Source organism: Variovorax atrisoli, assembly GCF_014195185.1.
GTDB classification, from domain to species: domain Bacteria; phylum Pseudomonadota; class Gammaproteobacteria; order Burkholderiales; family Burkholderiaceae_C; genus Variovorax; species Variovorax atrisoli.
Genome location: NZ_JACIBG010000003.1, coordinates 384,913 through 441,192, shown reverse-complemented (window position 1 = coordinate 441,192; position 56,280 = coordinate 384,913). Strand labels below are relative to the sequence as shown.

At 67.8% G+C, this 56,280-nt stretch carries 54 protein-coding genes (2 of these 54 cut by a window edge); 19 read left to right on the top strand and 35 right to left on the bottom strand.

From position 1 onward, the window contains the following. From FHY06_RS13220 to ntrC, 10 genes are all read left to right on the top strand, one after another. On the top strand, nt 1-55 hold the final stretch of the coding sequence (locus tag FHY06_RS13220) for a pseudouridine synthase (protein ID WP_019654785.1). 695 nt of this gene lie to the left of the window's left edge; 55 of the gene's 750 nt are visible here — the last part of the coding sequence; its start codon lies beyond the left edge, outside the window; the stop codon is at nt 53-55. 102 nt (nt 56-157) lie between these two features. Beyond that, nucleotides 158-1,162 carry a YVTN family beta-propeller repeat protein gene (locus tag FHY06_RS13215; protein WP_019654786.1) on the top strand — a complete coding sequence of 335 codons (1,005 nt, stop codon included), beginning with the start codon at nt 158-160 and terminating at the stop codon, nt 1,160-1,162. After that, nucleotides 1,146-1,967: a polysaccharide deacetylase family protein gene (locus FHY06_RS13210; RefSeq protein WP_026346383.1), complete on the top strand. Its 822-nt coding sequence runs from the start codon at nt 1,146-1,148 to the stop codon at nt 1,965-1,967. Before FHY06_RS13215 ends, FHY06_RS13210 begins: the two co-directional genes overlap by 17 nt. A gap of 27 nt (nt 1,968-1,994) precedes the next feature. Next, a complete protein-coding gene (locus FHY06_RS13205; protein ID WP_132754558.1) occupies nt 1,995-2,969 on the top strand; it encodes a sterol desaturase family protein in 975 nt (324 codons plus the stop codon). Nucleotides 2,970-3,019: 50 nt separating this feature from the next. Further along, the gene (locus tag FHY06_RS13200) at nt 3,020-3,907 is read left to right on the top strand and encodes an EI24 domain-containing protein (RefSeq protein WP_126185478.1); all 888 of its coding nucleotides are present in this window, start codon (nt 3,020-3,022) and stop codon (nt 3,905-3,907) included. Continuing rightward, on the top strand, nt 3,904-4,704 hold the full coding sequence (locus FHY06_RS13195) for a competence/damage-inducible protein A (protein WP_184605410.1): 801 nt from the start codon (nt 3,904-3,906) through the stop codon (nt 4,702-4,704). The genes FHY06_RS13200 and FHY06_RS13195 overlap by 4 nt, the downstream gene beginning before the upstream one ends. Nucleotides 4,705-4,850: 146 nt before the next feature. Continuing rightward, complete coding sequence (gene glnA / locus FHY06_RS13190) at nt 4,851-6,266, top strand: type I glutamate--ammonia ligase (RefSeq protein WP_019654791.1); 1,416 nt, start codon at nt 4,851-4,853, stop codon at nt 6,264-6,266. A gap of 241 nt (nt 6,267-6,507) precedes the next feature. Continuing rightward, entirely contained in the window at nt 6,508-7,023 is a 516-nt protein-coding gene (locus FHY06_RS13185; RefSeq protein ID WP_019654792.1) for a hypothetical protein, read from the top strand. 11 nt (nt 7,024-7,034) lie between these two features. Then, complete coding sequence (gene glnL / locus FHY06_RS13180) at nt 7,035-8,114, top strand: nitrogen regulation protein NR(II) (RefSeq protein WP_019654793.1); 1,080 nt, start codon at nt 7,035-7,037, stop codon at nt 8,112-8,114. Between the two features lie 27 nt (nt 8,115-8,141). Then, nucleotides 8,142-9,704, top strand: coding sequence for a nitrogen regulation protein NR(I) (ntrC, locus tag FHY06_RS13175; RefSeq protein WP_019654794.1), 1,563 nt, complete (start codon nt 8,142-8,144; stop codon nt 9,702-9,704). A 38-nt stretch (nt 9,705-9,742) separates the two neighbouring features. Here ntrC and FHY06_RS13170 read toward each other — a convergent pair whose 3' ends face one another. From FHY06_RS13170 to FHY06_RS13140, 7 genes are all read right to left on the bottom strand, one after another. Then, nucleotides 9,743-10,255 carry a hypothetical protein gene (locus FHY06_RS13170; protein WP_132754554.1) on the bottom strand — a complete coding sequence of 171 codons (513 nt, stop codon included), beginning with the start codon at nt 10,253-10,255 and terminating at the stop codon, nt 9,743-9,745. A 4-nt stretch (nt 10,256-10,259) separates the two neighbouring features. Then, nucleotides 10,260-11,045: an exodeoxyribonuclease III gene (gene xth, locus FHY06_RS13165; protein ID WP_184605409.1), complete on the bottom strand. Its 786-nt coding sequence runs from the start codon at nt 11,043-11,045 to the stop codon at nt 10,260-10,262. A 147-nt stretch (nt 11,046-11,192) separates the two neighbouring features. Further along, nucleotides 11,193-12,275 (bottom strand): ACR3 family arsenite efflux transporter, encoded by a 1,083-nt coding sequence (gene arsB / locus FHY06_RS13160; RefSeq protein ID WP_184605408.1) that lies wholly within the window; start codon nt 12,273-12,275, stop codon nt 11,193-11,195. Between the two features lie 6 nt (nt 12,276-12,281). Next, nucleotides 12,282-12,788: an arsenate reductase ArsC gene (locus FHY06_RS13155; RefSeq protein WP_184605407.1), complete on the bottom strand. Its 507-nt coding sequence runs from the start codon at nt 12,786-12,788 to the stop codon at nt 12,282-12,284. A gap of 37 nt (nt 12,789-12,825) precedes the next feature. Further along, nucleotides 12,826-13,263: an ArsI/CadI family heavy metal resistance metalloenzyme gene (locus FHY06_RS13150; protein ID WP_126185483.1), complete on the bottom strand. Its 438-nt coding sequence runs from the start codon at nt 13,261-13,263 to the stop codon at nt 12,826-12,828. Then, nucleotides 13,260-13,601, bottom strand: a complete 342-nt coding sequence (locus FHY06_RS13145) for an ArsR/SmtB family transcription factor (RefSeq protein ID WP_019654800.1) — start codon at nt 13,599-13,601, stop codon at nt 13,260-13,262. Before FHY06_RS13145 ends, FHY06_RS13150 begins: the two co-directional genes overlap by 4 nt. A gap of 112 nt (nt 13,602-13,713) precedes the next feature. After that, nucleotides 13,714-13,929: a hypothetical protein gene (locus FHY06_RS13140; protein WP_019654801.1), complete on the bottom strand. Its 216-nt coding sequence runs from the start codon at nt 13,927-13,929 to the stop codon at nt 13,714-13,716. A gap of 220 nt (nt 13,930-14,149) precedes the next feature. Between FHY06_RS13140 and FHY06_RS13135 the strand changes: the two genes are divergently transcribed. From FHY06_RS13135 to FHY06_RS13120, 4 genes are read left to right on the top strand one after another with little or no spacing between them, the layout of a single operon-like run. Further along, entirely contained in the window at nt 14,150-15,976 is a 1,827-nt protein-coding gene (locus FHY06_RS13135; RefSeq protein WP_184605406.1) for an FAD-dependent oxidoreductase, read from the top strand. Continuing rightward, entirely contained in the window at nt 15,973-17,823 is a 1,851-nt protein-coding gene (locus tag FHY06_RS13130; RefSeq protein WP_184605405.1) for a 2-oxoacid:acceptor oxidoreductase subunit alpha, read from the top strand. Before FHY06_RS13135 ends, FHY06_RS13130 begins: the two co-directional genes overlap by 4 nt. Further along, entirely contained in the window at nt 17,820-18,875 is a 1,056-nt protein-coding gene (locus tag FHY06_RS13125; protein ID WP_184605404.1) for a 2-oxoacid:ferredoxin oxidoreductase subunit beta, read from the top strand. The genes FHY06_RS13130 and FHY06_RS13125 overlap by 4 nt, the downstream gene beginning before the upstream one ends. Nucleotides 18,876-18,923: 48 nt before the next feature. Continuing rightward, nucleotides 18,924-19,361 (top strand): CBS domain-containing protein, encoded by a 438-nt coding sequence (locus tag FHY06_RS13120; protein ID WP_019654805.1) that lies wholly within the window; start codon nt 18,924-18,926, stop codon nt 19,359-19,361. Nucleotides 19,362-19,369: 8 nt separating this feature from the next. Here the strand turns inward: FHY06_RS13120 and FHY06_RS13115 are convergent, their stop codons facing one another. From FHY06_RS13115 to FHY06_RS12990, 26 genes are all read right to left on the bottom strand, one after another. Continuing rightward, nucleotides 19,370-20,896, bottom strand: a complete 1,527-nt coding sequence (locus FHY06_RS13115) for a hypothetical protein (RefSeq protein ID WP_184605403.1) — start codon at nt 20,894-20,896, stop codon at nt 19,370-19,372. Between the two features lie 93 nt (nt 20,897-20,989). Next, a complete protein-coding gene (locus tag FHY06_RS13110; RefSeq protein WP_132797481.1) occupies nt 20,990-22,402 on the bottom strand; it encodes a hypothetical protein in 1,413 nt (470 codons plus the stop codon). Between the two features lie 60 nt (nt 22,403-22,462). Continuing rightward, nucleotides 22,463-23,695, bottom strand: a complete 1,233-nt coding sequence (tssA, locus tag FHY06_RS13105) for a type VI secretion system protein TssA (protein WP_165940835.1) — start codon at nt 23,693-23,695, stop codon at nt 22,463-22,465. After that, nucleotides 23,695-27,759 (bottom strand): type VI secretion system protein, encoded by a 4,065-nt coding sequence (locus tag FHY06_RS13100; RefSeq protein WP_184605402.1) that lies wholly within the window; start codon nt 27,757-27,759, stop codon nt 23,695-23,697. The genes tssA and FHY06_RS13100 overlap by 1 nt, the downstream gene beginning before the upstream one ends. 40 nt (nt 27,760-27,799) lie before the next feature. Continuing rightward, nucleotides 27,800-28,561 (bottom strand): DotU family type IV/VI secretion system protein, encoded by a 762-nt coding sequence (locus tag FHY06_RS13095; RefSeq protein ID WP_019654810.1) that lies wholly within the window; start codon nt 28,559-28,561, stop codon nt 27,800-27,802. A 7-nt stretch (nt 28,562-28,568) separates the two neighbouring features. Beyond that, nucleotides 28,569-29,909: a type VI secretion system baseplate subunit TssK gene (gene tssK / locus FHY06_RS13090; protein WP_184605401.1), complete on the bottom strand. Its 1,341-nt coding sequence runs from the start codon at nt 29,907-29,909 to the stop codon at nt 28,569-28,571. A gap of 59 nt (nt 29,910-29,968) precedes the next feature. After that, entirely contained in the window at nt 29,969-30,445 is a 477-nt protein-coding gene (locus FHY06_RS13085) for a hypothetical protein (RefSeq protein WP_145760732.1), read from the bottom strand. Further along, nucleotides 30,442-31,908, bottom strand: a complete 1,467-nt coding sequence (locus FHY06_RS13080) for a dicarboxylate/amino acid:cation symporter (RefSeq protein ID WP_184605400.1) — start codon at nt 31,906-31,908, stop codon at nt 30,442-30,444. Before FHY06_RS13080 ends, FHY06_RS13085 begins: the two co-directional genes overlap by 4 nt. Next, a complete protein-coding gene (gene cuyB / locus FHY06_RS13075) occupies nt 31,896-32,648 on the bottom strand; it encodes a cysteate racemase (RefSeq protein ID WP_184605399.1) in 753 nt (250 codons plus the stop codon). The genes FHY06_RS13080 and cuyB overlap by 13 nt, the downstream gene beginning before the upstream one ends. 13 nt (nt 32,649-32,661) lie before the next feature. Continuing rightward, nucleotides 32,662-33,936 carry a dicarboxylate/amino acid:cation symporter gene (locus FHY06_RS13070; RefSeq protein ID WP_126185496.1) on the bottom strand — a complete coding sequence of 425 codons (1,275 nt, stop codon included), beginning with the start codon at nt 33,934-33,936 and terminating at the stop codon, nt 32,662-32,664. Nucleotides 33,937-33,960: 24 nt separating this feature from the next. Continuing rightward, the gene (locus FHY06_RS13065) at nt 33,961-34,995 is read right to left on the bottom strand and encodes an ABC transporter substrate-binding protein (RefSeq protein WP_184605398.1); all 1,035 of its coding nucleotides are present in this window, start codon (nt 34,993-34,995) and stop codon (nt 33,961-33,963) included. 17 nt (nt 34,996-35,012) lie between these two features. Continuing rightward, on the bottom strand, nt 35,013-35,237 hold the full coding sequence (locus tag FHY06_RS13060; protein ID WP_026346389.1) for a hypothetical protein: 225 nt from the start codon (nt 35,235-35,237) through the stop codon (nt 35,013-35,015). 39 nt (nt 35,238-35,276) lie between these two features. Beyond that, the gene (locus FHY06_RS13055; RefSeq protein ID WP_184605397.1) at nt 35,277-35,666 is read right to left on the bottom strand and encodes a DUF4280 domain-containing protein; all 390 of its coding nucleotides are present in this window, start codon (nt 35,664-35,666) and stop codon (nt 35,277-35,279) included. A 3-nt stretch (nt 35,667-35,669) separates the two neighbouring features. Continuing rightward, entirely contained in the window at nt 35,670-36,398 is a 729-nt protein-coding gene (locus FHY06_RS13050; protein WP_184605396.1) for a toxin-antitoxin system YwqK family antitoxin, read from the bottom strand. Nucleotides 36,399-36,406: 8 nt separating this feature from the next. Further along, complete coding sequence (locus FHY06_RS13045; protein WP_311733687.1) at nt 36,407-38,353, bottom strand: type VI secretion system Vgr family protein; 1,947 nt, start codon at nt 38,351-38,353, stop codon at nt 36,407-36,409. 22 nt (nt 38,354-38,375) lie between these two features. Then, nucleotides 38,376-41,114 carry a type VI secretion system ATPase TssH gene (gene tssH, locus FHY06_RS13040; RefSeq protein ID WP_184605395.1) on the bottom strand — a complete coding sequence of 913 codons (2,739 nt, stop codon included), beginning with the start codon at nt 41,112-41,114 and terminating at the stop codon, nt 38,376-38,378. Nucleotides 41,115-41,131: 17 nt separating this feature from the next. Continuing rightward, a complete protein-coding gene (tssG, locus tag FHY06_RS13035) occupies nt 41,132-42,139 on the bottom strand; it encodes a type VI secretion system baseplate subunit TssG (RefSeq protein WP_311733686.1) in 1,008 nt (335 codons plus the stop codon). Beyond that, entirely contained in the window at nt 42,136-43,920 is a 1,785-nt protein-coding gene (tssF, locus tag FHY06_RS13030) for a type VI secretion system baseplate subunit TssF (RefSeq protein WP_184605669.1), read from the bottom strand. The genes tssG and tssF overlap by 4 nt, the downstream gene beginning before the upstream one ends. 10 nt (nt 43,921-43,930) lie before the next feature. Continuing rightward, nucleotides 43,931-44,392: a type VI secretion system baseplate subunit TssE gene (tssE, locus tag FHY06_RS13025; protein ID WP_184605394.1), complete on the bottom strand. Its 462-nt coding sequence runs from the start codon at nt 44,390-44,392 to the stop codon at nt 43,931-43,933. A gap of 32 nt (nt 44,393-44,424) precedes the next feature. Further along, nucleotides 44,425-44,907: an Hcp family type VI secretion system effector gene (locus tag FHY06_RS13020; RefSeq protein WP_019654825.1), complete on the bottom strand. Its 483-nt coding sequence runs from the start codon at nt 44,905-44,907 to the stop codon at nt 44,425-44,427. Nucleotides 44,908-44,967: 60 nt separating this feature from the next. Then, nucleotides 44,968-46,473, bottom strand: coding sequence for a type VI secretion system contractile sheath large subunit (gene tssC, locus FHY06_RS13015; RefSeq protein ID WP_020723079.1), 1,506 nt, complete (start codon nt 46,471-46,473; stop codon nt 44,968-44,970). A 61-nt stretch (nt 46,474-46,534) separates the two neighbouring features. Continuing rightward, a complete protein-coding gene (tssB, locus tag FHY06_RS13010; RefSeq protein WP_019654827.1) occupies nt 46,535-47,116 on the bottom strand; it encodes a type VI secretion system contractile sheath small subunit in 582 nt (193 codons plus the stop codon). Nucleotides 47,117-47,624: 508 nt separating this feature from the next. Continuing rightward, a complete protein-coding gene (locus FHY06_RS13005) occupies nt 47,625-47,864 on the bottom strand; it encodes a hypothetical protein (RefSeq protein WP_019654828.1) in 240 nt (79 codons plus the stop codon). Nucleotides 47,865-48,070: 206 nt separating this feature from the next. Next, complete coding sequence (locus tag FHY06_RS13000; RefSeq protein WP_184605393.1) at nt 48,071-49,213, bottom strand: phosphatidate phosphatase App1 family protein; 1,143 nt, start codon at nt 49,211-49,213, stop codon at nt 48,071-48,073. Nucleotides 49,214-49,221: 8 nt separating this feature from the next. After that, nucleotides 49,222-49,746 (bottom strand): dihydrofolate reductase, encoded by a 525-nt coding sequence (locus tag FHY06_RS12995; protein ID WP_184605668.1) that lies wholly within the window; start codon nt 49,744-49,746, stop codon nt 49,222-49,224. 14 nt (nt 49,747-49,760) lie between these two features. Further along, entirely contained in the window at nt 49,761-50,603 is an 843-nt protein-coding gene (locus FHY06_RS12990) for a thymidylate synthase (protein WP_126185504.1), read from the bottom strand. A 71-nt stretch (nt 50,604-50,674) separates the two neighbouring features. Between FHY06_RS12990 and nthA the strand changes: the two genes are divergently transcribed. From nthA to FHY06_RS12970, 4 genes are all read left to right on the top strand, one after another. Continuing rightward, nucleotides 50,675-51,346 carry a nitrile hydratase subunit alpha gene (nthA, locus tag FHY06_RS12985; protein ID WP_184605392.1) on the top strand — a complete coding sequence of 224 codons (672 nt, stop codon included), beginning with the start codon at nt 50,675-50,677 and terminating at the stop codon, nt 51,344-51,346. Continuing rightward, entirely contained in the window at nt 51,343-52,008 is a 666-nt protein-coding gene (nthB, locus tag FHY06_RS12980; protein WP_019654833.1) for a nitrile hydratase subunit beta, read from the top strand. Before nthA ends, nthB begins: the two co-directional genes overlap by 4 nt. Next, nucleotides 52,005-52,373, top strand: a complete 369-nt coding sequence (locus tag FHY06_RS12975) for a nitrile hydratase accessory protein (protein ID WP_184605391.1) — start codon at nt 52,005-52,007, stop codon at nt 52,371-52,373. Before nthB ends, FHY06_RS12975 begins: the two co-directional genes overlap by 4 nt. A 135-nt stretch (nt 52,374-52,508) precedes the next feature. Next, nucleotides 52,509-53,756 carry a glutamate carboxypeptidase gene (locus tag FHY06_RS12970; protein ID WP_184605667.1) on the top strand — a complete coding sequence of 416 codons (1,248 nt, stop codon included), beginning with the start codon at nt 52,509-52,511 and terminating at the stop codon, nt 53,754-53,756. Nucleotides 53,757-53,787: 31 nt separating this feature from the next. Here FHY06_RS12970 and FHY06_RS12965 read toward each other — a convergent pair whose 3' ends face one another. Beyond that, nucleotides 53,788-54,492 (bottom strand): glutathione S-transferase N-terminal domain-containing protein, encoded by a 705-nt coding sequence (locus FHY06_RS12965; RefSeq protein ID WP_019654836.1) that lies wholly within the window; start codon nt 54,490-54,492, stop codon nt 53,788-53,790. A 282-nt stretch (nt 54,493-54,774) separates the two neighbouring features. Between FHY06_RS12965 and FHY06_RS12960 the strand changes: the two genes are divergently transcribed. Next, the gene (locus FHY06_RS12960; RefSeq protein WP_026346393.1) at nt 54,775-55,566 is read left to right on the top strand and encodes a transporter substrate-binding domain-containing protein; all 792 of its coding nucleotides are present in this window, start codon (nt 54,775-54,777) and stop codon (nt 55,564-55,566) included. Nucleotides 55,567-55,592: 26 nt separating this feature from the next. Here the strand turns inward: FHY06_RS12960 and FHY06_RS12955 are convergent, their stop codons facing one another. After that, nucleotides 55,593-56,280: the 3' portion of an alpha/beta fold hydrolase gene (locus FHY06_RS12955; RefSeq protein WP_184605390.1), read on the bottom strand. Its footprint extends 134 nt past the window's final position; only the last 688 of its 822 coding nucleotides appear in the window; its start codon lies off the right edge, out of view — the gene reads right to left on this strand; the stop codon is at nt 55,593-55,595.

The following is a 56,280-nucleotide window of genomic DNA, read 5'->3' as shown; positions in this document are numbered from 1 at the left end:
CGACGAGGTCGCGGGCCTGCGCGCACCGGCCAGGCCCGCCAAGGCATTGAAGTAGAAGGGGAAAAACGCAGGGAAACGAGGGAAAAGGGCACGATTCCGGTCAGCCAGTCTTAAGGGCCGGCCGTTAACATTCCGAACTCTCTCCCGGAATCTTCCCTTGCGACTCCCTGCCCGACCGAACGGCCGCCTCGCGGCTTTCCTGCTTGCCTGCATGACGGCCTTCGCGGCCCACACCGCCGCCGCAGCGCCGGAACCCCCTCCGATCTTCGTGCTCAACTCGCTGGACGCGAACGTCAGCGTGATCAATCCCGTCGACTGGACGGAAAAGCTGCGCATTCCCACCGGCAAGGAGCCGCACCACATCTACATGACGCCCGACGAGAAGTCGGTCATCGTGGCCAATTCGGCGGGCGACTCGCTGACCTTCCTGAACCCTCGCACGGCGGAAGTCCAGCGCGTGGTCTACGGGATCATCGATCCATACCAGCTGCAGTTCTCGCGCGACATGAAGTGGTTCGTGACGGCCGGCAACCGGCTGAACCACGTCGACGTCTACCGCTGGGACGGCAAGGACCTGAAGCTGGCCAAGCGCATCGCCAGCGGCAAGACGCCCAGCCACATCTGGATCGACAACACCAGCACCATCGCCTACGTGACGATGCAGGACAGCGACGAGATGATCGCCGTCGACCTGCCCACCCAGACCATCAAGTGGCGCGTCGCCACCGGCGCCATGCCGGCCGACATCTTCGGCGTGCACAACGACAAGACGCTGCTCGTCGGCCTGACCGGCAGCGATGGCGTGCAGGTGTTCGACGTGGCGGGCGCCGAGCCCAAGCTGGTCGGCAAGATCCCCACCGGCAAGGGCGCCCATGCCTTCCGGTCGGCCGGCGACGGCAAGACCGTGTTCGTGAGCAACCGCGTGGCCAACACCATCAGCCGCATCGACCTGGCGACGCTGAAGGTGGTCGCGACCTACCCGGTGCCCGGCGGCCCCGACTGCATGGACGTCTCTGCCGACGGCAAGACGCTCTACGTGACCTCGCGCTGGGCCAAGAAGCTCAGCGTGGTCGACCTGGCCAGCAACAAGGTCGTGCGCCAGGTCAACGTCGGACGCTCGCCGCACGGCGTGTGGACCCTGGACCATGCGAAGCGCATCTAGGCGCGCCGGGGTCGCCGCCGCGGCCTCCATGGTCGTCCTGGCGGCGGCGCTCGCGCCCGGCGCCTGGGCGGCGCAGGAGCCGGCCGCCTGCGAGAAGCCCGTCTACCTGACCTTCGACACCGGCCACATGGGCATCGCGCCCCTGGTGGCCGACGTGCTCAAGCGGCAGGACGTGCGCGTCACCTTCTTCGCCGCCGCCGAGCGCACCCAGACCGACGGCGACAGCCTCGACGACCACTGGGCGCCCTGGTGGAAGGCGAGGGCGGCCGAAGGCAACGAATTCGGCTCCCACACCTATGACCACGCCTACTGGCGCGGCGACGTGAAGGGCACGCCCCCCAGCTTCCGCATCAGGCCTTCGGCCGGCCCGCAGAACGGCAAGGAATCGACCTGGAGCGCGGCCGAGTACTGCGCCAACATCAGGAAGGCTTCCGACCGGCTGGCGGCGGTCACCGGAAAGAAGCCGCTGCCGCTGTATCGCGCGCCGGGTGGCAAGACCTCGCCCGCGCTCCTGGCTGCGGCCGAGGGCTGTGGTTACAAATACGTGGGCTGGGCGAGTGCCGGATTCCTCGGCGACGAACTGCCGAGCGAGAAATTCAGCAACGCGAAGCTGCTGACGCAGGCGCTGGACACCATCCGCCCCGGCGACATCCTGCTCGCCCACCTGGGCATCTGGTCGCGCAAGGACCCGTGGGCGCCCGCCAACCTCGAGCCGCTGATCGTTGGCCTGAAGGCCAAGGGCTTCTGCTTCCGTACGCTGCGCCAGCATCCGGACTTCAAGGGCTGGATCGCCTCCCATCCCTGAAAACCTGAACGACGAGTTTTCCCGATCGTGATCGACTGGCTGACAGACGCCTTTTCCGCCCTGCAGGGCTGGTTCTTCGAAACCGCCGTGCAGCCGCTGGTCTACGCCGTGGGCCTGGGCGGCTGGACCGAGGATGCCTTCGACGCCACTGGCTGGCTGCTGGTCGGGCTGATCCAGATCCTGGTGCTCGTCGCCGTCATCGGGCCGCTGCAGCGCTGGCGCTCGGTGGAGCCGGTGGCGGACCGTCATGCGATCCGCATCGACATGCTCTACACGCTGATCCACCGCCTCGGCCTGTTCCGGCTGGCGATCTTCTTCACGCTGCAGCCCTTCTTCGACGACGCCATGGGCGCGCTGCGCACGGCGGGGTGGGGCACCTTCCACCTCGACGAGGTGTGGCCCGGCGTCACCGACATCCCGTGGGTGGCCTTCGCCATCTACCTCGTCGTGCTCGATTTCGTCGGCTACTGGATCCACCGAGGCCAGCACCAGTTCAACTGGTGGTGGGGACTGCATTCGCTACACCACTCGCAGCGCCAGATGACGATGTGGAGCGACGACCGCAACCACCTGCTCGACGACATCATCCACGACGCGCTGATCGTCATCGTGGCGCAGCTCATCGGAGTGGCGCCTGGGCAGTTCATCGCGTTCGTCGCCTTCACCCAGCTCAGCGAGAGCCTGCAGCATGCCAACCTGAGGCTGAGCTTCGGCGCCATCGGCGAGCGGTTGTGGATCAGCCCGCGCTTCCACCGGCTGCACCACAGCATCGGGCTAGGCCATGAATCGAAAGGCGCCAGCACCCTCGGGGGCCACAACTTCGGCGTGCTGCTGCCATGGTGGGACATGCTCTTTCGCACCGCCAACTTCGAGGACCGCTACGACCCGACCGGTATCCGCGACCAGGTCGAACCCCGTGCCGACGGCCACGTGCGCGACTACGGCCGCGGCTTCTGGGCCCAGCAATGGCTGGGGCTGAAGCGAATGGTCGGTCGCGGCTGAGGGGCTACGGCGCCTGAAGGGCGCTCCCCAGAGGTTATCCTCGCTGCCTCATGCGCCTGCTCCTCGACTCCTTCTGGCGCGCGGTCGCCTACTGCATGCTGCCGCGCGTGATCGTGCTGTCGCTGCTGCCGTTGGGGCTGATGATCGTGCTGGCCGCGGCGCTGGGCTACTTCTACTGGGACGCCGCCGTGGCCTGGACCCGCGGCGCACTCGACGCCTGGCCGCTGCTGTCGAGCTTCTGGTCGTGGATCGGCCGTCTCTTCTCGGGTGACGTCACTTCCGTGCTGGCATCGCTGGTGGTGGTGTTCGCCGCCACGCCGGTGATCGTGGTGGTCTGCCTGCTGATCGTGGCCGGGTTCATGGCACCCGCCCTGACCAGGCTGGTGGCCGAGCGGCGCTTTCCGGGGCTCGAGCAGAAGAAGGGCGCTTCCTTCTTTGGCAGCGTGGCGCGCTCGCTGGGGGCCACCGTGCTGGCGGTGATCGCGCTGGTGGTGTCGATGCCGCTGTGGCTCATTCCGCCGCTGGTGCTGATATTGCCGCCGCTGATCTGGGGCTGGCTCACCTACCGCGTGATGAGCTTCGATGCGCTGGCCGAGCACGCCAGCCCCGAGGAACGCGTCGCGCTCATCCGCGCACACCGGCTGCCGCTGCTGTGCATCGGCGTGCTGTGCGGCTACCTGGGCGCTGCGCCAAGCATCGTCTGGGCGTCGGGCCTGCTGTTCGCCGCCGCTTTCTTCGTGCTGATCCCGATTGCCATCTGGATCTACACCCTGGTCTTCGCCTTCTCGGCCCTCTGGTTCGCCCACTACTGCCTCGACGCGCTCGCGCAGCTGCGCGCCCTGCGTGCGGCCGCGGAGGCCTCGGCGGCAGCCGGCGTGCCCGCCATCGAGGCCGACGAGGCCAGCAAGGCCGCTCTTTCCCAATGGGGTTCACCATGACTCGCACATTCGGTCTCATCGTCGTCGGCGACGAGATCCTTTCCGGCAAGCGTGCCGACAAGCACATGGCCAAGGTCATCGAATTGCTCGCCGCGCGCGGCCTGCAGCTCAGCTGGGCCGAATACGTGGGCGACGAGCCCGCGCGCATCACCGCGGCGCTGCAGCGCGCCTTCGCCTCGGGCGACATCGTCTTCTCGACCGGCGGCATCGGCGCCACCCCCGACGATCACACCCGTCAGTGCGCCGCCAAGGCGCTCGGCGTGCCGCTGGCGCTCCATCCTGAGGCCGAACTGCTGATTCGCGAGCGCATGCAGGACACCGCGCGCGAGCAGGGCCTGCCCTATGAGCCCGACCGGGCCGACAACGTGCACCGGCTCAACATGGGCGTCTTTCCGCAGGGCGCCACCCTCATCTACAACCCCTACAACAAGATCCCGGGCTTCAGCGTCGGCGACGTGCATTTCGTGCCGGGTTTTCCCGTCATGGCCTGGCCGATGATCGAATCCGTGCTCGACGGCCGCTACGCCGGCCTGTTCGCCACCAACGCCGTCGCCGAGAAGTCCGTGATCGTTTTCGGTGCCATGGAGGCCACCCTGACCCCGCTCATGGAGGCCATCGAGGCCACTCACGCGGGCGTCAAGGTGTTCAGCCTGCCGAGCGTTGATCACCCCACCTACGGTCGGCATATCGAGCTGGGCGTCAAGGGTGAGGCCGCCCGGCTCGACGCCGCCTATGCCCAGCTGATCGAAGGCCTGCACACTTTCGATGCCAAGCTTGGCCCTGAATTGGTGCGTTGAAATCAATTGCACCAAAATAGTGATTTTCTGCCTTCATTTGGGCTGCCAGACTGCCATCAAAGCCTCACCGGGTGAGGTGACAATGGCACAGAAACTGCATCCCGCATCCCCGCATTCCTAACCACCATCCAACTCAGGAGAAACTGATGGCAAAGACCGTCGCCGATGTACTCAAGCTCGTCAAGGAAAACGAGGTCAAGTTCGTCGACTTCCGCTTCACCGACACCCGCGGCAAAGAGCAGCACGTGACCGTGCCGGTCTCGGCTTTCGATGAAGACAAATTCACCTCGGGCCACGCATTCGACGGCTCGTCCATCGCCGGCTGGAAGGGGATCGAAGCTTCGGACATGCAGCTCATGCCCGACCCGAACACCGCCAACATCGACCCGTTCTTCGAAGAAACGACGCTGATCCTGACCTGCGACGTGATCGATCCCGCCGACGGCAAGGCCTACGAGCGCGACCCCCGTTCGCTCGCCAAGCGCGCCGAGGCCTACATGAAGGCATCGGGCCTGGGCGACACCGCCTACTTTGGTCCGGAACCCGAATTCTTCGTGTTCGACGGCGTGCGCTGGAAGAACGACATGTCGGGCTGCTTCGTGAAGATCGAATCCGAAGAAGCCTCGTGGAACACCGACAAGGAATTCGAGCACGGCAACACCGGCCACCGTCCCGCGGTCAAGGGCGGCTACTTCCCGGTTCCCCCGGTCGACAGCTTCCAGGACATGCGCTCGGAAATGTGCCTGGTGCTCGAATCGCTGGGCATCCCGGTCGAAGTGCATCACCATGAAGTGGCCAACGCCGGCCAGATGGAACTGGGCACCAAGTTCAGCACGCTGCTGCAGCGCGCCGACTGGGTCCAGCTGCAGAAGTACGTGATCCACAACGTGGCCCACGCCTACGGCAAGACCGCCACCTTCATGCCCAAGCCCATCGTCGGCGACAACGGCTCCGGCATGCACGTGCACCAGTCGGTCTGGAAGGACGGCAAGAACCTGTTCGCCGGCGACGGCTATGCAGGTCTCTCTGACTTCGCCCTGCACTACATCGGCGGCATCATCAAGCACGCCCGCGCCCTGAACGCCATCACGAACCCCGGCACCAACAGCTACAAGCGCCTGGTGCCCGGCTTCGAAGCCCCGGTGAAGCTGGCCTACTCGGCCAAGAACCGCTCGGCCTCGATCCGCATCCCGTTCGTGGCCAACCCGAAGGGCCGTCGCGTCGAAGCGCGCTTCCCCGATCCGCTGATGAACCCGTACCTGGGCTTCTCGGCCCTGCTGATGGCCGGTCTCGACGGCGTGGAAAACAAGATCCATCCGGGCGAAGCCGCCAGCAAGGACCTGTACCACCTGCCGCCGGAAGAAGACGCGCTGATCCCGACCGTCTGCCACAGCCTCGACCAGGCCCTGGAATACCTGGACAAGGACCGTGCGTTCCTGACCAAGGGCGGCGTGTTCACCGATGCCTACATCGATGCGTACATCGAACTGAAGATGCAGGAAGTCACGCGCTTCCGCATGGCGACCCATCCGGTCGAGTTCGACATGTACTACTCGTTGTAATTGGTTCGCCCCCAGGCTTCGCGCACTTCGTGTCGCTTCGCCAACCCCCTTCCGGGGGCGATACCTGCGGCCCGGCAAAGCCGGTTCCGCGGTATCCCCGAAGAGGTCGTAGGTGGGTGTAAGCCTGATGGGTTATGAAGGACGGCTTGGCCGTCCTTTTTCTTTGGGGCGGAACATCTGGTCACTGTTCGCGTCGAATTGCACGAAAATGCAGCCCTGTTGCCGCCCTCTACCGATACATATGAAGACTGCTTCCCTCATTTTCCTGGCCGGTTCGTTGCTCGCGTTGCCGGCGCTTTCGCAGGAGCGCGTCTGGCGTTGCGGCAACGAGTACACGAACAACGCGACCATCGCGCAGCAGAAGGGCTGCAAGGTCATGGAAGGCGGCAACGTCACGGTGGTGCAGGGCACGAGGGCTTCGGGCGGTGGCTCGTCTTCTTCTTCCTCGTCGTCGGGCGGCTCGTCCGCTGCGCGGTCGCCTGCAGGCAGCCCGCGGGTCGAAGGCGTCGACCAGCGTGCCCGTGACGGCGAGGCGCGCGCGGTGCTCGAAGCCGAGCTTCGCAAGGCCGAGGCGCGGCAGGCCGAACTGCAGAAGGAATACAACAACGGCGAGCCCGAGAAGCAGGGCAGCGAGGGCCGCAACTACCAGAAGTACCTGGACCGGGTCGCCGAGATGAAGGCGGAGCTCGCACGCAACGAGAGCGACATCGCCGGCATCCGCCGCGAGCTCGGCCGCCTGCCGGCCAAGCAACAGTAGTCGTCGTCATCATGGTGTTCGGGAAGAAGGCGGTCGGCGCCAATTCGCGCTTTCAGTCCTTCGACCTGTTGTCCACGCTGATCGCGGTGGTCGACAGCAAGGGCTCGGTGCTGTTCGCCAACGCAGGGCTCGAAGACGCGCTCGGCACTTCGCGCCGCACGCTCGAGGGTTCGCAGTTCGGTGCGTGCTTCCACGAGCCGCAGGTGCTGCGCACTGCCATCGACGGCGCGAGCAGCAACGACTTCGCCACGCTGCGCTACGAGGCCTTGCTGCGCCGAGTGAACCACGAGCTGATGCCGGTGCAGGTTTCGCTTGCGCAGGGCGAGAAGAAGGGCGAGCTCATCATCGAGATGTCGCCGCTGGAGCAGCAGGTGCGGCAGGACCGCGAGGAGCGCCTCATCGACCAGGCGCAGGCGAACAAGGAACTCATCCGCAACCTTGCGCACGAGATCAAGAACCCGCTGGGCGGCATCCGCGGCGCAGCGCAGCTGTTGCAGATGGAGGTCGAGTCGCGCGACCTCATCGAGTACACGCAGGTCATCATCCACGAGGCCGACCGGCTGCAGACGCTGGTCGACCGCCTATTGGCACCTCACCGCCGCCCGCACGTGGTGGGCGACGTCAACATCCACGAAGTCTGCGAGCGCGTGCGCTCGGTCATCCTCGCGGAGTTTCCGCGCGACCTGCACATCGAACGCGACTTCGACGTCTCCATTCCCGAGTTCCGCGGCGACCGGGAGCAGCTCATCCAGGCCACGCTGAACATCGCGCACAACGCGGCGCAGGCGCTGGCCGAGCGCCGCGCGGCGGGTGACGCGCAGATCACTTTCAAGACGCGGGTGGCCCGCCAGGTGATCTTCAACAAGCAGTGGTATCGACTGGCACTGGAATTGCATGTAATCGACAATGGACCGGGTGTGCCGGACACGATCAAGGACCGCATCTTCTATCCGCTCGTATCGGGCAGGGAAGGCGGGACAGGGCTGGGATTGACGCTCGCACAAACTTTTGTGCAACAGCATCACGGCGTGATCGAGTGCGACAGCGTCCCGGGCCGAACCGATTTCAAGATATTGATACCGCTGCCCTAGCGCAGCCACCGGCAACAGAGGAGATGCATGAAGCCGATCTGGATAGTTGATGACGACCAATCGATTCGCTTCGTGCTCGAGAAGGCTCTGCTGCGCGAAGACCTGCCCACGCGCAGTTTCACCAATACGCGCGAGGTGCTGGCAGCACTCGAACAGGCCGCCGACGACGACCAACTCGCACCCCAGGTCCTGGTAAGCGACATTCGCATGCCCGGCGGTTCTGGGCTCGACCTGCTCGACAAGATCAAGGCCATGCATCCGGGCCTGCCCGTCATCATCATGACGGCGTTCTCCGACCTCGATAGCGCGGTCTCGGCCTTCCAGGGCGGCGCCTTCGAATACCTGCCGAAGCCCTTCGACCTGCCGCGCGCGGTCGAGCTCATCCGCCGCGCGGTCGACGAAAGCCAGCGCGAGGAAGTGGCAGAGGAGCGCATGGTCGCCGCGCCCGAGATGCTCGGCCAGGCGCCCGCCATGCAGGACGTGTTCCGTGCCATCGGCCGGCTCTCGCAGAGCAACGTCACGGTGCTCATCACCGGCGAGTCGGGCTCGGGCAAGGAGCTGGTGGCGCGCGCGCTGCACAAGCATTCGCCCCGCGCCAACGGGCCCTTCGTGGCCATCAACACCGCCGCAATCCCCAAGGACCTGCTGGAGAGCGAACTCTTCGGCCACGAGCGCGGCGCCTTCACCGGCGCACAGACCATGCGCCGCGGCCGCTTCGAGCAGGCCGAGGGCGGCACGCTCTTCCTCGACGAAATCGGCGACATGCCCTTCGACCTGCAGACGCGCCTGCTGCGCGTGCTGAGCGACGGCCATTTCTACCGCGTGGGCGGCCACAACTCGGTGAAGGCCAACGTGCGCGTCATCGCGGCGACCCACCAGGACCTGGAGCAGCGCGTGAAGCTCGGCGGCTTCCGCGAAGACTTGTTCCACCGCCTCAACGTGATCCGCCTGCGCCTGCCCGCACTTCGCGAGCGCGGCGAGGACGTGCCTGCGCTCACGCGCCACTTCCTGCAGGTGAGCGCGCGGCAGCTCGGCGTCGAGCCCAAGCGCATCTCAGATGCGGCGCTCGCCAAGCTGGCGGCCTTCAATTTCCCCGGCAACGTGCGCCAGCTGGAGAACATCTGCCACTGGCTCACGGTGATGGCGCCGGCCCAGCTGATCGAGGCGAAGGACCTGCCGCCCGAAGTGATGATGGCCGGTGGCACGACCGCCGAGGCGCATGCCGCGGGCGAAGCACCGGCACTCGCGTCGAACGTGACGGCGGCACATCAGCCGGCCCCCTCGCTGCCCGCCACGGCAAGCGGCGAGGCGATGCCATCGGGGCACGTCTTCTCCGAGCCTGCGGAGGCCCACGCCCCCGCAGCTCCAGCCAGCGTCAGCAACTGGGAGAGCGGCCTCGAGGCCGAGGCCCAGGCCCTGCTGGCTGCCGGCCGCACCGACGTGTGGGATGTGCTCTCGCGCCGTTTCGAGTCGAGACTGATCCTCACCGCGCTGGCCAACACGCGGGGCCGACGCATCGAGGCGGCACAGAAGCTCGGCATCGGCCGCAACACCATCACCCGGAAGATCCAGGAACTCGGCATCGAATGAAAAAGGCCCTCTCAGGGCCTTTTTCTTTTCCCGCTCCTTCAGCGGCTTCTCTGCCCCTGCGTCAGCGAATCGATCTGGAACTTGTCGCTGCGGTCCCAGAGCCAGGTGTCCACGTAGGTGTGGGCGCCGAGCTTGCCCGGGTTGGGCAGCGGCGACGCGGCCTTGATCATCTCCGCGATCTTCGGCGCCACTTCGGGCGCATGGCTGGGCGTGCGGCTGAAGGTGACGTTCACCACCTTGCCCGTCGCATCGATGTCGGTCTCCACCACCACGACCGCGTAAACGAGCGGCGGCAGTTTGCCCTTGTAGATGAGGTTCGCGTACTTGTTGTAGATGTGGCGAGCGCCGATCTTCCGGTAGGCGCGAACCACGGGCGTCTGCGCGGTGATGAGGCGCACCGTCGCCACCTCGCGGCCATCGGTGGCGGTTTCCCCGGCGGGCGCGGTGACGGTCCCCTTGTCGCCTTCCTCGGCCTTGTCGGCCGGCTTCAGCAGCGAGCAGGCCGAGAGCGACAGCGCGATGGCGATCAGCGCAAGTTTGCGCGCGACCATGGGTTCAGCCACCCCGGTCGAGGTCGAGCACCACCGGCGCATGGTCGCTCGGCTTTTCCCACTTGCGCGGCACGCGGTCGATGACGCAGCCCTTCACGCTGGGCACCAGGGACTCGCTCACCAGGATGTGGTCGATGCGCAGCCCGCGGTTCTTCTGGTAGCCCAGCATGCGGTAGTCCCACCACGAATAGCTCTTCTCGGGCTGCTCGAACATGCGGAAGCTGTCCTTCAGGCCCAGGTCGAGCAGCGCCTTGAAGTGGTTGCGCTCTTGCGTCGTGTGGTGGATCGTTTCCTTCAGGCCCACGGGGTCGAAGCTGTCGCGGTCCTCGGGAGTGATGTTGAAGTCGCCCAGCAGCACGAGGTCGGGATTGACCACCAGCTCCTGGCGCAGCGAATCGCGCAGCGCGTCGAGCCACTTCATCTTGTATTCGAACTTGTCGGTGCCTGGCGCCTGGCCGTTCACGAAGTAGCCGTTGACCACGCGCAGCGGACCCGAGGGCGTCTCCACCGTGGCCGCGATCACGCGCGACTGGTCGTCGCTGAAGCCGGTGATGTTCTTCACCACGTCTCGCACGGGTGCGAGGCTCAGGATCGCGACGCCGTTGTACGTCTTCTGGCCGAACACCGCGGCCTCGTAGCCTGCCGACTTGAGCACGTCGAGCGGGAATTTGTCGTCCGTCATCTTCAGCTCCTGCAGGCACAGCACGTCGACCGGATTGGCGATGAGCCAGTCGAGCACGTGCTGCAGGCGCGCAGTGAGGGAGTTGACGTTCCAGGTGGCTATGCGCAAGTGATTCTCCAATGGGGGTTGATCGCGTCGATTTTTATCAGCGAGGAATCGACTCATCCGATTTTCGGGCGACCGGTTTTGTATCCGGTTGTCGCTTTCCCCTGTAGGCCGATGGCCTCGGGCACGGCATCGTGCCACACCGGTTGTTCAGCGACTCAGCCCCTGTTCGTACCAGCCGCGGGTGCGCGTCACCACGGACACCACGGCCAGCATGAGCGGCACTTCGATCAGCACGCCCACGACGGTCGCTAGCGCCGCACCCGACTGGAAGCCGAACAGACTGATGGCGGTCGCCACCGCAAGCTCGAAGAAGTTGCTCGCGCCGATGAGTGCCGACGGCCCCGCGACGCAGTGTGCAACGCCGAGCTTGCGGTTCAGCAGGTAGGCCAGCCCCGAGTTCAACACGACCTGGCAGAGGATCGGAACGGCCAGCAGCGCGATCACCAGCGGCTGCGCGATGATCGCCTCGCCCTGGAACGCGAAGAGAAGCACCAGCGTGAGCAGCAGTGCGCCCATGGACCAGCGGCCGAGCCGGGCGCCCACGGCCTGCAGGCGCGCCTGTCCTTTTGGCAGGAGATGCCGGCGCAACAGCTGGGCGATGACGACCGGCACCACGATGTAGAGGCCCACCGAGATCAGCAGCGTGGCCCAGGGCACCGTGATCGACGACAGCCCCAGCAGCAGCGCCACCAGCGGCGCGAAGCCCACCACCATCAGCGCGTCGTTGAGCGCGACCTGCGACAGGGTGAAGTACGGGTCGCCGCGGCAGAGCTGGCTCCAGACGAAGACCATCGCCGTGCACGGCGCGGCCGCGAGCAGGATCAGGCCCGCCACGTAGCTGTCGAGCTGGTCCGCCGGCAGCAGCGTCGCGAATGCATGGCGCACGAAGAGCCAGCCCAGCAGCGCCATCGAGAAAGGCTTGACGAGCCAGTTGACCGCCAGTGTCACGCCGATGCCGCGCCAGTGCGCCTTGACCTGTCCGAGCGCTCCGAAGTCGATCTTCAGGAGCATCGGAACGATCATCACCCAGATGAGCATGCCCACCGGCAGGTTGACCTTGGCGATCTCGAGGCGCGCGACCGCCTGGAAGGCGGAGGGAAACCATTGGCCCAGTGCCACGCCCGCGACGATGCATAGCGCCACCCATACGGTGAGATAGCGCTCGAAGCCGCCCATCGGGGGCGGGGCGGCGGACCGGTCCGCGTCGGGCGGTGCGATGGAGGACGACATCTCGCTTCAGCTCTTGGCGAGTTCGCGCGCGGTGGCCTGCAGCGACATCCTGTCGAGGCTGGCGGCCGGCAGGTTCACCAGCAGTCCCAGGCGGCGGCGGATCGCGTGCAGGGTCTGGCGGAAGGCCTCTCGCTTGCGTTCGTCGTCGCCCGCTACTTCCGAGGGATCGGCATAGCCCCAGTGGGCCGTGGCCGGCTGGCCGGGCCAGTAGGGGCAGGCCTCTCCCGCGGCGTTGTCGCACACGGTGACGACAAGGTCCATGCGCGGCGCATCGGGCTTGCCGAACTCGTCCCAGCTCTTGCTGCGCAGGCCCGCGGTCTCGATGCCCGCCTTGCGCAGCACCTCGATGGCCATGGGGTTGGGCTGCTGGTTCTCGCGCGGGCTGCTGCCGGCCGAGTAGGCCTTGAAGCGCCCGGCGCCGATGTCGTTGAGTACCGCTTCGGCGAGGATGCTGCGTGCCGAGTTGTGCGTGCAGAGGAAGAGCACGTTGAGCGGCGTGGTGGTGTCGGTCATGGGAACTTGAGGTCTTGGGGGCAGGGGGCTTGGTGGCTCAGCAGCAGGCTTTGGCCTTGCCGGGGGCGGCGGTGCAGCAGGCGCCCGCCTGCTGGTCCGGCTTGTTGTGGACGGGCACGGAGTCGAGCGTGCGGTAGTGTTCCCAGGCGATGCCCTGCGGGTCGGTCACCCAGTGCTTTTCGCTGCGGGCATAGCAGCAGCTGGTTTCGCCCTCGTCGAGCAGCGACCTGTCGGCCAGCTCGGCGCGCGAGCGCAACTGCGCCAGTTCGCCCTCGTCCTCCGCCTGGATGCCGAGATGGTCGATGCCCTTGCCGCTGCCGAAGGTCGAGATCGCGAAGTTCAGGCGCGGGTCTTCGAGCATCCACTTGGCGTAGTCGGCTTCGACGCGCGCGGGCTCGGCGGCGAACAGGCGGGAATAGAACGTGATGCTCCGGTCGAGGTCGTCGACGTGCAGGTGGACGTGGAATCGCTTCATGACGTGGCTCCTTGGCTCTTGCAGGACTTGGTTCTGTCGTCGACTGCACAGGAAGCGCCTGCGCAGCAGTTTTCGGTGAGGAAGCCCAGCAGCGCGTCCATCTGATCGAAGGCGGCCCTGTAGACCAGGTTGCGGCCGTTGCGCTCCTGCGTGATCAGGCCGGAATTGGTCAGCTCCTTCAGGTGGAAAGACAGGCTGGTGGCCGGCACTTCCATGGCCTCGACCAGCGCCCCCGGTGTCAGGCCTTCGGGGCCGGCCACCACGAGGGCGCGAAAGACGCGAAGGCGCAGGGGCTGCGCAAGTGCCGCGAGCGATTGGATGACTTTTGATTCTTCCATTATTCAATAATACTCGAATAATGAAATTAATGAGCAAGCAGATGCTCTTTCTCACGCGCTGCACGTGCAGCAGCGCGAGCAGCGAACCTGGATTCGGCCTGAACTACTACGACTACGACTGCGGCGAGGCCGGCTCCTGCGAGGCCTGCTGCTGCGCTGTCTGGGCCTGCTGTGCGTCCGGCGCGGCGGCCGGTTCCGTCTCTGCGTGGTGCCTGATCGCGATGCCCTTGACGAGGTGGCGGGGCAGGTGGTGCGTCTTCCGCAACTGCGCCAGCGCCTCGCTGCGCGCCGGCTCGCATACAGGCAGGAACATGTGCAAAACGCTCATGGTGTCGTCCCCGTGGAATGACCGGCGGACATTGTGGGCGCATCCTGCTGCGGGCGGGGGAATCGCCCTGTCGGCGCAGATGCCTTGGCGCTGCGCGGCGGACCGTGCGGGATTCCACCAAGCTTGCGCTTCCGTCGGCGGGGCGCATACTCCGCCAAAAAGCGCCACAAGCCACTCGTCGGCCCCTGCGGGGTTCCGGGCGACAGCCAGGAGACACGTGTTGCAGCGAACGAACATTGCCAACCCGGCCTACTTCCACAAGGTCGTCGATTGCCAGTACGCCTGTCCGGCGCACACTCCCGTCCCCGAGTACATACGCATGATCGCGCAGCGCCGATACGGCGACGCGTACATGGTCAACTGGGTCTCCAACGTCTTCCCCGGCATCCTCGGGCGCACCTGCGACAGGCCCTGCGAGCCGGCCTGCCGGCGCGGCCGTGTGGAAGAAAGCAATACGGAGGCCCCGGAGCCGGTGGCCATCTGCAGGCTCAAGCGCGTGGCTGCCGACATGAAGGAGGACGTGCGCGCGCGCATGCCCAAGCCCGTGCCGAAGAACGGCAAGCGCGTGGCCTGCATCGGCGCAGGGCCGGCCTCGCTCACCGTCGCGCGCGACTTGGCCCCGCTGGGCTACGAGGTGACCGTGTTCGACGGTGAGGCCAAGCCCGGCGGCTTCATCCGCACGCAGATACCGCGCTTCCGCCTGCCCGAGCCGATCATCGACGAGGAGACGGGCTACGTGCTCGACCTGGGCGCCGAGTTCCGCGGCGGTGAGCGCATCGATTCGATGAAGGCGCTGATGGGCCAGGGCTGGGACGCGATCTTCGTCGGCTGCGGCGCACCGCGCGGCCGCGACCTCGACATTCCGGGCCGCAAGGAGGCGGCGGCCAGCATCCACATCGGCATCGACTGGCTGAGCTCCGTCTCTTTCGGGCACGTCAGCAGCATCGGCCGGCGCGTGATCGTGCTGGGTGGCGGCAACACGGCGATGGACTGCTGCCGCTCGGCCCGGCGCCTCGGCGGCAGCGACGTGAAGGTCATCGTGCGCAGCGGCTTCGACGAGATGAAGGCCTCGCCCTGGGAGAAGGAGGACGCCGCGCACGAGGGCATCCCGATCATCAACTTCCACGTGCCCAAGGCCTTCGTCCACGACAACGGCAAGCTCGTGGGCATGCGCTTCGAGATCGTCAAGGCGGTCTACGACGACAAGGGCCGCCGCACGCTGGAGCCCACGGGCGAGCCCGATGCGTACTTCGAATGCGACGAGGTGCTGGTGGCGGTGGGCCAGGAGAATTCATTTCCCTGGATCGAGCGCGACTGCGGCATCGACTTCGACAAGTGGGGCCTCCCGGTACTCGATGCGGTCACCTTCCAGTCGACGGTGTCCAACGTGTTCTTCGGCGGCGACGCGGCCTTCGGGCCGAAGAACATCATCACCGCGGTGGCCCACGGCCACGAGGCCGCGGTGTCCATCGACAAGCTGCTGCGCGCGGAGCCGATCGAGGTCCGTCCGCCACCCATGACCAACCTGGTGTCGCAGAAGATGGGCATCCACGAGTGGAGCTACGACAACGACACCTCCAACGACCTGCGCTACAAGGTGCCGTGGGCCAAGGCAGAGGCGGCCCTGGCGAGCATCCGCGTGGAGGTGGAGCTGGGCTTCGACGCCGCCACCGCCTTCAAGGAGGCCGCGCGCTGCCTGAACTGCGACGTGCAGACGGTGTTCAACGAGCCCGCCTGCATCGAATGCGACGCCTGCGTGGACATCTGCCCGATGGACTGCATCAACTTCGTCGAGAACGCCGATGAAGAGAGCCTGCGCCCGCGGCTGAAGGCGCCCGCGCTGAACCTGGCGCAGGACCTGTACGTGTCCGGCGGACTGAAGACGGGCCGCGTGATGGTGAAGGACGAAGACGTCTGCCTGCACTGCGGCCTGTGCGCCGAACGCTGCCCGACCGGCGCGTGGGACATGCAGAAGTTCCTGCTGAAGATGACGCTCGCGGGCCAGGAGAAGGCCACCGAACAGCAAGTCCGGAAGGAGACCGCATGAAGCAGATCGAGGCGGTCAACGACTTCGTCATCAAGTTCGCCAACGTCAACGGCTCGGGCTCGGCCTCGGCCAACGAGCTGTTCGCCAAGGCCATCCTGCGCATGGGCGTGCCGGTGAGCCCGCGCAACATCTTTCCCAGCAACATCCAGGGCCTGCCGACCTGGTACGAGGTGCGCGTGACGGAAGAAGGCCACCTCGGCCGGCGCGGCGGCACCGACATGATGGTGGCGATGAACCCGCAGACCTGGGACGCCGACATCGCCGAGCTGGAGCCCGGCGGCTATCTGTTCTACGACAGCACGCGGCCGCTGCCGCCCTCGAAGTTCCGCGACGACATCCGCGTGATCGGCATGCCGCTCACCGAGATCTGCAACGCGGTCTATCAAGACCCGCGCCAGCGGCAGCTGTTCAAGAACATCGTCTACGTGGGCGCGCTGGCCATCCTGCTGGGCATCGAGCCCGAGGTGGTCGAGAAGCTGTTCTCCGAACAGTACAAGGGCAAGGAGAAGCTGCTTGCCTCGAATGTGCAGGCGCTGCACCTGGGCTGCGACTTCGCGCGCGAGAACCTGCGCGAGCCCGTGGGCCTGAAGGTGCGGCGCGCCGACCGGGTAGGCGACAGGATCTTCGTAGACGGCAACAGCGCGGCGGCGCTGGGCTGCGTGTACGGCGGCGCGACGGTGGCGGCTTGGTATCCGATCACGCCTTCCTCGTCCGTGGCCGAGGCCTTCCAGAAGTATTGCACCAAGTTCCGCGTCGACCAGTCCACCGGCCAGCACCGCTTCGCCATCGTGCAGGCCGAGGACGAGCTGGCCTCGATCGGCGTGGTGGTCGGCGCCGGGTGGAACGGCGCGAGGGCCTTCACCGCGACCTCGGGGCCTGGAATCTCGCTCATGACGGAGTTCATCGGGCTGGCGTACTTTGCGGAGATTCCCGTCACCCTCATCAACGTGCAGCGCGGCGGCCCATCGACCGGCATGCCCACGCGCACGCAGCAGGCCGACATTCTTTGCTGCGCCTATGCGTCGCACGGCGACACCAGGCATGTGCTGCTCTTTCCCGAAGACCCGCACGAGTGCTTCGAGCACGCGGCAGCGGCGCTGGACCTGGCCGACCGGCTGCAGACGCCGGTGTTCGTGATGACCGACCTCGACATCGGCATGAACCAGCGCCTGTGCAAGCCCTTCGAATGGGACGACAGCAGGGCCTACGACCGGGGCAAGGTCATGACTGCCGAAGAGCTGGAGGCGGGCCGCGACTTCGGCCGCTACAAGGACGTGGATGGCGACGGCATCCCGTGGCGCACGCTGCCGGGCACGCATCCCACCAAGGGCAGCTACTTCACGCGCGGCACCACGCGCGATGCCTATGCGCGCTACTCTGAGCGCGGGCCGGACTACATCTACAACATGGAGCGGCTGCTGAAGAAGTTCGCGACCGCGGCCACGCTGGTGCCGCAGCCGGTGCTGAAGCCTGCTTCGCAGAAGACCGACCTGGGCGTGATCTATTTCGGCTCGACCAGCCCCTCCATGCACGAGGCGCTGCAGGAGCTGGAAGAGCGCGGCATCCATCTCGACGCGATGCGGCTGCGTGCATTCCCGTTCCCCGAGAGCGTGGTGCAGTTCCTGGCCGGGCATGAGCGCGTGTTCGTGGTCGAGCAGAACCGCGACGCTCAGGTGCGCAGCCTGCTGGTCAACGAGCTGGATGCCGATCCGGCCAAGCTGGTGCGCGTGCTGCACTTCGACGGAACGCCCATCACCGCGCGCTTCATCGTGCAGGCGATCGAGGCGCAGGTCGGCAAGTCGACCGCGCAAGGCACGGCTACCACCGGTTCGAAGGAGCCCGCATGACCTACCTCGCCAAGCCGAAGCTGCGGCATCCGACGCTGGCGACCAACAAGGTCGGCTACACGCGCCGCGACTACGAAGGAAAGATTTCAACGCTGTGCGCGGGGTGCGGGCACGACTCCATCTCGGCCTCGATCATCGAGGCCTGCTGGGAGCTCGACATCGAGCCGCATCGCGTGGCCAAGCTCTCCGGCATCGGCTGCAGCTCGAAGACGCCGGACTACTTCCTCGGCGCATCGCACGGCTTCAACACCGTGCACGGCCGCATGCCCAGCGTGCTGACCGGCGCCAACCTGGCCAACCGCGACCTGCTGTACCTGGGCGTCTCGGGCGACGGCGACTCGGCCTCCATCGGCCTGGGCCAGTTCGCGCACGCCATGCGGCGCGGCGTGCGCATGGCATACATCGTCGAGAACAACGGCGTCTACGGCCTCACCAAGGGACAGTTCTCGGCGACCGCCGACCAGGGCTCGAAGAGCAAGAAGGGCGTGGTCAACACCGACAGCCCGGTCGACCTGGTGGCCATGGCGCTGCAGCTCGGCGCGAGCTACGTGGGCCGGGGCTTCTCGGGCAACAAGGCGCAGCTGGTACCGCTCATCAAGGGCGCGATCAGCCATGGCGGCTCGGCCTTCATCGACGTGATCAGCCCCTGCGTGGCCTTCAACAACCACCCGGGCAGCACCAAGAGCTACGACTACATCCGGGAGCACAACGAGGCGGTCAGCCGCATCGACTTCATCAGCGGGCGGGAGGAGATCGCCGCGGACATGGAGCCCGGGGAGGTGATGGACGTGCGCCAGCACGACGGCACGCTGCTGCGCCTGCGCAGCCTGCACCCGGACTACGACCCGGGCGACCGGTTCGCCGCCATGGCCTACATGCAGCGGCATCACGAGATGGGCGAGGTGGTGACGGGACTGCTCTACGTCGACCCGCTGGCCACCGACCTCCACACAGCACTCAACACCTGCGACCGGCCGCTCAATGCATTGGGGCCGGAACAGCTGTGCCCCGGCGCCCAGGCGCTGGAACGGCTCAACGCATCCTTGCGCTGAGCAACGGCCGGCGTCAATATTCGGGGTTCGACTCACGGAGGGCGCATCATGGCCGAGCGCACCGTTTTTCAATCGATCTCGCGCAAGCACGTGCTCAGCCTGGCACCGCAGGCCACCGTGCGCGACGCAGCCTGCGCGATGACGCGCGCCAACTGCGGCAGCGTGCTCGTCATGGAGCTGCCCGACACGCTGCTGGGCATATTGACGGAGCGCGACCTCATGACCCGCGTGCTAGCCAAGGGGCTCGACCCCGACGGCACGGCAGTGCGCGACGTGATGACCCCCAACCCGATCTGCGTGCCGCCCGAGACGCTGGTCTCCGACGCGGTGGTGCTGATGCTGGAGCGAGGCTTTCGCCACCTGCCGCTGGTGGCGGGCGCGAAGGTGCTGGGCGTGTTCTCGGTGCGCGACGCGCTGCCGAGGGAGATCGGCGCGGCGGTGAGCCTGAGCGAGTTCAGGGAGCAGGTGAATGACGCGCTGGGGTAGGGCGGCGCCTAGAGCGCAATCACATCCGCAATCGGCTTGTTCGCCTTGAAGCAGGACAGCGCCTCCATCTGCTTCCAGGCCTGCAGCTGCGTGAAGTTCGTCTGGTATTCGATGTAGCAGCCGGTCAGCGCCTCGTCGATGATCTTGTCGGCCCGCTCGAAGAGGATCTGGTTGTCTTCCAGGTCGCGGAAGTAGGTGCGCCAGGTGTCGCGCTCCTTCGACTGTCCCAGCAGCGTGAGGTAGGCGCTGTAGAAGAGCGAGTTGAACGCGCGGCCGATGTTGTCCTGGTAGACGGTGAACTCGCCGCCGCCGCCGGCACCCACGCCCAGCGTCACGTCGGCCTCGATGCCGAGCTTGGAGCCGCCGAAGGCCGAGGACTCGAACTCCAGCGAGAACGATGCGCCCACGCCGGCCGAGAGCGAGCCCTTGGCCGTGCCCTTCACTATGTCGTAGCCGCACATGCGAACCGAGAGCGATGCCTCGCCCGTGACGCGCGCGCCGGCGAAGGCCTCGGCCCCTACCTTGAACTTCACGCCGTCGACGGTGGCGTTGAACTCGACCTCGGCCTTGGCCATGGCGCCCGCGAAGGCCTCGGCGCTGGCCTCGATCAGGAAGATGTCGGACACGTCGATCTTCGCGTCGAGCTTGATCTTTACGCCGACCATCGCCTCGACGCTCGCCTTGGCCGTCACGCCCTTGCCGCGCTCGTAGCTTGCTTCGGCCTCGACGGATGCGGAGCCGCCGGCGAACGCGTCGGCCTTGAACTCCGCGCGCAGCCCGGTGATCTCGATCACGCACTCGCCCGTGGCGCGCACGCCGTAGCCGACCGAGGCCTCGGCCTTCACCGCCTTCTTGAACTCCTCGTCGGTCCAGGTCACCTTGCCGAACCTGCCGTTCTCGCCGCCGCGCATGAGGCCGGTCTCGACCTTGCCGCTGGTCTGCAGCCAGGGCCGCGGATCGGCGAACCTGATCTTCGTGAGGTCCTTGCACAGCACGTCGAGGAACAGGCGCACCTTGGCGGGCTCGTTGTTGCCCATGTACTGCAGCGAGAGCGACACGTCCTCCATGTACTCCGAGCCGTTGCGCAGGCCGTCCATCCAGAACTTGAGCAACTGCTTCTTGCGCACGATGAGGTCGCGGCGCACCGTGTTCACTGCCATCTTGTCGGCGACCGAGGCGAGCTCGCTGGGCAGGCGCAGGATGGGCATGTCCAGCAGGCTGCCGAACTGCCGCTTGTACTCGGCGTTGAAGTCGTTCATCTTCTGCAGCACCAGCGCGGGCTCCGGCGAGTGCGTGCCCTGCGTGAGCTTCTCCAGCATCTGCTTGTAGACGTAGAGGAACTGCAGGAACTCCTGCGCGAGCGCCTTTCGCTCCTTGCTGGAGGGCCCGCCGATCACCTTGCCGAGCAGTTTGAGCCAGGCTTTTGTCCTGGTGTTGAACTCGGCGCCGGACAGCTCGGCCCATACGACTTCGTACTTGTGGGTGAACTTGGCGCTGGCGAGGGCATTGAAGAGGGGCGTGGAGGAAGTGGCCATTTCGGTTGGATTGGATGCTCGGGAAAGGAAGCTTGAAAGTCCAGGCGAAGGCTCCATAAGGCAGAGCGGATCGCGGGCACTGGCACTTCTTCGTCAATGGCTGTCGGATGAGCGAGAGTCCTTCGATCCTTGATCGACGACCTCTTCCTTGACCACCGCGACCAGCGAACCCTGTATCGAGCCGTGCACGTTCGTTGTCGCGCCTAGAGGAGTCGGTGTGGCCTTGGCCCAGTTCACGATTCGATCGAATTCCGACTTTGCGAGCTGCAGGTTTGTGGCATCTATTGGGGCCGGCAACCGGGTGTTTGCCAGGAAGGTCGGTTGCGGCGGAGTCAGCGCTTCGATCGGCTTGCGCTGGGGCTCGTCCAGAACCGGCGCGGGGGTGAATCTCGTCTGACCTCTGAATGGTCGTCCGAGCCGGAAGCCTTGAACCATGCCCGTCAAATGGGCTCCGTTGTTCTTTGCGTGGTTGGACACCGCGTTTGGCATGTAGCGCTTGAGGCTTTCGGACTTCCAGTACAGCTGTTGCTTGATGCCGGCAGGCTTGTCCACGATCTGGCGCTCGAAGCCAGGCACCTTGCCGATCCACTTGGCCATGCGCTCGGCCTGCTGGTTGAACTTCTCCTCGAGGTAGAGCGTGCGGATTCCAAGGAGGGCCGGAACTTCGATCATCCCGCTGCGCATGCCGATGATCGACAGACCTGTGCACTCCTCCGCCAAAAGGCACCAAAGACCGAGTTGTGCGGATCGTGGATCGATGGTGACGTCCGACCACAACTTCGTCCAGTCGGCGTCCTTCCAGAACTCGGCGAGGGTTGGCAACGTGCGCAGGCCGATCTTGTCACCGGCAGCCACAGGGATGACGGAAGACGATCGAGCTATCTCTTCCTGCAGCAGGCGCCACGTCAGGATCGAGGTGAAGTGATGGGCTTTCTCGGCCCTCCTCGGTCCTTCCTTCGCAAACAGAAAGACGTAGGCCCGTTTCTGAAGAAAGCCGCGATCCAACAGGAACTTCCGGACTGCCGGTCGCTTGTCTATGACGCCCGTACCTGCTTTCTTCGGAACCTTGTCCAGCCGCCAGAGTTCGCGCGTGCTCTCCCGGGTCGTTCGCGCATTGCGTGCGAAGGCATCTGCGATGACGCCCGTACCGAAAGTTGCGGAGCAGATCCGGATCGGACTTGGAATCGTCGTCCTCATGAAGCTCGGGAGATTCTTGAAATCTCTGCTGCTGACCAGACGGTAGACGTCTTTCATGCATTTTTCCCCCGCTGCGAGAGAGGGGTCGGACGAATGAACGATCTGAAGGGAAGCTACGCGATTGGGTCCCACGATGGACTTGTAGAAGTTCTCCAATTCCAGGCCCTGGGCACGCAGGGAAGGGCTGTAGAGGACCAGCACTCCCAGCTTCGCTTTCAGCTTGAGGGCCGTAGCGATGGAGTTGCGGTCGCCGCTCATGTGCGCGCCCTGGACGAGTACCTCTTCAACGTGAACGCTCTTGAATGGCATGCCTTACCTCTCTTGCTTTGGGGGGAGTTCTGCTTCAGGATGGTCTCGTCGTCGCCACCCCTATGCATCCGGCCTGACGCCGATGATCGAGAAATAGCGATTCAGGTCCCCGTCCTCACGAAGCACTTCCTGCATGAGCTGCGGCAACGGCATGCGGCCCCAGGCCACGGCCCGGTTCACCAGGTAAGGCGTCGGGCTGTGCGGCTCCTCGCGCATTAGATAAGCCGCGGCCAGCTCCAGCAGTTGGTAGGCCTCGGCGCGGCTGCCGATACGTCCGCGAGCCGCAGTCGGTATCGGGCCCTCGGAGGAGGCGGGCAAAAGAGGAGGGGAAGTGGTTTGGCTCATGTCATCGTCATCCATAGAGGTTGTGGCGATTGCAGGCACCTCCACCGTCCAGCCGACCGGCTCCTGCGCCGCCACGACCTTTTGCTCATCGCGAGGATCGCGATCCTGCAGGAGACTTCGCAGCGCCTGCCGCATCCGAGCCAGCATCTCGGTGACTTTCGAAAGGCTCGGCGCGTCTGTGCCCAGCCTTTCATCGAGGACCAGCGTCAGCTCATCCCAGATGTCTGCGACCAGCGCCACCCGGTCATCGAGCGCCGCCAGCGCATGCAGGTCGCGCGCCGCGCGTTCGAGGATGTCCTGGCGCGACACCGTCTGCGCGCTCGGCTCCTCGGCCACTTCCTTTACCTTGGACCTCGCGTTGCCTGCGGCGGCTGCGGCGCCCGAGCCGTACTCGCTGCTCAGCGCGCGCTGCCAGTCGGCCAGGTTGATGAAGGGAGGCGAGAAGTCGGGCCATGCCAGCAGGGGCACGCGCATCAGCAGGACCTGGGCGAGGGTGTCGTTGATCCACACGAAGGTGGCGGCGCGCATGTCGGAGTCGCCGTCCTCGCCGATGCGCGGATGCGCGTCGTCCCAGAAGCCGCGCGCCAGGCCTTCGAGCAGGCGGGCGCCGGCGATCAGCCCGTCGATGCCGTGGCGGTGCGTCCATGCCTCGGCCAACCATGCGGCTACCTGCAGGTCCTTGCTGCGGCGCAGGAGCACTTCGGTGCACAGCGTTTCGGCGGCGCGCCAGTCGGCCTTCTTGAGCGGGCGGGTCCATTCGCCCATTGGCAGGCTGGCGTCTTCCTCCGAGCGTGCCTCGCGGATGCGGGCATATACCGTGTCGTAGCGAAGCGAGGGCCCCGCGGGGCCGTCGAGTGTGTCTTCCAGCGGCGCGAGGAAGGCCGAGAGATCGGGCGCGAAGCCGCTGCCGGCCTCGGCGATGTGCAGGGGAGCGAGTAGTGCGGCCATCAGGGCATGTTCCATTCGGGAGCGCGCGTGGGAAACGCGGTGGGCCAGATCAGGGCGTTCTTCTTGCCGGCGGGGCTGGCGGCGACGCGCAGGAACACGCGCGCGCGTCCTCCGTCGGGCGCCTGGGCAGCGTCGCCGGCCGACAGGGCCACCAGCGGAAACTCGAACTTCAGCAGCTGCGAGCGGCCATCGGGCCGCTGTGCCGGATCGCCTTCGCGCTGCCGCTGCGCCAGCGTGAACAGCGCCCACGGGTCGGCGAAGCGGAAGCTCACGGTCTGGCCGTCGGTGATCAGCGCATGCTGCTGCGGGTCGGCGCGCGCCATCAGCGGCGAGTCCTTCGCGATGCGCAGCACCAGCGCCACCGGCATGCCGTATTCCCAGCGCAGCGTGCGCGGCGCATCGCGCAGCCTCAGCACCTGGTCGCCCACTTCGAAGGACCAGTCGATGATCTTGTTGCCCTCGATCTCGGCCATGGTGTTCGCGCGGAAGTCCACGCTCAGGTCGTAGCCGGGGGCGGCGCCTTCCTCAGTGGGGAAAAGCGGCTGCAGGAAGTCTCGCGAGCGTGCGAACTGCTCGGCGAAGCGGCGTGCGCCGGCGCCGGGTATGCCGGCGTTGCGCGCGCCGGTGTCCGCACCGCGGTTCTCCTTGAGCGCGCGCGACAGCGGATCGAACGCACGCAGCAGGTCGTTCACGTCCGCCGGGTCGGCGAGCTCGAAGGCGCGCCCCGTCGTCGGGCCGAACGGATGCCGGCCCGCCAGCGAGCGATTGAAGCGGGTGGCGAACTGCGTCCACAGCTCCTGCTGGTCGCCGAACTGGAGCTCCTGGCAGCGCGCGAGCAGTGCGCTGTAGATCTGCTGGTGGCGGTCGGCGAAGTAGTCGCCGATGCGCGTGGCCGGCGCCTTGCCGGCCAGCTTCGCGCCGCAGGTCTCGCGGTCGATCTCGGCGCCGGTGGTGCCCAGGAACTGTTCGAGCAGCAGCAGGCTGCTGTTCGGGTTCTTCAGCCGGTAGCGCTCGAGGTCGCGGTTGATCGCCTGCCAGCGCTGCGCGAGCACCGAGCCTGCGCCCACGCCGTCGAGCGCGGCGATGTAGCTGTCGGCCAGCTTGCCCAGCGTTTCCACGCGGTTGAACTGCTGGCCCAGGTAGGCCGCGAGCGAGCCCACGTCCGAGACGCCGAAGGCCGCCAGCATCGGCCCGCGCTCGCCGCGCCAGGACTGGAAGTCGCGCCCGCGCATGGCGTAGAGCTCCGACTGGTTGAAGGCTTCGTCGACCGCTTCCAGCCGCTGCATCGCGTCGCGCGAGATCATCGCGCGCAGGTCTTCGGCGCGCGAGCCCGCGCCCAGTTCGTACAGCAGCGCCTGGATCTTCACGAGGCGCTGGCGCGAGGCCTCGTAGGCGGTCGCCTGGGTGTCGACGGAGCGGCCGCCGTCGCCCATGCCGTTGGCGGCATCGGCCACCTGGTCGACCACCAGCTGCGCGAAGTGCGCGTTGAGCGCACCCTCGATGCCCGGGCGCAGCGTGGCCGGAAAGGCCTGCATGCCTTCGCTCATGTAGCGCTTGCGGATGTCGCCCACGGCCAGCGCCTGGTCGAGCCGCGGCAGGTCCCACACGGCCAGTGTGCGGGTGCCGCCGCCAGGCAGTTCGCGGTCGCGCGCGGGCGCCATGAAGGGCTGCGCCAGCAGCGAAGTGAGGGCGTCGCGCAGGGCGATGCGCTCGGGCGCCAGCGCGAAGCGGCCGTCCTTGTCCTGCCACACCAGGCCGGGCTGGGCGCCGCCGAAGCGCAGGTTGAACTCGACGCGGAACTTCTGGAATGCATCCTGCGCGCGGTTTCTCACCGCCTCTGCCGATTCGAGCCCCAGCAGCCGGTTCTGCTCGATGCGCGCGATCGTGCGGTCGTAGGAAGGGCCGAGCACCAGCACCGGCTGGCGCATCCAGCCGCCCTTGCCGGAGGCGACCAGGTCCTCCTGGTCCTTGATGGCCGCGATCACCTCGCGGAAGCTGGCCGTGGTGCGCGTGAAGGTGCCGGTGCTCGCGAGCGAAGGCAGCAGCCGCGCGAGCGACTGCTCCGACACCAGCAGCTCGTTGTTGACGAAGAGCCGCGCATCGAGCTGCGCCGTGCCCTTGTCGAGCGCGCAGCGCAGCGCCGACTGCACCGGGGCCAGCGGAATGGCCAGCGCATTGCCTTCGGCGGCCTGGCGGAAGTAGCGCAGGTTGCGGCTCAGGTCGGCCGGCAGTTCCGCGCCCAGCGCGTAGCGCACGGCCACGCGAAGATCTTCCGCGTTGCCGGTGGCCGGCTGGCGGAGCCGCTCCACCGCCTGCAGCGCGGCATCGAGCTGCTCGACCGAGCCCAGGTAGCGCTGCAGCGCACCGAACTCGGGCTGGTCTTCCACCAGCAGGCCGTTCTTGCGCGGCGCGTCGCCGATGGTCCTGAAGCTCGGCGGCAGGCCGCAGCTCGCGCCCACGATGAATTCACCGGTGGCTTCGTCCTGTTCGACGCCGCTCAACTGGCTCACGCGCGCCATCAGCTCGCGCCGCAGCGTGCTCACGGCGATGTCGCCGAACTCGCGCTCGATGCGTTCGATCACGCGCTCGTTCAGGTCGTCGAATGGCTGCCAGGAGCCGGGCATGAAGAAGGAATACGTGCCGTCGGTGCGCAACCGTTCGTTCATGGCCAGCAGCGAGAGCGCCTTGTTGCGGTACCAGGCGGTCGGAATGGTCTCGCCGCGCTGCAGCGCGCGCATGCGGTACTGCGCGTCGTGCTGCAGCTGCGCAAGCGCCGGCACCAGAGTCGCGTTGTGCCGGTGCAGCTGCCAGGCAGCCACGATCAGGCCGATGCCCCAGCCGCCCAGGAAGATCACCGCCGTCCAGCGCAGCGCGCGGTGCAGCACGGGGCGCGTGAGCGTCTGCGTGCGCGAAGGCCGCGTGAGGCCGTATTCCAGGAAGATCTTCTTCTCGAACAGGTCGCGCAGGAAGGCCGGCTGGCGCATCAGCTGCGCGATCAGGTCGCCGCCGACGGGCTCCAGGTCCTTGTGGCCGTAGGCATCGTGCTGGGCGTCGATGGCCGCCACCGTCTGCGCCGATTCGCCGCTGTCGCCCGTGAGGTAGATGCCGCGGAAGAAGAAGGGCTCGTGGTACGCACTGGGGCGCATCAGCTCGTCGACGTACAGCTGCAGCTGGCCGCGCAGCGCCTCGATGCGCGAAGGCAGCAGCAGCTGCGCGCCGGCGCCCTGGGGCTCTGTGCCGGTGGCGAAGAGCTCGGCCGACACGTCCGACACCGAGCGCACCACGGTACCCACCGCCTCGTCGACCCACGCCGGCTGGTAGGTGGTCGAGAGGTCGTAGGGCGAAGACCAGCCCAGCATGCTCGCGCGCAGCGGCTCCGGCAGGGCGCTCGCGAAGGCGCTGAAGCCTTCGAGCTGCTCCGCGCCGGTCACCAGAACGTACACCGCGAAGCGCATCGCGAAGCGGTTCTGCGCGAGCCACAGGCGGCGGTGCGCGAGCTTGGCGCGCTTGGAGAGCTCGAGCCGCCCGTCGGTGCTGTCGTCCAGCAGCAGGGCCGCCGGTATGGTGATGACCACCGAATCGAAGGGCCGCTGCGGCCGGTAGGCGCGGCACATGCCGAGGAACTCGTCCCACGGCTTCTCGGAGGCATCGTCGTCGTCGGGCGAACCCAGGTAGGCGCCCTGGATGTCGATGACAACGCCGCGGTCGAAGAAGTGCCACGAGATGCCCTGCGTGGCCGCGGCCGAGGCCGACTCGGTGCTCAGCGCGCTCGCCACGCCCGACTGCTCGATGGGCAGCTGCCGATGGTCGTCGCCCTCGTTGAGCAGCATGATCCACGGGATGCCGTAGCGGTCGGCGCGCGAGGCGATGTTGCCCTCGATCAGCTCCACTGCCTGGCGGAACGAGCTGCGCAGCGAGTCGAAGCGGATCCGCGCGACCTTCGGATCGCTCGACGGCTTGGCGTGCGAGCGCCGCGCCGCGAAGTACAGCACCATGCCGAGCACGAGCAGTACCACCAGCGTCAGCACCGCGATGGAAATCAGGAAGAGCTGGTCGGTCAGCATCGCGACGCCCCCCGGTGAATTCTGTGAAGACGCATGTCGTTCATCGCAGGTGTGCCCCCGATGCATCGACCGCGCCCGGCTGCAGCACCTGCCGCACCGGCCACGACTGCCACAGCCACAGCAGCTCCGACACCGCCAGCAGCGTGGCGACGCCCAGCAGGAACAGCACCGTCCAGCGGCTCAGCGTGGGCAGCTTGCGCGGAGCGATGTGCGAGAGCGTGCTCGCGTAGGCGCGCTCCGAGACCACGCGGTCGCGGCCCGAGAAATCGGCCGGCCGCTGGTAGACGAACTGGAAGAGCTCCTCGCGGTAGCCCAGCAGGCGAGCTTCCTCGCCCGCGCCGCGGTACTTGCCCTGGAAGCCCAGCGCCAGCGCGAAGAGGTACAGCCTTGCGATGTCGCGCTTGGAGGGCTCGCGCCCCGACAGCAGCTCCTCGATGCGGCTGAACACCAGGTCGCCCGCGATGTTGGTGCGAAAGAGCGATGACTCCAGCAGGTGGGCCGTCCAGCGCTCGCGGCCGATCCACGGCGTGTGCAGCAGGATCTCGTCGGCCAGCGCGGCCTTGAGGTAGCGCGCGTCGGCCACGTTCTCCAGCTCGAAGCGCGAGCTCTCGCGGCGCGATTCGAGCGACTGCAGCTCCAGCAGGTTCTCCAGGTGTCGCGCCAGCGTCTGCGCGACGGTGTCGATGTCGCTCTCGCGCGATTCGGCGGTGCGGTCGCGTGCCTTCACGATCTCGTCGTAGAAGGCGCGGAACTGCCGCGTGATGTGGTCGTCGACCGCGAGGTCGGGGAGGTTGCGTGCCATGGTCAGGTCAATCCTTGATGAACAGCACGATTTCCTGCGGAGGCTGCACGGTGGCGCCTTCGTTGGCGTTGGCAATCACCAGCAACTCGGCGGGCACGGTCAGCCCCGGGCTGGTCTGGATCGCGTAGAGCAGGTAGCCCGAGCCCGGGCGCAGGCCCAGCTCGTCGGCCGACTCGATGCAGCGGCGCACCGCGCCCAGCACGCGGCGTTCGCGCAGCGAGGGGTAGGCCGACTGCGAGCCGACGATGGCGCTGTCCATCCAGGCCATCAGGTCCTTGTCGGACTGCCCGCGCAGGCCCACCACGATGCGTGCGCCCGACACCCACTGCGGCTGCAGCGTGGTCTCGAAGGCGCCCTGGCGGAAGTCGAACTTGTGCTCGCGGTACTCCTGGCTCACGTCCGACACCGCGTCGCGCAGCGCCAGCAGCAGCGGCTGGAACACGCGCGACGGGTCGGCGTGGTCGTAGTCCATCGGCACCGGCGGCACGCCGCCGGGGCGCAGCAGGCTCAGCGAGGCCAGCAGCGCGCACAGCGACCAGTACATCGGCAGCGGATGCAGGTGCGGCGTGCGCATCACCGCCTCCGCGTGCGGCAGGCCCGACAGCAGGCTGCGCAGCCGGTCCTTCAGCTCCAGGTGGGCGAGGCGGTCGTCGATGCGCGAGGAGGGCACCGCCGTCTGCTTCGCCACGAAGGCGGCCTTGCCGCGCAGCTGGCCGAGCAGGGCGGACGCGGCCGTCCACAGCGGGTTGTCGCGCGCCACTTCGAGCAGCGGCGGCTGCGCCTCGCCCAGCTTCACCACCTCGTTGTCCTTGAAGACCTGGCCCAGGCGCAGGTGGACGTGCGTGCCGGGCGGCACCGCGCCGGCGCTGAGCGCGAGGCGCGGCAGCATGCGCGGGATGTTCGCGGGCTCGGCGTCCGACACTGCGTCTTCCACCGGTGCGCCGGCCACCGAGCGGAAGCGCACGGTCGCGGCGCGATGCCGGTTGGGCGCGGTGACGGGCAGCGTGAGGTAGATGTCCAGCGGCTCGTTGGCCAGCCGCTCGGCATAGGGCGCGAGCGAGAGTTCGAGCGCGCCGTGCGCGGCGTCGGCGGCCGAGAACTGCACCGCGGTGCCATCGGGCAGGATGGCTTCGAGCGCCAGCACGCGCAGCAGGCCGGCCGGCAGCAGGCCCTGGTCGAACACCAGGCGGCGCACGCCCCACGCGAAGGGCGCTGCGGCCAGCGTCTGCCAGGCCACGAGGGTGTCCATGCGCGCGGAGAACTGCTGGAAGTGCTGCGGCGACAGCAGCATGCCTTCATGCCACTCGACGCGGTCGGTGATGGGGGCGGCGCGGTGCAGGTCAGACATGGCGTGCTCCCGCGCGGCTGATTTGAAGTTGTTGGTTCACTTGAAGGAATCCGTGTTGTTCAGCGAGACGCGGCCGACACGTCGAAGCTCTGGGCATCGAAACGGGCCACGATCGAGCCCTTGAGGTCTTCCACCCGGATGCGGTTCGCACCGGGCGTGGTGTAGTTCGCGAAGACGAGCACCGCCGCCACGCGCGGCGAGCCGATGGCGCTGGCGGGCACGCGGATCGTCTGTCCCGGCACCAGCTCCCACGAGAGGTACGACAGGCTCTGGGGAAAGGTCTTCTGCAGGTCGGCGCGCGCGCCGAACCACTTGGCGGCCGTGAGCTCGGTGACGCGCGCGAGCATCGCGTCGTCGAGCACCATCACCACGTCGACCGCCACCGGGCTGTTCTGGTTGGCGCCGGGTGCGGCGGAGAGCGTGAGCTCGTTCCAGCTCACCCGTGTGCCCTTGGGAAAGAGGCTGCCGCATGCGGCCAGCTGCACGATGAGCAGCAGCGCCGCCATCCGCTTGAGAAGGTTCTTCGTCCGGTTCATCGCGAAATTCCTGTGTTCGCCGCAGCGGGGGATGCATGCGTGACCGCCGACTGCGCCTGCCGCACGCCCACGGCAATGCCCATCAGCAGGATCAGCACCGAGGCCAGCACGCTGCAGCCCGCGAGCAGCGCGACGTGCCCGCGCGCGAACACGAAGCGCAGCGGCTGCGCGGGCTTGATCTCGGCGGCCGGCGCAGCCACGCGCTCCGAAGGCAGCCCGGCCGACACCACGGAGATCAGCGCGCAGGTGGCCAGCAGCGTCAGCAGGTTGCGCGGGCCCTCGCAGATCAGGTCGATGGCCAGGAACAGCGCCAGCGCCGCCTCGATGGGCAGCTGCAGCATCGACAGCACGATGCCCGCGTAGCCCACGTTGGTCATGCTGTTGTTGCCGGCCGAGGCGAAGGCCGCGATGGTCGCGCCGATGCCGATGGTGGCGATGTCGGCCGCGCCGAGCGTGCGGTCGTAGAGGTTGGCGACGAACAGCGCCGCCAGCACGTAGTAGAGCGCGGAGCCCGCGCGCAGGAACACCGAGGCCGTGGGAACCACGAGTTCGACGATGCCGCGGCTGAAGCCCAGCCGCGCGCTCATCGCCTCGATGGTGTGCGGGATGCTCGCCGTGTTGCTCGAGGACATCAGGCTCACCAGCATCGGCGTCTTCAGGTGCTGCAGCACCTCGGCCAGCGGCTGGTTGCCGCGCCGGTGGATCACCGCGATGGCCGCGGTGCCCAGCAGCGCCACCAGCACCACGAAATGCAGCAGGAAGCCGCTCATGGCGCGGATCGTCACCGCGTCGGTCTGCGACAGCACGTGCGCCGACATGCCGAAGGCCACCACCGGCAGCAGGATGTTGGCGCGCGCGATGATGAGTTCGAGCGTGCGGTAGATGCCCTCGAACATGTGGTTGAGGGCCGCGTGCTGCGTGCGCGCGAGCGCCGCGAAGGCCAGCCCGAAGAGCAGCGCGCAAGAGAGGATGCCCAGCGAGCGTCCCTCCGCGAGCACGCGGAAGAAGTTGTCGGGCACCACGCTGGCTCGCGGGCGCTCGATCGACGTGGCCTGCGTGCCGTGGTCGTACAGGCGCATCTCGATGTCGCCGCCGTCGCCCGCCTTCTGCACCAGTTCGCCGAGGTGTTCGCGCGCTTCGGCGTCCAGCTGCGCGCCCGGCGCGTTGACCCAGCCCAGCGCGAGACCGGTCGCGGCGCAGCTCACCACCAGCAGCAGCGCAAGGCCCGCGATCATCGCGATGCGCCGCCCCGGAAAGGGCAGTCCCATGGTCTGGCGCAGGCCGAAGAAGGTCGCCACCACCAGCAGCGGAATGGCCGCCATGCTGACGATCGCCAGGTAGACCTGCGCCGCCGTGTACGCCACCTCGCCCAGCGCGGGCATGTACACGCCCGCGACGGCGCCTGCCGCCATGCACACCAGCAGGGCGAGCAGGCTGTGGGACATGCGCGTCAGGAAACCCATGCCGGCTTGTTCCATCCCTTGTCGAGCGCGAAGGCGACCGTGGCGCGAGCCAGCTCCAGCGAGCTGTCGACCAGCGTGAGCGGCGTGAGCTCGGCGGCGCGTGCGGCCTGCGCTGCCTGTGCGGCCTGTGCTGCGATGGGCAGCTCCGTGCAGCCCATGATCACCGCGGTGGCGCCCGTCGCGGCCAGCGCCTCCAGCGCATGCGCGAACGCGGCCGCGCCGGCTCGCACGTCGCCCCCCTTCACGGCGCGGATGCAGGCGTCGACATGGTCCTGGCCGGTGGCCGCATCGGGCACGAGGAAGTCGATGCCGCGCTCGCGCAGCGCCTGCTGGTAGAAGCCCGAGGCCAATGCGCCGCGGGTGGCGAGCACTGCCACGCGCACCGGGCGGTCGTCGGACTGCGTCGCGATCGCTGCCACGCACGACTGCGCGATGTGGATCACCGGCGCGCGGCTGTGGGCCGCGATCTGCGCGTACCAGTGGTGCGACGAGTTGCAGGGGATCGCGATCACGCCCACATGGGCGTCGTTGAGCACGTCGATGCCCGCGAGCAGTGCGTCGAGCGGATCGGGGCCCGTGCCCAGGATGGCGCTGGAACGGTCGGGCACGTGGGGCAGGTTCGCCACGATCACCGGCAGGTGCTCCTGGTCGCGCGTGGCGGGCGTGAGCTGGATGATCTTCTCCATGAAGTCCACCGTCGCCGATGGACCCATGCCGCCTAGAACGCCGATGCGTGACATGAAGGCGCCTTCCTCAGATCTTCAGGGGCCGCGGGCATACCACCGCCACCGCGGCGGTGTTGCCGATGACCAGCACCAGCGTGCGCAGCATGTCGCACACCGGGTCCACCGCCAGGAACAGGATGAAGGCCGCCTCGAAGGGCAGGCCCAGGTAGGCGCAGGTCATGCCGATCAGCGACACCGTCACCAGCCCCGTCATGCCGGCCGACGCGAAGCCCGCGAGCACGGAAGAGGTGAGCACGATGCCGATCTCCACCGGCGAGAGCGAGCGGCCGTAGATCTGCGCGATGAAGAGCGTGGCGCACACGTAGTACACGACCGGCCCGATGCGCAGCAGCGACACCGTCAGCGGTACCAGCAGCTCCACGCGCGAGCGCGCGAAGCCCAGCCGCGTGACCAGGCTCTCGATCATGATCGGCATGCAGGTGGCGCTGCTGCGCGTGGCCAGCGCCAGCGCGAAGGGGCCGCGCAGCGCGTTGAGCGTCTGTCCCAGCGTGCCGTTGGAGCGCTTCCAGATGATGACCGCCGCCACCGCCAGCAGCAGCGCCGACACGACGAGGAAGGCGATCACGAAGGCGCCCATCGCGCGCAGCGGCTCGATGCCGGTCTTGCCCAGCTGCGCCGCGCTCATGCAGAACAGCACCACCGGCAGCGGGAAGCTCAGCCAGCGCATCAGCGTCTGGCAGGCGTGGTAGACGGTCTCCAGCGCCTGCGTGAGCCCGTCGGAGATGCGCGTGGGCACGTGCCCCACCGCCAGGCCGAAGAGCAGCGCGAACACCAGCGTCTTCAGTGTGTCGCCGTTGGCCAGCGCCGAGAAGATGTTGGCGGGCACCAGGCTCACCAGCATGTCGGCGAAGCTGGCGGTCTTCTTGACCTCGTCCACGCCGCGCAGGTTCATGGTCGTGTCGCTGGCGCTGAGGTCGCCGCCCACGATCTGCCCGAAGGTGTGCATGGTGCTGCTCGGCAGGTTCTCGCCGGGACGCAGGATCAGCAGCGTGGCCGCGCCCGCGATGGCCACGAAGGCCGAGAACGCGAGGAACACGAGCGCCACCCGTCCCAGCAGGCTGGCCGTGCCGCCGTCGCGGAACAGGCGCTGCAGGCTGAAGATCACGGCCGAGACCATGAAGGGCAGCGTGATCATCTTCAGCAGGTCGACGTAGATGTCGCCCACGAAGGCCAGCGGCGTGGCCAGCGGCGGTGCGAGCATGCCGAAGGCGACGCCTGCGCCCAGGCTGATGATCACGACCCAGGGGTTGAGGACGAATGCGTAGATCTTGGAGGTGTTCATGATGATTCGGACGTGCTGTGCCGCTCAGCGGTCGAGTGCCTGCAGCACCTTCTGGATGTCCAGCTTCTCGGCGCGCTGCGCGAGGAACTGGTTGACGAAGGCCAGCAGCGTGGTGTCGGTCACGGCCACGCCGATGCCCAGCGTGTCCTCCAGGTCCTTCAGGGTCACGGTGCGCAGCACCAGCGAGACGGTCGGGTCGGCCTTGAGCACGCGCTTGACCTCGAACTCGTCGCGGTAGGCGCTCACGATCTCGCCCTTGTGCACGGCCACCAGCACTTCGTTCCAGGTGGGGTACTCCTGCACCTTGGCGTGCGGGAAGTTGGTGCGCGCGTAGTCGGCGAACGACGACTTGGCGATCACGCCGATGCTGCCGTCGAAGTTGCGGATGACCTCGGGCAGCGGCCGCCCGCGCGCGAGCTGCGCGAACTTCACGCGGTTGAGGATCAGCGAGTGGTTCAGCGTGAGGTAAGCGTCGCTGAAGGCGATGGTCTGCGAGCGCGCCAGCGTGCGCGAGAGCTTGCTGATCGCCAGGTCGGCCTGGCCGCTGGCCAGCAGGTCGACCACCGCGTTGAAGGTGCCGGCCTCGCGGTTGAAGCGCAGCTTCACGCCCAGCTCCTTGGCCAGCGACTGGGCCAGGCCCACCTCCAGGCCGGTCCACTGGCCGCCGTCGTCGAAGAAGAAGAAAGGCGGCGTGTCGACCTTGAGCATAGCCACCACCAGCTCGCCGCGGTTCACGATGCGGGCGATGTCCGGCGCGAGCAGGCGGCCGTCTGCCACGCGCACCAGGCCGTTCACGAGCGCGGGGGGCGGCGTGGGGGCGGCGGGTTCGACTGCGAAGGCTGCTGCTGCCGGGGCAGGCGTTGCCGCTGGCGCTGCGGCCGCTGCAGTCGCGACGGCAGCCCCGGCAGGTGCCGAGAGCGTGCCCTGCACCACCGGCCGTTCGCCCGCGGCGAGCGCGCTGGCGCCGGCGCAAAGGCCGGCGAGTGCCAGCAGGGTGGGAAGGGCGAGGCGGCGCAGCGCGTTGTGCATGCCCGTGAGGTGTGGTGCGTTGTTCGACATGCTTGGAGTCGGTTGGGTCATTGGGCTGGAGCCGCGGGAGCCGGGGCCGGCGCGGCGGAGGGGGATTGCGGCAGCGCCTGCTGCTGCGCCGGGGCAGCAGCGGCGGGCATCGGCACCGGCGCGGGCGCCAGCAGCTTGCCGATCTCGATGCCCATCAGGAACAGCAGGACGCACAGCAGCACCAGGCAGGCCGCCGTGATGGCGACCATGCGGGAACTCATCGTGAAGACGTATTGGGACATGGGTGTTCGGGCGTGCCGTTCTTGGGTTCGTCGTTCGTGTCAGGGGACCATGGAGGTGAACTGGCCCGGCGCGACCACCTGGATCACGCCGCCCCAGTTGCAGGCCAGCTTCGAGCTGTCCTGCAGCGCGGGCATGTCGCCCACCAGCACCGTGGGCGAGCCCGGCGCCCAGGGCGCGGCCGTCACCGGGATGCAGGGCATGGGCGTGAACGCGCCGAGCGCGGCGGCGGTGGCCGCGGCCACCAACGGGTTCGACATGCTGTTGCAGGTGCCGAAGGGCAGGATGTTGACGATCGGCTTGTTGTCCATGATGTTGGCGCCCGGCGCGCCGCCGGCGAGCACGCCGCTCGCGGGCAGCACCACGAGGCTGGACGGCGCGGCGCCGAAACTGCACTGCAGCGTGGCTCCCATGCAGACGTGCATGCCCATGGCTCAGGCCCCCCTCACGAATTTTTCGAGGCTCTTCATGAAGCCCTGCGGCGCGGCGGCTTCCACGACTTCGCGGCCCGCCTGGTCGAAGCGGCGCGCGATGCCGTGCGGCTTGCCCTGTCGGTAGGCGACTTCTTCCATCAGCTGCCCGTTGGGCCAGTAGCGGCGCAGCGGACCGTGCAGCACGTTGGCCGCGTAGGTGGACGACTGCGCCACGCCGCCGCCGGGCGCGTAGTCGATGACCTCGCCATCGAGCAGGCCGGCGCGGTAGCGCTCGCGCCGCAGCATGCGGCCTTCGTGGAAGTAGCTGGCCTCGCCTTCGAGCCTGCCGGCCGCATAGGGCAGGCGCGCGGTGACGTCGCCCGATTCGGCGTACGACACCGCCTCGCCGTGCAGCACGCCGCGCACGTGCTGCTGCGTCTGCATCAGCTTGCCCGTGGGGTAGTAGGTGCGCGTGATGCCTTCGGCCAGGCCGCCCAGGCGCTGCGTCTCCTGCAGCATCTGGCCGCGTTCGTCGAAGAGACGCATCGGCCCGTGCGGCAGGCCGGCCTGGTAGGACGCCTCGAACGCCGGTTTGCCCGGTGCCGAGAAGACCTGCATGGGCCCGTGCGGCAGGTCGCCCACGAAGGAGGCGCGCGCCATCGTCCGGCCGGCGTCGTCCAGCGTCTCGCGCACGACGGCAGCCGGCAGCGCGGCGATGTCCTTGGCGGGGAGGGAGGAAGGGATTGCCATGGCGTCGCTCAATTGATCTTCACCAGCCCGCCCTTGAGCGTGACCATGCCGCCGCCTTCGACCGAATTCATGCCCGAGGCCTTGCTGCTGATGGAAGGCGCCTCGTTCGAGAGTGTGGCGCCGCCCTTGGCCGAGAGCGCCACGCCGGCCTCGGCCTTGAAGTTGAGGCCGGCGTTGGCGCCCAGGTCGGTGCCGGCCTTCAGGTCCAGCGTCTGCGCCGACTTGATCAGCAGCGTGCCCGACACGTCGATCACCAGGTTGCCCGTCACCTTGAGCTCGTAGTTGCCCGTGACCGTCTGCGTGAAGTCGGCCTTGTTGTCGTGCGTCTCGTTGCCGGTGACGTCGAGCGCGCGCGTGCCCTTCACCGAGTGGGTCTCGTTGCCGGTGTCTACCTTGATGGTGCGATTGCCCTTGGTGACGGTGTGCAGCTCGTTGCCGGCCGTCACGGTGGTGGTGAGGTCGTTCTCGATCTCCACGCGCATGTCCTTCTGCGCGTGCATGTAGAGCTCCTCGGAGCCCTTCTTGTCCTCGAAGCGCAATTCGTTGCCGGCCTCGCCGGCCTTGGTCGAGCGCGAGCGGATGGTGCTCTGCGACGACGACCCCGGCAGCGCGACCGGCGTGGCGTGCGTGCCGTTGTAGACGCTGCCCGAGACCAGAGGACGGTCCGGGTCGCCGTCGACATAGCTCACGACCACCTCCTGCCCGATGCGCGGCAGGAAGAGCGCTCCCCAGCCTTCGCCGGCCCACATCTGCGAGACGCGGATCCAGCAGGAGCTCTTCTCGTCCTTCTTGCCCAGGCGATCCCACGGGAACTGCACCTTGATGCGTCCGTGCTGGTCGGTCCAGATCTCCTCGCCGGCAGGGCCCACCACGCGCGCCGTGTGGCTGCCTGCCACCACCGGCCGGGGCGTGATGCGAGGCGGACGGAAGGGCATGGCCGGCGGCAGGGTTTCGAAGCTGTTGCCGTAGTGCTCCATGTCGGCGTGGTGCCGCACGCTGTGCACCATGTGCTGCGCGTTGAGGTCCGCGCGCGGATGCTCCTCCAGCGTGAAGGTGGTGCCCGGCGTGAGGTAGTGGCAGTGGCTGTCGCCGCGGCCCGACTGGCTGCGGCTGCGGTATTCGTCCAGGCGGATGCGTGCGCGCGGCTCGCCCGCCGGGATCGCCACGCGCGAGGGGTATTCGTAGTCGGTGCCGCGCCCGGCCTCGGCCTCCTGCTTCTTCAGCAGGCTGGTGTCGGGCGTGAGGAAGTCGTAGTCGTCGACCTCCTGGGCCTTGGTCACCAGCCGCGCGTCCGACTCGAAGCGCGTGACGGCGTGGGCGTGCGCGAAGCCTTCCTCGGTGCTGCGCACCACCAGCTTCGCGGCGTGGGGGCAGGGCTGGCATGCCGAGTTGCTGTCGGCCAGCACCAGCGTGTGCTCGCCGTCGGCGAAGGTGAAGAAGTAGAAGATGCCTTCCTCTTCCATCAGCCGCGAGACGAAGTCGAAGGCCGTCTCGTCGTAGCGCACGCAGTACTCGCGCGCGGTGTAGCTGCCGGTGAGCTGGAGCTGGAAGTCCACGCCGAAGTCGCCGAGCACCTTCTGGACGATGTCGGGCGTGCTCATGTTCTGGTAGATCACGCGGTCGCGCCCCAGCGTGAGCAGCCACATGCGCGGCACCAGCTCCAGCGTGTAGGTCGCGAAGTCGCGGTTGCTGCCGAGGTAGGTGAAGCGCGAGACGATGCCGTTGAAGAAGCGGCTTTCCTTCTCGGGCCGCTGCAGCGCCACAGTGGCCGAGGTGCCGATCAGGTCGGCTGCCTTCAGCGTGCCGTCGTGCGAGCGCATGGTGAGCGAGCAGGCGAAGAGCTGCGACAGCCCCTCGGTGGCCTGGAAGGTGTCGAGCAGCAGCTCGTCGGGCCCGAGCGCGGTCTTCACCGTCAGGAAGGCGGCGTGCTGTGTGAAGCCCTCGCGCATGTTCATCGCTTGCTCATCCGATCCGGGCTCAGCTCAGCGTCGACGGCTCGAAGCCGAAGGCGAAGGCACCGTCGGCGCCCACGCTCATGTGCACCCCGGTGAAGGCGGCCGCCATCGAGATGCGCTCCAGCACCTGGCGCGACAGCTCGGGCAGCACCGCGTGCGCCAGGATGTGGTCGATGTTGCGCGCGCCGCTGTCCACCTCGGTGCAGCGCGCGGTGATGGCGTCTTCCACCTGCGCGTCCCAGGTGAACCCGGCGTGGTGATTCAGCGCGAAGCGCCGTGCCAGCTTGCCCAGCTTGAGGTTGACGATGGACCGGATCTGCCCGTCGCCCAGGTGGTGGTAGGGCACCAGCGCCAGCCGTCCCAGGAAGGCGGGGCTGAACTGCTTGAGCAGCTCGGGGCGCAGTCGCTCCACGAGCTCGTCGGGGTCGGGCCTGCGCCCGCCCTGCGAGGCCTGCGTGATCACGTCCTGCGCGGCGTTGGAGGTCAGCAGGATCAGCGTGTTCTTGAAGTCGATCAGCACGCCTTCGCCGTCTTCCATGGTGCCCTTGTCGAACACCTGGAAGAAGAGTTCCAGCACGTCGGGATGCGCCTTCTCCATCTCGTCGAGCAGCACCACGCTGTAGGGGCGGCGCCGCACCGCCTCGGTGAGCACGCCGCCGCGCCCGTAGCCCACGTAGCCGGGCGGAGCGCCCTTGAGGCTGGAGACGGTGTGCGCCTCCTGGAACTCCGACATGTTCACCGTGATGACGTTGCGCTCGCCGCCGTACAGCAGGTCGGCCAGCGCGAAGGCCGTCTCGGTCTTGCCCACGCCGCTCGGGCCCACCAGCATGAACACGCCCACGGGCTTGCCGGGGTCGTCGAGGTCGGCGTGGAAGGTGCGAATGCGCCGCGAGATGGCGTCGAGCGCGTCGTCCTGGCCGACCACGCGCTCGGCGAGCTTCTCCTTCAGGTTGAGCACCGTGTGCAGCTCGTCGGTCATCATCTTGCCGACGGGGATGCCGGTCCAGCCGGAGATGACCTCGGCCACCATGGCGCCGTCCACGCACACCGGCACCATGGGCTCGTCGTTCTGCAGCGCCTCCAGGCCCTTCTCCAGACGGCGCAGCGCAGCGGTGAGCAGCGCGGGGTCGTTCTCCTCGTCGGCCGGCGGCGCGTCGCTGCGCAGGCCCTCGGCGATGCGGCGGCGCAGCGCGACGATCTCCATCACCGCGTGCTTCTCCTCGTCGACCTTGTCCGAGAGGCGCTTGTGCTTCTGGCGCAGCGCATCGAGCCGCGCCGAGAGCGCCGAGATGGCCTCCTGGCGGTCGCTGCCCGTGGCCGCTTCGTGGCGCAGCACGCGCAGTTCGCTCTCGCCCGTGGCGATGTCGCGCGCCGTCGATTCGAGTTCGGCCGGCAGCCCGTTCTGCCCGATGGCCACGCGCGCGCAGGCGGTGTCGAGCACGCTGATGGCCTTGTCGGGCAGCTGGCGGCCGGTGATGTAGCGGTGCGAGAGCTTGACGGCCTCGCGCACCGCGTCATCGACGATCTCCACGCCGTGGTGCTTCTCCAGTGTCTCGACCATGCCTCGCAGCATGTCGATGGCGACCTCTTCGCTGGGCTCCTCCACCTTCACGACCTGGAAGCGCCGCGCGAGCGCCGGGTCGCGCTCCACGTATTTCTTGTACTCGGCCCAGGTGGTGGCGGCGATGGTGCGCAGCTCGCCGCGCGCGAGCGCCGGCTTGAGCAGGTTGGCCGCATCGCCCTGGCCCTCGGCACCGCCCGCGCCGATGAGCTGGTGCGCCTCGTCGATGAAGAGGATCACCGGCGTGGGCGAGGCCTTGACCTCGGCGATCACCGACTTGAGCCGGTTCTCGAACTCGCCCTTCACGCCGGCGCCGGCCTGCAGCAGCGCGAGGTCGAGCGAGCGCACCGACACCTGGCGCAGCGCGGGCGGCACGTCGCCCTGCACCACGCGCTGCGCGAAGCCTTCGACCACCGCCGTCTTGCCCACGCCGGCCTCGCCGGTGAGGATGGGGTTGTTCTGGCGGCGGCGCAGCAGCACGTCGATGATCTGGCGGATTTCGCCGTCGCGTCCGCGGATGGGGTCGATGGCACCGTCGCGCGCGAGCTGCGTCATGTCGACCGTGTACTGGTCGAGCGAGGGCGTGGCCGAGCTGCTGCGGCGCGCGGTGGGCATCTGCATCGCGCCGGCTTCGGGAGCGGGCTGCGGTGCGGCGGGCTGGTTCGCGGCAGGCGCGGAGGAGGCCGATGCGATCGGCGCGGCGGCCAGTGCCGCACCCGCCGCGTCTTCGGGCGACGACTGCAGCAGGCTCGCGAGTTCGTCGCGCAGCGAGCCGCGCGGGATCTGCAGCAGCGCGGGCGCGGCATCGACCAGCCGGCCGCGCAGGCGATCGACCTCGAGCAGCGCCAGCATCAGCGTGCCCGAGCGCACATGCTGCTGGCCCAGCAACATCGAGCTCATGAGCCAGGCTTCCTGGAAGAGCGGCGCGAAGTCGGGCGCGAGGCTGGGCGTGCGGCCGTTGCCGCGCTTGAAGGTGTCGAGCGACTTCTGCAGCTGCGCCTGCACCGTGTCGGGCCGGATGCCGAAGCGGCCGAACACCAGGCGCAGGTCGGGCGCCTCGTTGTCCACCAGCTTCATCAGCAGGTGTTCGATGTCGACGTTGTAGTGCGTCTGCTGCACGCACAGCTCGGCGGCCTGTTCCATGGCGCGCTTGCATTCCGGGTTGAGCCGGCCGAGCAGGGTGCGGATGTCGATGTCCATAGGAGAGCGTGTTCGGATCAGCCGTGCGGCGCGTCGCCGCCGTCGCTGGTCAGGGTGTGTTGAACGGGCGGCAGTGCGCCGCGGAAGGCCGGCCCGGCAACCCACGAGGTCCAGCCCAGGCGCATCGGGTTGGATGCGCCGAGCACGCTGCTGCGCGATTCGGAAGGTGCCAGCCGCAGCTCCATCTCGACCTTCAGGTCCTGCGGGATGAAGCGGCGCACCAGCCACCTGGCGAGCGCATGGTCGGCGCCCTTGGGAAGCAGGTCGCGCAGCCGTTGCTGGCTCAGGTTGCCGAAGACGAGGCGGATGCCCGCGCCCTGGTCCCACACGCGCTTGCCGAGCACCGCGCCGCCGCCCAGCGGCGTGCGCATGTCCAGCCGCGCCGAGGCGTCGGGTTCGAGGGCCAGCCATCGGCCGCGGAACTGCGTGCCGTCCACCTGCACGCCGAGGCGGTCGCGCAGCAGAGCGAGCAGGGCCGTCATGCCGCGCGGCGAGCCGCCGAGCAGGCCGGCATGCCGCAGCCACTGGGCCGATCCGTCGGGCGCGCGCACGCCGGCGCGCAGCCCGAGCGCGCTGGCCGCGTCGAGCGTGGTGGCCAGCGTCGAGCGCGCGGGCGACTGCGGGTTCAGCGCGATGTGGTGCTTGCGCCGGCTCCGGTAGAGGAAGGCCAGGAAGCGGTGGTTGAAGATGTCGAGGAAGTCCTGCGTGGCGTAGTCGCGCTGCTGACGGCGCTCCAGCAGCATCTCGGTGAAGGGCATCGGCAGCGGGCCGCCGCTGCCCGCGAGCGAGAGCGCGGGCGTGGTGAGCGTCCAGGGCTCGCCCGTGGCGGCCTCGGTGCCGACATCGCGCACGTCGCTGGCCTCGAAGGCGAGCGAGACGAAGGCGTGCAGCCGCACGGCCTCACGCTCGCGCGGGCCCTGCGATCGGCCCACGGGCACCGCCTGGGGCGCGGCGCGCTCCAGCAGGCTGATGGCCTGGAACAGGTTGAAGTCCTGCGGGCGGGCGGCGAGTTCTTCGACGATCACAGCACCACCTGCCGGCCCGTCATCGGGGCCCACTGCTTGCGGATCTCCTCGCCGCTGCGCACTGCGAGGCGCACGAAGGAGTTGACCGAGGTGTACATCGCGAAGAAGCGCGCGAGCACCGCCGACATCATCAGCGGCGAGCCGCCGACGAAGGCGTCGTCCTCGAATTCGAGCGTGACCTGCGTGCCGCGGCAATACCCGCGCCACGCCTCGGTGCCCACGTGCGCGGTGACGCCGCGCGCCGAGAGCCCGGCGATGCCGCGGATCTGCGCGTGGTCGCGCCGGCTGTCGGAGGCGAACAGCAGCAGCATCTCGCGCAGCTGTTCGCGGCCGGTGGAGCCGTCCACCAGCGACTGGTGGTTGAGCGTGAGCAGCGACACCAGCCGCCACAGCGTCTCGCTGCCCAGCGGCGGATCGCGCTGCGCGGTGGGCTCGTAGAGGCAGCGCACGTGCGTGGGCTGCGGCGGGCCCTCGGCCAGCAGGCGCGCGCCCACGGGCACCTGCTCGGCCAGGCGGCGGTTGGTGCACAGCAGGTGCGCGTAGACCACGGGCTGCGCGGGCCGTGTGTGGGCCTTGCCCTGGTCGACGAAGGACAGGAAGACGTCGGTGCCCGGAATGTTCTGGCGCAGGCAGGGCTCGCGGCGCGCGGACCAGAAGACCGCGCCTTCCTTCACGCCCGGCGCGCCGTCTACGTGGCCCAGCGCGGCGAAGCCGGGCACGTTCACCGGCTTGTCGGCGTCCGGATCCGATGCGACCACGGAGACGATGGAATGCACTTCTGTGGTCGCGTCGCGCTGGCGGTCGGGCACCAGCATGTATTCGTAGTGGCGCTGGTCCATCGCCAGCGGCTCGCTCACGCGCGGGAACAGGTTGACGATGGGCGTGCAGCCGAGCTGGAAGTTGTCCGCGTCGATGTAGCGCAGCGCGCGCGTAGAGCGGTCGAGCTGGAACGCGATCTCGCAGCGGCGTCCGCTGCCCAGGCGTGAGCGCAGGTGGTGCAGGTCGAAGAAATGGAACTTGCGCGGGAACGCGAAGTACTCCTGCAGCAGGCCGTAGGCAGGCTGCGCGTTGGCGGGCTGGGGCAGCACTTCCTCGCCCTCGGCGAAACCGACCTCGCGCCATGCGTCGGCCGGCAGGGTCTGCGCCATGCCGCCTTCGGGGATGACGGCCACCGACTTCACGCCGGACACCAGTGCGTCGTACAGCGGCATGGTGGTCATCCAGTCGCCCTGCAGGTGGATACGCAGGCTGTCGATCTCCAGCTCGGAGAAGTCGGTCTGGTCGTCGCATTCGAGCGCGAGCCGCAGCACTGCGTCGCTGTCGATGGCGGCATGCGTGATCCGCAGCGGCCACAGCACGGTGTCCCAGGCGGTGCGGAAGCGGCAGTCCTGGGACGAAGCCCCCGGTGCGTGCGGCGATGTGCGCGCATGCAGCATGGTGTGGCGCGGCACGCGGAATCCTGCCGTGACCTTGCCCTGCGCCGGATCGAGCTCGAACTGCGCCACCGACATCGAGGGAAGCGGCTGCACGAGCGAAGGGCAGAGGTTGTCGAGCAGGGCGTAGGCGACGTCGGGAAACTCCTGGTCGAGGTCGCGGTGCACGCGCGCCGACAGGAAGGCCACCGACTCGATCAGCCGCTCTGTGTGGGGGTCGAGCGACTCGCCGCCGTGCAGCGAGAGGCGCGATGCGACCTTGGGATAGCGCTGGGCGAAGTCCGCCCCCTGTCCTCGCAGGTAGGACAGTTCGCGCTTGTAGTACTGCAGCAGGTCGCTGTGCTGGATGTTGGACACGTCAGGCGACTTTCATCAGGCTGTCCGGCGCGCCCAGCAGCATCTCGAAGTCCACGCGGCGCAGCGCGAGGCCGGCGCGCGCCTGCGCGCCGATGCGCACCAGCGCCACCTCGTGCCGGTTGGGCGCGGGGCTGACCTGCACGCTCACCTCCGACAGCCGCGGCTCGTAGCGCGCGACGGCCGTGCGCAGCAGCGCGGCCAACCTCTGAAGGTCGGCCGCGTTCTGTGCGCTGAACACGGAAAAATCGGGAATGCCGTACTCCAGGACGGTGCCGCTGCCTTGCGCGTAGTCCTCCGCCGAAAGCGGCGAGCGCGTGTTGAAGAGCCGGCGCAGCTCGCGGCCGATGGAGTCCTGCACGGATTCCATCGTCTCGAGATGCGCGGTACTCCGCACCTGCTCGGACTGCGCGGACGCCAACCGGTCGAACAGGGGGGCGACGCCCCCTTTGACGAGTTCGGACACGGTGATCGGCGCCGGAGGTCAGCGGCGCTCGATCAGGCCACCGCGACGTTCTTGGAGATGTCCCAGCCGAACGGTGCGACGCCTTCCTGGCCGCCTTCTTCCTTCTGCTTCGTGTAGTCGACCTTGATGGCCGCGTAGTTCAGGGAGATGCTTTCGGAAGGCAGGTCGCCGCCGCTGGACACCGAGAAGCCGCTGAGGATCACGTCGGTCAGCGTCACCACCATCAGGGGCAGCAGGCCGCTCTTGTCCTCGCGCGGGAAGGTGATGACGGTGTCGCCCGCGAACACCTCGCCGCCTGCGAGCTTCTGCAGCAGCTGGGGCGTGGCCGAGTCGCTGGTGCGCGTCACGGTGATCTCCGAGAAGCTGGGCTTGCCCGCGGTGCGTTCCTGGTTGGAGGTGCCCGAGGTCACGGCAAGGCCGGCGCCGAACTGGAAGCTCTGCACTTCCATCTCGTCCTTGTGGCCTTCGATCTGGGTCTGGCCGGTCACGCCCGGCATCTTGAGGTAGATAGGCATTTCGAAAGTTCTTTCTGTCGGTCGGTTCGTTGTCGACGTTGATTGACGGGATTTGGGCGATCAGGCCGCTGCCGCTGCCGGCAGGTCGGCCACCAGGCGGATCGAGGCCGAGAGCTCTTCCAGCTGGAAGTGCGGCTTCAGGAAGGCGATGGCGCGGTACGAACCCGGCTTGCCCGGCACTTCGGTCACGTCGACGCGGGCCTGGCTCAGCGGGTACTTGGCCTTCATGGCCTGCGGCGCCGAGGGGCTGACCAGCACGTAGTTCGCGACCCAGTTGTTCAGGTGCTTCTGCATGTCGGCCTGCGTCTGGAAGCTGCCGATCTTGTCGCGCACGATCACCTTCAGGTAGTGGGCGAAGCGCGATGCGGCCAGGATGTAGGGCAGGCGAGCCGAGACGGCCGCGTTGGCGTTGGCCGCATCCTTGTCGTAGACCTTGGGCTTGTTCACGGTCTGCCCGCCGAAGAAGGTGGCGGTGTTCGAGCCCTTGGAGTTGACGATGGCGATGAAGCCCAGGTCGCTCAGCTCCTTCTCGCGGCGGTCGGTGATGGTCACTTCCGTCGGCGGCTTCAGCGCGATGTCGCCTTCGTCCGTCTTGTAGGCGTGGGCCACCAGGCCGTCGACCTTGCCGCCGCCTTCCACGCCGCGGATGGCCGTGGTCCAGCCGTACAGCGAGTGGGCCTGCGTGATGCGAAGGCCCAGCTGGTAGGCCGCGTTGGCCCACAGGTACTTGCCGTGGTCGGTGCCGTCGACGTCTTCCTCGTAGTTGAAGTTCTCCACGGGAATGGTCTTGGCGCCGTAGGGCAGGCGGGCGGCATAGCTGGGCAGCACCAGCGAAACGTAGCGCGAATCTTCCGAGTCGCGGAAGCTGCGCCACGCGGTGAGCTCGGCGCTCTCGAAGGTCTTCGACAGGTCGCGCGGAATGCCCAGCTCGGTGAACGACTTGAAGTCGAACAGGGCCGGCGCGGCCGCGGCGATGAACGGCGCATGCGCGGCGGCGGCCACGCGGGAGATGCGCTCCAGCAGGGCGATGTCCTGCGGGTGGCGGCCGAAGTAGTAGTCGCCGATCAGCAGCGAGTAGGGGTGGCCGCCGTAGGTGCCGTATTCCTCTTCGTAGATCTTCTTGAAGAGCACGCTGGTGTCGTGGTCGACGGCGCCTTCCAGGTCCTTCAGCAGGTCCTTCTTGCTCACGTTGAGCAGGCGCAGCTTGAGGTTGCTGCCGGTCTCGGTGCCGAACACCATGTCGTGCAGGCCGCGCCACGAGGCTTCGAGGGCCTGGAACTCGGGGGCGTGCAGGATCGCGTTGAGCTGGTCGGTCAGCAGGCGGTCGATCTCGGCGACACGCTCGTTGATCAGCGTGACCACGCCCTTGTCGGGGCTGGTCTTCATGCCTTCGTCGAGGATCTGCGAAGCCAGCTGGCCGATCAGCTTCTTCGCGTAGGCGCCCTGCGAGGGCTCCGTCGTCATGTTGCCTTCGTAGACGATCTTGTCGAGCAGGCTCATGTCACTGGTCGTGACGGTGGTTGCTGCTGCGCTGCCGGCTTCGGCGGCTTTGGATTTGTTGGCCATCTCTATCACCATTCATGAAGTGCCGGGCTGCGCAGCGAGGGGCAGCTGCCGGCGTGGTTGATCACGCTGCCGGTGCTTCGGCTTCGGGGGAGGTCTGTGCGGCAGCTTCCGGGGAAGCGGCGGCGGGGGCCTGTGCCGGTGCGGCGTCGGCTTCCGCCTTGGCCTGGCTCTGGACCGTCTTGAGGTCTTCGCTGTTCTTCACCACGCGCTCGAGCAGGCCGTCGAGTTCGTCGTTGCCGTCGAGCTTGGCGAGCAGGTCGCGCAGCTGCTGGCGCGCCTCGAGCAGCTTGGCCAGGCGCGGCACCTGGCTCACGATGGCTTCGGGATGGAAGTCGCCGAACTCCTTGAAGTTCAGTTCGATCTTCAGGTTGCCATCGCCCTTCATGGTGTCGGGCACCGACAGGTCGAGGCGCGGGGCGATGTTGCCGAGCACGCCGTCGAAGTTGTCGCGGTCGATCTCGACGAAGCGGCGCTCCTTGAGCTTGGGCAGCGGCTGTTCGGGCTGGCCCGACAGGTCGGCCAGCAGGCCCACCACGAGCGGCAGTTCCTTCTTTTCGACGGCGTCGCCGATCTCGACGTCATAGGTGATCTGGACGCGCGGAGGACGATTGCGTCCCACCCATTTTTGCAAGCTGTTCGACATTGTTCGCTCTCGGAAAAGGTTGAAGTGACAAGAACACAGGTCGTGTGTTTTCGACGCAGCTCCGCCCCGGTGAAGGCGGTCCGCGGCCCGTTGCCGTTGCAGTCCCGGCATGCTTTGAGACGCACGAAAGATACAAATGGAGATATCTAGCAACAATCCCCAGAATTGGGTAGGTACCCCATGAATCGAGAAAAAACCGGAGAAAAGGCAAGCCATGTCTCCGTAGAAACTCATGTAATTGAGCGTTTTTTCACGTAATTGACACGCAAATGAGGCGCGTGATAGCGAGAAGACGTGCGAAGACGCGTGCTCGGTCGCCCAGGCAGGGCGTGAGAGATGCGCGCAGGGCTACCCAAGGCGAGCCCTGGCTCGTGCAAAAACGGGCAACTTGTAACAGTGAATGCGGAGGTGCTGCACACGCTGCAGCGGGTGTGCAGGGGGCCTTCAGGAGGCGTGCAAAGAGGCTCGCGCGAGGCCTCTGCAGAGAGGAAAGAAGCTGAAGCGCCTCTTACAGTTCGATGAAGGCCGAGGTGGCTTTGTTGAGTGCCAGCATGCCCTTGGCCGTGATCGATTCGACCTGCGCGAGCTGGCGGATCGCGCGCGCATCGGACGCGTGGTCGGCCGGCGGAATGAATGCAGTCACCAGATCTGCGGCGCGCAGCACGCGCAGCCTGTCGATGTCGGCCGGCGTGTGAACGACGTATGGCAATTTCTGCTCGGCGATGGTCCGAAGAAATTCCATGGACATGAGCCGTCTCCTTGTGGTTGAGGGCGTTCCGGACATTGTGCGCACAAACAATTAGCGTTGTCTAAACCCTGCGCTGCGCGTGCCTTTGCCCGCGTGTACCGAAGTGCTCCTTTCGCGCGGCAAGACAGAAGAAGGTGCCAGTCTGCGCGGGCCCACCTGCCCGCGGGCTGACTCGCCGCAGGCCTTTGCCGACGAATGCTCGATGGTTAGTTGAGGGCCTGCACGGGCCACGCGGCGGTGTCGGGCATCACGATGTGCCAGCGCACCGGGTCGATGCCTTCGAAGGTCGCGCGATAGCGATCGGAGGTGCGGCCTTCGCCCGTCACGTCGCGGATCACGATGCTTTCGATGCGCTGCGGGTGGGAGCGAAACGTTTGCGCGTAGATCTCTGGATCGGCCTCGCCCGAGTCGCCCACCAGCACGAAGCGCCGCTGCGGAAATTCGGCGAGCAGCCGCCCGATCACGCCGAGCTTGTGCGTGCGCGAATCCTCGTCGCCGGGAATGAGCGTGCGCCACGTCGTGCTCTCGCGCAGGTGCATGCTGCCTTGCGGAAAGTCGGCATTGCGGATGAAGTCCGACAGCGCCGGATAGAGCTGGATCGGGCTCGCCGAGAGATAGTGGAAGCGCGTGCCCGGCACCTTCGCCAGCGCGCGGTACCAGCCGGCCATGCGAGGCGCCGACTCGAAGCGCCGCGCGAAGGTGTTGAGCAGCATCTCGCGCCGGTCGCGCACCTGCGTGCGCTTGATGGTGTCGTCGATGTCCGAGATGACGGAGACGCCCTGCTCGGGCACCACGAGCGCCTGTCCCCTGAAGCGGTGCAGCAGCTCGCCCGGACCGGTCACGCCATGGAACTGCACCCAGTCCTGAGGCGAATGCGATGTCGCAAGCAGCGGTGCGCGCGGCATGTCGATCACGACGCGCAGGTTGCAGCGGCCGTCCTTGCCCGATGGCGGCATCGTCACGCGCGTGGAGGTGCCGTCGAAGTCGACGTCGATCACCTTGCCTTCTTCCGACTCCGCATGGAAGAGCGCGGTGCGCTGGTTGAAGCGCAGGCGAGCTGCGGGCGAGAGCTTCTTCAGGCTCAGGCCCAGGTAGCGCGCGAAGGCCGCATCGAGGCCCCAGCGGTTCTCGCGCTCGAAGATCCACGCGTGGATGTCGACCTCGAGCCGGCCATCGGCGGTGGGGCGCGCCGTGCCGGTCATGAAGAGCGCTTCCTCGTCGGGCTCCAGCGGCTCGGCCGCATGCACGAGCCGCATCGGCGCGAGGCCCGCGAGCAAGGCCGCGCCGGCGATCAGCGAGCGGCGCCGCGGGCCGCTCGGTGGGAGCCGGTGCGCTGCGCCTTCGCCCATCGCCTCGCTTACCTGCCGGGGGCGGGCGCGACGCGCTCGTAGGTGACGAAGCTGAAGCCCAGGCCTTCCTTGGCCGAGACATGCGCTTCGCGCTGCGTCTCGCGCCAGCAGGCGGCGTCGAGTTCGGGTGCGTAGGCATCGCCCTCGTAGTCGCGCGCCACCTCGGTCACCACCGCGCGATGCGCGAGCGGCTCGGCCTCGGCATAGATCTGCGCGCCGCCGATGACCCATGCGGTCTCGACGCCCGGCTGTTCGCAAAGCGCCAGTGCCTCCTGCAGGCTCGCCGCGCGCTGCGCACCTTCGGCCTGCCAGTCGGCCTGCCGCGTGACCACGATGTTGCGCCGGCCCGGCAGCGGGCGGAAACGCGGCGGCAGCGAGTCCCAGGTCTTGCGGCCCATGATCACCGGCGCGCCCGCTGTCTGCTGCTTGAAGTGCGCCATGTCCTCCGGGATGTGCCAGGGGATGGTGTTGTCCACGCCGATCACGCCGTTGGCGGCTCGGGCGAAGATGAGGTTGATGCGCGGCTTGCTCATCGGACTGGCACCGCTCATACCGCCACGGGAGCCTTGATCGCGTCGTGGTGCCGGTAGTCGAGCACCTCGAAGTCTTCGTACTGGTAATCGAAGATCGAGGCCGGCTTGCGCTTGATGTGCAGCGTGGGGTAGGGGTAGGGCGTGCGGCTGAGCTGCAGCGCCACCTGCTCGGCGTGGTTGCTGTAGATGTGGCAGTCGCCGCCGGTCCAGATGAAGTCGCCCACGTCGAGGTCGCACTGCTGCGCGATCATGTGCGTGAGCAGCGCATAGCTCGCGATGTTGAAGGGCACGCCCAGGAAGATGTCGGCGCTGCGCTGGTAGAGCTGGCAGCTGAGCTTGCCGCGCTCGCCCTCGGCCTGCGGCGGCGCCACGTAGAACTGGAAGAAGGCGTGGCAGGGCATGAGCGCCATCTTCGACAGTTCAGCCACGTTCCATGCGCTCACGATGATGCGGCGCGAATCGGGGTTGGTCTTCAGCGTCTTGATGACTTCGGCGATCTGGTCGATGTGGCCGCCGTCGGGCGTCGGCCAGCTGCGCCACTGCACGCCGTACACGGGGCCGAGGTCGCCGTCCTCGCGCGCCCATTCGTCCCAGATGGTGACGCCGCGCTCCTTGAGCCAGTTGTTGTTGCTCGAGCCGGTGAGGAACCACAGCAGTTCCTGGATGATGGACTTCAGGTGAACCTTCTTGGTGGTCACCAGAGGGAAGCCCTCGTTCAGGTCGAAGCGCATCTGGTGGCCGAACACGCTCTTGGTGCCGGTGCCCGTGCGGTCGCTCTTGAAGACGCCATGGGTGTCGACGTGGCGCATGAAATCTTCGTACTGGGAGCGGACGGGGCGGGCGGGCGTGGAGGTCATGGGGTAGGGCTTCCGGAGGGGAACTGGCGGGAGGCTTCGAATTTTAAGTGCCCGGGCGTAGCATCGCCCGGATGAGCTCCGACCACCCCCACGACGACAGCGGCCACGGCGACGAACACGCCCACGACCATGGCCACGAACACAGCGAACTCGGCGAGATGGACCTGCGCGTGCGCGCCCTCGAGAGCGTGCTTGCGCAGAAAGGCTACATCGACCCGGCCGCGCTCGATGTGCTGATCGACACCTACCAGACCCGCGTCGGCCCGCGCAACGGCGCGCGGGTGGTGGCCAGGGCCTGGGTCGACCCGGCCTTCCGGCAGTGGCTGCTGGCCGATGCCACCGCGGCGATCGCCTCGCTAGGCTACACCGGCCGCCAGGGCGAGCACATGGTGGCGGTGGAGAACACCGACGACACGCACCACATGGTGGTGTGCACCCTGTGCAGCTGCTACCCCTGGCCCGTGCTGGGCCTGCCGCCCACCTGGTACAAGAGCGCGCCATACCGCTCGCGCGCGGTGAAGGACCCGCGGGGCGTGCTCGCCGACTTCGGCACCGTGCTGCCCGAGGCCACGCGCATCCGCGTGTGGGATTCGACCGCCGAGGTGCGCTATCTCGTCATCCCGCAGCGGCCCGCCGGCACCGAGGACCTGAGTGAAGAGCAGCTGGCCGACCTGGTCTCGCGCGATTCGATGATCGGCACGCGGCTGGCCGGTGCTCCGGTGGAACAGGAGCACACCGCATGAGCTACGAGACCAAGGCCGACCTCGGCGGACTGCCGGGCTTCGGCAGGGTCGTGCCCGAGGCGGAAGGCGAACTCTTCCATGCCGCTTGGGAGCCGCGTGCCCTGGCGCTCGTGCTGGCCATGGGCGCGACCGGCTCGTGGAACATCGACGCGAGCCGCTCCGTGCGCGAGACGCTGCCCGACTACCGCGAACTCAGCTACTACCAGATCTGGCTTCGCGCGCTGGAGCAGCTGATGCAGCAGCGCGGCCAGCTCTTTGCCGACGAGATCGCCAGCGGCGAGATGCGCCATGCGGCCGCACCCGTGGCCCGCGTGCTGCGTGCCGCCGACGTGCAGCCGGCGCTTGCCAAGGGCTCGCCCACCGAGCGTCCCGCGCCCGCCGCGGCTCGCTTCGCGGTGGGCCAGGAGGTGCGCATGCATGCGGGCAAGGTCGACCATCACACGCGGCTGCCCGCCTATGTTCAGGGCAGGCGCGGCACCATCGTCCGGGTGCACGGCGCGCATGTGTTCGCCGACACCAACGCGCAAGGGCTCGGCGAACAGCCGCAGTGGCTCTACACGGTGGAGTTCGACGAAGCCGAGCTGTGGGGCGGCGACGCGCCGCGCCAGAACCTCGCGGTCTCGGTCGACGCGTGGGAAAGCTACCTGGAGGCGGCGGCATGAGCAGCGAGCGCATGCCCCTGTCGCCCGGCATGCCGCGCGATGCGGACGGGCCCGTGTTCAACGCGCCCTGGGAGGCGCTGGCTTTCGCGATGACGCTGGCCCTGCACGAGCGCGGCCTCTTCACCTGGCCCGAATGGGCTGAGGCGCTGGCCGTACAGATCGCCCAGGCACAGGCGGCGGGCGACCCCGATACCGGCCAGACCTACTACCTGCACTGGCTGGCCGCGCTCGAGAAGCTCGTGGCCGGCAAGGGCGCCAGCTCCGAAGGCGAACTGGCGCGCTACCGCCATGCCTGGGCGCACGCGGCGGACCGAACCCCGCACGGGCAGCCGATCGAGTTGCGCGCGGAAGACTTCCCCCGCTGAACTGTCTGTAGAGTCAGCACGGCGCGGCGGCGCTGCCGCGCCTTCCTGGAACTTCCTTCAACAGAACGGACAACAATGACGATCCACTCGCGCCATCCCGCATCCGCCTGCTCGGCTTCTTCGGCTTCCTCGGCCATGAAAGCCCGGCCGCCTGCCCGCCGCCTGCTCGCCGTCGCCCATTGCACCGCGCTCGCATGCGCGCTGCTGGCCGGCAACGCCATGGCGCAGAAGCCTCACCAGGGCGTCCTCGACGCGGCCACGCAGAGCAAGGACGGCGCGCTCAAGATGCTGGAGACCATGGTCAACATCGACTCCGGTTCTGCCGACACGGCGGGCCTGGCCAAGGTGAGCGATCTGGCGGTGGAAGAACTGCGCAAGCTCGGTGCGCGCATCGAGACCTTTCCGGCGGAGCCGCATCCCGGCACCAACGTAGTGGCGACACTGACGGGCCAGGGCAAGAAGAAGATCCTGATCCTCGCGCACATGGACACCGTCTTCAAGGAAGGCACCGCCGCGGCCAAGCCCTTCTACATCAAGGACGGCCGCGCCTACGGTCCCGGCGTGATGGACGACAAGGGCGGCGTGGTGGCGGGCCTGTACGCGCTGAAGATCCTGCAGCAGATCGGCTTCAAGGACTATGGGCAGATCACCTTCCTGCTCGACACCAACGAGGAGACCGGCTCGGTGGGCACCAGCGCGCTCATCGAGCGCGTGGCCAAGCAGCACGACGTGGCGCTGAACCTTGAGCCGGGCCGGCCGGCCGACGGCCTCGTGGTCGAGCGCAAGGGCTCCGCCACCGCGCTCGTCGAGGTGAAGGGGCTGGCGGCCCACGCAGGCGTGGCGCCCGAGGCAGGCCGCAACGCGGCGATGGAAGTGGCGCACCAGGTGCTGCAGCTGTCGAAGGCGGCCGACGCGGCGAAGAAGACCACCGTCAACTTCACCGTGCTCACGGCCAACGGCCCGACCAACGTGATTCCCGCGACCGCGAGCGCCAAGGGCGACGTGCGCGCCGCTACCCCCGAGGAGCTCGACCGCGTCGAGAAGGACCTCGCGCGCATCTCGCAGAACAAGCTGATCCCCGAGACCGAGGTGCGCGTGCGCCTGGTCCGCGGCCTGCCGCCGATGCCGCGCTCGCCCGCTTCGGACAAGCTGGTGGCCATGGCCGAAGGCATCTACGCCGAGATCGGCAAGAAGCTCACCATCGAGAGCAGCGGCGGCGCGGCCGATGCGAGCCTGGTGGCGGGCGTCGGCGTGCCGGTGCTCGACGGCTTCGGCATCGTGGGCGGCGGCATCCACACGCCGGAGGAGTACGCGGAAGTCGAGAGCGTGGTGCCGCGCCTGTACCTGCTCTCGCGCATGCTGATGGATCTCAGCGCGAACTGAGGTCGTCGCCCGATGGCCGGCTGAGCTCTTCTCAGCCGCGCTTCGGGATGCCCAGCCCCGCCACCACGGCAGGGCGCGCCACGAAGGCCTCGAGCGTGCGCGCGACGTTCGGGAAGTCCTTGAAGCCGACCAGGTCGCCGGCCTCGTAGAAGCCGATCAGGTTGCGGATCCATGGGAAGGTGGCGATGTCGGCGATGGTGTAGTCGCTGCCCATGATCCATGCGCGATCGGCCAGGCGCCTGTCGAGCACGCCAAGCAGGCGCTTCGACTCGTTCACGTAGCGGTCGCGCGGGCGCTTGTCCTCGTAGTCCTTGCCGGCGAACTTGTTGAAGAAACCCAGCTGGCCGAACATCGGGCCGATGCCGCCCATCTGGAACATCACCCACTGCAGGGTCTCGTAGCGGCCGGCCGCGTCCTGCGGGATGAGCTTTCCGGTCTTCTCGGCGAGGTACACGAGGATCGCGCCCGATTCGAACAGCGCCAGCGGCTTGCCGCCGGGTCCGTCGGGATCGAGGATGGCCGGGATCTTGTTGTTCGGGTTGAGCGACAGGAACTCGGGCGACATCTGGTCGTTGGTCTCGAAGCTCACCAGGTGCGGCTCGTAGGGCAGGCCGGTCTCCTCCAGCATGATCGACACCTTCACGCCGTTGGGCGTGGGCAGCGAATAGAGCTGCAGCCGCTCGGGGTGCTGCGCGGGCCACTTCTTCGTGATGGGGAAGTTCGAGAGATCGGTCATGAAAGGTCCTTGAGGGGATGAGACTGCAAGCGCGGGATTCTGCCCGCGTCGGCAGCAGCGCGTGCATGGGCGGCTTCTTGTCGTCGCGAGTCCCCAATGTGGGGCTCGCGGCCCTGAATCAGGGCCGGTTCGCGGCTTGCGCACCGGGTTTGTCGTTCTGATCGAGTGCACGAGCCTTGTATACCACTGGCACGATTCGTGCGGCTGTGCGCCGGGCGCGGCCGCCCAGGCAGCCGTGCGTCCGACATCAAACCCACAACCACTCGTCATCGTTCAGGCATCATGAAATTCGGCAGATTGCAATTCGTCCTGGGGCTCGCGCTCGGCGCCCTCATGGCAACCGGGGCGGTCCATGCGCAAAGCGCGCTGGACACCATCCTGAAGAACAAGAAGATCGCCATTGCGGTTCCTCCCGATTTCCCGCCCTACGGCTCGATGGACCGCGACTTCAAGATGCACGGCCTGGACATCGACATGGCCAACTACATCGGTGCCAAGCTGGGCGTGGAGGTCGACCTGATCCCCGTGACCAGCGCCAACCGCATCCCGACGCTGCAGAAGAAGAAGGCCGCGCTGGTCATCGCCACGCTGGGCAAGAACCCCGACCGTGAGAAGCAGATCGACTTCACCGCCGCGTACTCGCCGTTCTACCAGGCCATCTTCGGCGCGAAGAGCCTGAATGTCAGGAGCTTCGCCGACCTGTCGGGCAAGTCGATCGCGGTCACGCGCGGCTCGGTCGAGGACCAGGAGCTCAACAAGGTCGCGCCCTCGGGCACCGACATCCGCCGCTTCGACGACAACACCCGCACCGTCTCGGCCTTCGTCTCCGGGCAGGCGCAGTTGATCGCCACGGGCGCTTCCGTCGCGAACACCATCATGGCCAGCAACCCGGCGCTGGGCACCACCTACAAGCTGCTGCTGAAGGAAAGCCCCAACTACATCGGCGTGGCCAAGGGCGAGGACGCGCTGCGGCAGCGGGTCAACGCCATCATCGACGAGGCGAAGAAGAGCGGCGAGCTCGACCGGCTGTCCATGAAGTGGCTGGAGCGACCGGCCGGAGAGCTGCCGCAGTAGGCGCCTGAAAGCGGGGTCGCCGATGCTCAGTGCCCGGCCGCCTCGACGATCACCCGGGTCACCGCCTCGGGCTGCGAAGTCATCACGACGTGCGAGGCGCCCTTGACCACCACCGTCTTCTGGGCGTTGGCGCGCTGCGCCATGAAGGCCATGGCCTGCGGCGGGATGTTCTTGTCGCGATCGCCGTAGACGAACCATGACGGCACCGATTTCCATGCCGCAGCCTGCGCCGGCTCGTTCAGCGCCGCCTCGGCGATGGGCCGCTGCCCCACGGCCATCAGGCGCGCCTTGGCGAGCGGAACGTCGGCCGCGAACTGCGCGGGGAACTTGTCCTGATCGATGTACAGGTCCTTGCCGCCGTCGGCGAGCGGCACCGCCGGCGCCAGCGTGGGCCCGAGCGTGCTGCCCGGGAACTTGCCCGTGAGGCCGATCGCCGTTTCGCCGGCCTCCGGCGCGAAGGCCGCCACGTAGACCAGCGCCTTCACGTTCGCCTTGCCGTTGGCGGCGGCAGAGATGACCGAGCCGCCGTACGAGTGCCCGACCAGCACCACCGGCCCCTTCACCGCATCGACGATGCCGGCGACGTACGCCGCGTCGAACGAAGGCCCGCGCAGCGGGTTCGCAGCGGCGATCACGGAATAGTGCCGTGCCTGCAGGCGCTGCACCACGCCGTCCCAACTCGACGAATCGGCGAAGGCGCCGTGCACGAGCACG

Coding starts and splice junctions, on each gene's coding strand:
- FHY06_RS13210 (WP_026346383.1), top strand. CDS start 1,146: ATGCGAAGCGCATCTAGGCGCGCCGGGGTCGCCGCCGCGGCCTCCATG.
- FHY06_RS13200 (WP_126185478.1), top strand. CDS start 3,020: ATGCGCCTGCTCCTCGACTCCTTCTGGCGCGCGGTCGCCTACTGCATG.
- FHY06_RS13195 (WP_184605410.1), top strand. CDS start 3,904: ATGACTCGCACATTCGGTCTCATCGTCGTCGGCGACGAGATCCTTTCC.
- glnA (WP_019654791.1), top strand. CDS start 4,851: ATGGCAAAGACCGTCGCCGATGTACTCAAGCTCGTCAAGGAAAACGAG.
- FHY06_RS13185 (WP_019654792.1), top strand. CDS start 6,508: ATGAAGACTGCTTCCCTCATTTTCCTGGCCGGTTCGTTGCTCGCGTTG.
- glnL (WP_019654793.1), top strand. CDS start 7,035: ATGGTGTTCGGGAAGAAGGCGGTCGGCGCCAATTCGCGCTTTCAGTCC.
- ntrC (WP_019654794.1), top strand. CDS start 8,142: ATGAAGCCGATCTGGATAGTTGATGACGACCAATCGATTCGCTTCGTG.
- FHY06_RS13170 (WP_132754554.1), bottom strand. CDS start 10,255: ATGGTCGCGCGCAAACTTGCGCTGATCGCCATCGCGCTGTCGCTCTCG.
- arsB (WP_184605408.1), bottom strand. CDS start 12,275: ATGTCGTCCTCCATCGCACCGCCCGACGCGGACCGGTCCGCCGCCCCG.
- FHY06_RS13155 (WP_184605407.1), bottom strand. CDS start 12,788: ATGACCGACACCACCACGCCGCTCAACGTGCTCTTCCTCTGCACGCAC.
- FHY06_RS13150 (WP_126185483.1), bottom strand. CDS start 13,263: ATGAAGCGATTCCACGTCCACCTGCACGTCGACGACCTCGACCGGAGC.
- FHY06_RS13145 (WP_019654800.1), bottom strand. CDS start 13,601: ATGGAAGAATCAAAAGTCATCCAATCGCTCGCGGCACTTGCGCAGCCC.
- FHY06_RS13140 (WP_019654801.1), bottom strand. CDS start 13,929: ATGAGCGTTTTGCACATGTTCCTGCCTGTATGCGAGCCGGCGCGCAGC.
- FHY06_RS13130 (WP_184605405.1), top strand. CDS start 15,973: ATGAAGCAGATCGAGGCGGTCAACGACTTCGTCATCAAGTTCGCCAAC.
- FHY06_RS13125 (WP_184605404.1), top strand. CDS start 17,820: ATGACCTACCTCGCCAAGCCGAAGCTGCGGCATCCGACGCTGGCGACC.
- FHY06_RS13120 (WP_019654805.1), top strand. CDS start 18,924: ATGGCCGAGCGCACCGTTTTTCAATCGATCTCGCGCAAGCACGTGCTC.
- FHY06_RS13115 (WP_184605403.1), bottom strand. CDS start 20,896: ATGGCCACTTCCTCCACGCCCCTCTTCAATGCCCTCGCCAGCGCCAAG.
- FHY06_RS13110 (WP_132797481.1), bottom strand. CDS start 22,402: ATGCCATTCAAGAGCGTTCACGTTGAAGAGGTACTCGTCCAGGGCGCG.
- tssA (WP_165940835.1), bottom strand. CDS start 23,695: ATGGCCGCACTACTCGCTCCCCTGCACATCGCCGAGGCCGGCAGCGGC.
- FHY06_RS13100 (WP_184605402.1), bottom strand. CDS start 27,759: ATGCTGACCGACCAGCTCTTCCTGATTTCCATCGCGGTGCTGACGCTG.
- FHY06_RS13095 (WP_019654810.1), bottom strand. CDS start 28,561: ATGGCACGCAACCTCCCCGACCTCGCGGTCGACGACCACATCACGCGG.
- tssK (WP_184605401.1), bottom strand. CDS start 29,909: ATGTCTGACCTGCACCGCGCCGCCCCCATCACCGACCGCGTCGAGTGG.
- FHY06_RS13085 (WP_145760732.1), bottom strand. CDS start 30,445: ATGAACCGGACGAAGAACCTTCTCAAGCGGATGGCGGCGCTGCTGCTC.
- FHY06_RS13080 (WP_184605400.1), bottom strand. CDS start 31,908: ATGGGTTTCCTGACGCGCATGTCCCACAGCCTGCTCGCCCTGCTGGTG.
- cuyB (WP_184605399.1), bottom strand. CDS start 32,648: ATGTCACGCATCGGCGTTCTAGGCGGCATGGGTCCATCGGCGACGGTG.
- FHY06_RS13070 (WP_126185496.1), bottom strand. CDS start 33,936: ATGAACACCTCCAAGATCTACGCATTCGTCCTCAACCCCTGGGTCGTG.
- FHY06_RS13065 (WP_184605398.1), bottom strand. CDS start 34,995: ATGTCGAACAACGCACCACACCTCACGGGCATGCACAACGCGCTGCGC.
- FHY06_RS13060 (WP_026346389.1), bottom strand. CDS start 35,237: ATGTCCCAATACGTCTTCACGATGAGTTCCCGCATGGTCGCCATCACG.
- FHY06_RS13055 (WP_184605397.1), bottom strand. CDS start 35,666: ATGGGCATGCACGTCTGCATGGGAGCCACGCTGCAGTGCAGTTTCGGC.
- FHY06_RS13050 (WP_184605396.1), bottom strand. CDS start 36,398: ATGGCAATCCCTTCCTCCCTCCCCGCCAAGGACATCGCCGCGCTGCCG.
- FHY06_RS13045 (WP_311733687.1), bottom strand. CDS start 38,353: ATGAACATGCGCGAGGGCTTCACACAGCACGCCGCCTTCCTGACGGTG.
- tssH (WP_184605395.1), bottom strand. CDS start 41,114: ATGGACATCGACATCCGCACCCTGCTCGGCCGGCTCAACCCGGAATGC.
- FHY06_RS13020 (WP_019654825.1), bottom strand. CDS start 44,907: ATGCCTATCTACCTCAAGATGCCGGGCGTGACCGGCCAGACCCAGATC.
- tssC (WP_020723079.1), bottom strand. CDS start 46,473: ATGGCCAACAAATCCAAAGCCGCCGAAGCCGGCAGCGCAGCAGCAACC.
- tssB (WP_019654827.1), bottom strand. CDS start 47,116: ATGTCGAACAGCTTGCAAAAATGGGTGGGACGCAATCGTCCTCCGCGC.
- FHY06_RS13005 (WP_019654828.1), bottom strand. CDS start 47,864: ATGTCCATGGAATTTCTTCGGACCATCGCCGAGCAGAAATTGCCATAC.
- FHY06_RS13000 (WP_184605393.1), bottom strand. CDS start 49,213: ATGGGCGAAGGCGCAGCGCACCGGCTCCCACCGAGCGGCCCGCGGCGC.
- FHY06_RS12995 (WP_184605668.1), bottom strand. CDS start 49,746: ATGAGCAAGCCGCGCATCAACCTCATCTTCGCCCGAGCCGCCAACGGC.
- FHY06_RS12990 (WP_126185504.1), bottom strand. CDS start 50,603: ATGACCTCCACGCCCGCCCGCCCCGTCCGCTCCCAGTACGAAGATTTC.
- nthA (WP_184605392.1), top strand. CDS start 50,675: ATGAGCTCCGACCACCCCCACGACGACAGCGGCCACGGCGACGAACAC.
- nthB (WP_019654833.1), top strand. CDS start 51,343: ATGAGCTACGAGACCAAGGCCGACCTCGGCGGACTGCCGGGCTTCGGC.
- FHY06_RS12975 (WP_184605391.1), top strand. CDS start 52,005: ATGAGCAGCGAGCGCATGCCCCTGTCGCCCGGCATGCCGCGCGATGCG.
- FHY06_RS12970 (WP_184605667.1), top strand. CDS start 52,509: ATGAAAGCCCGGCCGCCTGCCCGCCGCCTGCTCGCCGTCGCCCATTGC.
- FHY06_RS12965 (WP_019654836.1), bottom strand. CDS start 54,492: ATGACCGATCTCTCGAACTTCCCCATCACGAAGAAGTGGCCCGCGCAG.
- FHY06_RS12960 (WP_026346393.1), top strand. CDS start 54,775: ATGAAATTCGGCAGATTGCAATTCGTCCTGGGGCTCGCGCTCGGCGCC.